This is a genomic window from Paenibacillus doosanensis (assembly GCF_025060755.1).
In the GTDB taxonomy this organism is placed as follows: Bacteria; Bacillota; Bacilli; order Paenibacillales; family NBRC-103111; genus Paenibacillus_S; species Paenibacillus_S doosanensis.
In genome coordinates, this window is record NZ_JANYUY010000015.1 from 57,672 (window position 1) to 114,071 (window position 56,400).

The 56,400-nt window shown below is 53.9% G+C and carries 61 protein-coding genes (2 of these 61 running past the window's edge); 10 read left to right on the forward strand and 51 right to left on the reverse strand.

What is annotated here, in order from left to right; translation table 11 throughout:
* Positions 1-1,100 carry the 5' portion of a nitric oxide reductase activation protein NorD gene (locus N0M98_RS13105; RefSeq protein WP_249863826.1) on the reverse strand. Its footprint begins 814 nt before the window's first position, so only the first 1,100 of its 1,914 coding nucleotides appear in the window; the start codon lies at positions 1,098-1,100; the stop codon falls past the left edge of the window.
* Between the two features lie 33 nt (positions 1,101-1,133).
* Positions 1,134-2,039 carry an ATP-binding protein gene (locus N0M98_RS13110; protein ID WP_259618138.1) on the reverse strand — a complete coding sequence of 302 codons (906 nt, stop codon included), beginning with the start codon at positions 2,037-2,039 and terminating at the stop codon, positions 1,134-1,136.
* Positions 2,040-2,388: 349 nt separating this feature from the next.
* On the opposite strand from N0M98_RS13110, the gene N0M98_RS13115 reads away from it, so the two are divergent.
* A complete protein-coding gene (locus N0M98_RS13115; RefSeq protein WP_249863828.1) occupies positions 2,389-2,706 on the forward strand; it encodes a winged helix-turn-helix transcriptional regulator in 318 nt (105 codons plus the stop codon).
* Between the two features lie 147 nt (positions 2,707-2,853).
* On the opposite strand, the gene N0M98_RS13120 is transcribed toward N0M98_RS13115, so the two are convergent.
* A complete protein-coding gene (locus N0M98_RS13120) occupies positions 2,854-3,051 on the reverse strand; it encodes an aspartyl-phosphate phosphatase Spo0E family protein (RefSeq protein WP_259618139.1) in 198 nt (65 codons plus the stop codon).
* 229 nt (positions 3,052-3,280) lie between these two features.
* On the opposite strand from N0M98_RS13120, the gene N0M98_RS13125 reads away from it, so the two are divergent.
* Positions 3,281-3,964: a response regulator transcription factor gene (locus N0M98_RS13125; RefSeq protein WP_249863830.1), complete on the forward strand. Its 684-nt coding sequence runs from the start codon at positions 3,281-3,283 to the stop codon at positions 3,962-3,964.
* Between the two features lie 237 nt (positions 3,965-4,201).
* Here the strand turns inward: N0M98_RS13125 and N0M98_RS13130 are convergent, their stop codons facing one another.
* From N0M98_RS13130 to N0M98_RS13165, 8 genes are all read right to left on the reverse strand, one after another.
* Positions 4,202-4,933 (reverse strand): YhcN/YlaJ family sporulation lipoprotein, encoded by a 732-nt coding sequence (locus tag N0M98_RS13130; protein ID WP_249863831.1) that lies wholly within the window; start codon positions 4,931-4,933, stop codon positions 4,202-4,204.
* A gap of 125 nt (positions 4,934-5,058) precedes the next feature.
* Positions 5,059-5,556 (reverse strand): hypothetical protein, encoded by a 498-nt coding sequence (locus N0M98_RS13135; protein ID WP_259618140.1) that lies wholly within the window; start codon positions 5,554-5,556, stop codon positions 5,059-5,061.
* 77 nt (positions 5,557-5,633) lie between these two features.
* The gene (locus tag N0M98_RS13140) at positions 5,634-6,710 is read right to left on the reverse strand and encodes a Gfo/Idh/MocA family protein (protein WP_249863833.1); all 1,077 of its coding nucleotides are present in this window, start codon (positions 6,708-6,710) and stop codon (positions 5,634-5,636) included.
* Positions 6,711-6,843: 133 nt separating this feature from the next.
* Positions 6,844-7,497 (reverse strand): response regulator transcription factor, encoded by a 654-nt coding sequence (locus tag N0M98_RS13145; protein WP_249863834.1) that lies wholly within the window; start codon positions 7,495-7,497, stop codon positions 6,844-6,846.
* Positions 7,494-8,870, reverse strand: a complete 1,377-nt coding sequence (locus N0M98_RS13150; RefSeq protein ID WP_259618141.1) for a sensor histidine kinase — start codon at positions 8,868-8,870, stop codon at positions 7,494-7,496. The genes N0M98_RS13145 and N0M98_RS13150 overlap by 4 nt, the downstream gene beginning before the upstream one ends.
* Positions 8,871-8,996: 126 nt before the next feature.
* Positions 8,997-9,380 carry a kinase-associated lipoprotein KapB gene (gene kapB, locus N0M98_RS13155; RefSeq protein ID WP_249863836.1) on the reverse strand — a complete coding sequence of 128 codons (384 nt, stop codon included), beginning with the start codon at positions 9,378-9,380 and terminating at the stop codon, positions 8,997-8,999.
* 12 nt (positions 9,381-9,392) lie between these two features.
* On the reverse strand, positions 9,393-9,713 hold the full coding sequence (locus N0M98_RS13160) for a thioredoxin family protein (protein WP_249863837.1): 321 nt from the start codon (positions 9,711-9,713) through the stop codon (positions 9,393-9,395).
* 81 nt (positions 9,714-9,794) lie between these two features.
* Positions 9,795-10,328: a hypothetical protein gene (locus N0M98_RS13165; RefSeq protein ID WP_249863838.1), complete on the reverse strand. Its 534-nt coding sequence runs from the start codon at positions 10,326-10,328 to the stop codon at positions 9,795-9,797.
* A gap of 101 nt (positions 10,329-10,429) precedes the next feature.
* On the opposite strand from N0M98_RS13165, the gene N0M98_RS13170 reads away from it, so the two are divergent.
* Complete coding sequence (locus N0M98_RS13170; protein ID WP_249863839.1) at positions 10,430-10,639, forward strand: hypothetical protein; 210 nt, start codon at positions 10,430-10,432, stop codon at positions 10,637-10,639.
* A 207-nt stretch (positions 10,640-10,846) separates the two neighbouring features.
* On the opposite strand, the gene abc-f is transcribed toward N0M98_RS13170, so the two are convergent.
* The 3 genes from abc-f to N0M98_RS13185 all read right to left on the reverse strand — a co-directional run bounded on the left by abc-f (position 10,847) and on the right by N0M98_RS13185 (position 15,632).
* Entirely contained in the window at positions 10,847-12,460 is a 1,614-nt protein-coding gene (gene abc-f / locus N0M98_RS13175) for a ribosomal protection-like ABC-F family protein (RefSeq protein ID WP_259618142.1), read from the reverse strand.
* A gap of 133 nt (positions 12,461-12,593) precedes the next feature.
* Positions 12,594-14,525, reverse strand: coding sequence for an ABC-F family ATP-binding cassette domain-containing protein (locus N0M98_RS13180; RefSeq protein ID WP_259618143.1), 1,932 nt, complete (start codon positions 14,523-14,525; stop codon positions 12,594-12,596).
* 66 nt (positions 14,526-14,591) lie between these two features.
* Entirely contained in the window at positions 14,592-15,632 is a 1,041-nt protein-coding gene (locus N0M98_RS13185) for a M42 family metallopeptidase (protein WP_249863842.1), read from the reverse strand.
* A 106-nt stretch (positions 15,633-15,738) separates the two neighbouring features.
* Between N0M98_RS13185 and N0M98_RS13190 the strand changes: the two genes are divergently transcribed.
* Together N0M98_RS13190 and N0M98_RS13195 are read left to right on the forward strand one after the other, a co-directional pair.
* Positions 15,739-16,071, forward strand: coding sequence for an ASCH domain-containing protein (locus N0M98_RS13190; protein WP_249863843.1), 333 nt, complete (start codon positions 15,739-15,741; stop codon positions 16,069-16,071).
* Positions 16,072-16,229: 158 nt separating this feature from the next.
* Positions 16,230-16,622 carry a hypothetical protein gene (locus N0M98_RS13195; protein WP_249866161.1) on the forward strand — a complete coding sequence of 131 codons (393 nt, stop codon included), beginning with the start codon at positions 16,230-16,232 and terminating at the stop codon, positions 16,620-16,622.
* Between the two features lie 38 nt (positions 16,623-16,660).
* Here the strand turns inward: N0M98_RS13195 and N0M98_RS13200 are convergent, their stop codons facing one another.
* The 12 genes from N0M98_RS13200 to N0M98_RS13255 form a co-directional block, all read right to left on the reverse strand.
* Complete coding sequence (locus N0M98_RS13200; RefSeq protein ID WP_249863844.1) at positions 16,661-16,951, reverse strand: Dabb family protein; 291 nt, start codon at positions 16,949-16,951, stop codon at positions 16,661-16,663.
* A gap of 48 nt (positions 16,952-16,999) precedes the next feature.
* A complete protein-coding gene (locus N0M98_RS13205) occupies positions 17,000-17,869 on the reverse strand; it encodes a PP2C family protein-serine/threonine phosphatase (RefSeq protein WP_249863845.1) in 870 nt (289 codons plus the stop codon).
* A gap of 3 nt (positions 17,870-17,872) precedes the next feature.
* The gene (locus tag N0M98_RS13210; RefSeq protein WP_249863846.1) at positions 17,873-19,603 is read right to left on the reverse strand and encodes a DUF6382 domain-containing protein; all 1,731 of its coding nucleotides are present in this window, start codon (positions 19,601-19,603) and stop codon (positions 17,873-17,875) included.
* A 42-nt stretch (positions 19,604-19,645) separates the two neighbouring features.
* A complete protein-coding gene (locus tag N0M98_RS13215; protein ID WP_259618145.1) occupies positions 19,646-20,158 on the reverse strand; it encodes an A24 family peptidase in 513 nt (170 codons plus the stop codon).
* Positions 20,155-20,964 (reverse strand): TadE/TadG family type IV pilus assembly protein, encoded by an 810-nt coding sequence (locus N0M98_RS13220; RefSeq protein WP_249863848.1) that lies wholly within the window; start codon positions 20,962-20,964, stop codon positions 20,155-20,157. Before N0M98_RS13220 ends, N0M98_RS13215 begins: the two co-directional genes overlap by 4 nt.
* A complete protein-coding gene (locus N0M98_RS13225) occupies positions 20,928-23,207 on the reverse strand; it encodes a hypothetical protein (protein WP_249863849.1) in 2,280 nt (759 codons plus the stop codon). Before N0M98_RS13225 ends, N0M98_RS13220 begins: the two co-directional genes overlap by 37 nt.
* A gap of 89 nt (positions 23,208-23,296) precedes the next feature.
* Positions 23,297-24,316 (reverse strand): TadE/TadG family type IV pilus assembly protein, encoded by a 1,020-nt coding sequence (locus tag N0M98_RS13230; protein ID WP_249863850.1) that lies wholly within the window; start codon positions 24,314-24,316, stop codon positions 23,297-23,299.
* A gap of 15 nt (positions 24,317-24,331) precedes the next feature.
* Positions 24,332-24,559 (reverse strand): Flp1 family type IVb pilin, encoded by a 228-nt coding sequence (locus tag N0M98_RS13235; protein ID WP_259618146.1) that lies wholly within the window; start codon positions 24,557-24,559, stop codon positions 24,332-24,334.
* A gap of 33 nt (positions 24,560-24,592) precedes the next feature.
* Positions 24,593-25,459 carry a type II secretion system F family protein gene (locus tag N0M98_RS13240; protein WP_259618147.1) on the reverse strand — a complete coding sequence of 289 codons (867 nt, stop codon included), beginning with the start codon at positions 25,457-25,459 and terminating at the stop codon, positions 24,593-24,595.
* Between the two features lie 6 nt (positions 25,460-25,465).
* Entirely contained in the window at positions 25,466-26,371 is a 906-nt protein-coding gene (locus N0M98_RS13245; protein WP_259618148.1) for a type II secretion system F family protein, read from the reverse strand.
* A gap of 33 nt (positions 26,372-26,404) precedes the next feature.
* The gene (locus N0M98_RS13250) at positions 26,405-27,631 is read right to left on the reverse strand and encodes a TadA family conjugal transfer-associated ATPase (RefSeq protein ID WP_259618149.1); all 1,227 of its coding nucleotides are present in this window, start codon (positions 27,629-27,631) and stop codon (positions 26,405-26,407) included.
* Positions 27,618-28,748: a P-loop NTPase family protein gene (locus N0M98_RS13255; RefSeq protein ID WP_259618150.1), complete on the reverse strand. Its 1,131-nt coding sequence runs from the start codon at positions 28,746-28,748 to the stop codon at positions 27,618-27,620. Before N0M98_RS13255 ends, N0M98_RS13250 begins: the two co-directional genes overlap by 14 nt.
* Before the next feature lie 381 nt (positions 28,749-29,129).
* Here N0M98_RS13255 and N0M98_RS13260 point away from each other — a divergent pair, with 381 nt between their 5' ends.
* Positions 29,130-29,558 (forward strand): hypothetical protein, encoded by a 429-nt coding sequence (locus tag N0M98_RS13260; RefSeq protein ID WP_259618151.1) that lies wholly within the window; start codon positions 29,130-29,132, stop codon positions 29,556-29,558.
* 439 nt (positions 29,559-29,997) lie between these two features.
* On the opposite strand, the gene N0M98_RS13265 is transcribed toward N0M98_RS13260, so the two are convergent.
* The 11 genes from N0M98_RS13265 to N0M98_RS13315 all read right to left on the reverse strand — a co-directional run bounded on the left by N0M98_RS13265 (position 29,998) and on the right by N0M98_RS13315 (position 39,910).
* Complete coding sequence (locus tag N0M98_RS13265; RefSeq protein ID WP_249863857.1) at positions 29,998-30,258, reverse strand: hypothetical protein; 261 nt, start codon at positions 30,256-30,258, stop codon at positions 29,998-30,000.
* An 18-nt stretch (positions 30,259-30,276) separates the two neighbouring features.
* Positions 30,277-31,017: an MBL fold metallo-hydrolase gene (locus tag N0M98_RS13270; protein WP_259618152.1), complete on the reverse strand. Its 741-nt coding sequence runs from the start codon at positions 31,015-31,017 to the stop codon at positions 30,277-30,279.
* Between the two features lie 58 nt (positions 31,018-31,075).
* Complete coding sequence (locus tag N0M98_RS13275) at positions 31,076-31,216, reverse strand: hypothetical protein (protein ID WP_259618153.1); 141 nt, start codon at positions 31,214-31,216, stop codon at positions 31,076-31,078.
* Complete coding sequence (locus tag N0M98_RS13280) at positions 31,213-31,881, reverse strand: class I SAM-dependent methyltransferase (RefSeq protein WP_249863860.1); 669 nt, start codon at positions 31,879-31,881, stop codon at positions 31,213-31,215. Before N0M98_RS13280 ends, N0M98_RS13275 begins: the two co-directional genes overlap by 4 nt.
* Before the next feature lie 52 nt (positions 31,882-31,933).
* On the reverse strand, positions 31,934-32,971 hold the full coding sequence (locus N0M98_RS13285) for a 23S rRNA (cytidine(2498)-2'-O)-methyltransferase RlmM (RefSeq protein ID WP_249863861.1): 1,038 nt from the start codon (positions 32,969-32,971) through the stop codon (positions 31,934-31,936).
* Entirely contained in the window at positions 32,971-33,741 is a 771-nt protein-coding gene (locus tag N0M98_RS13290; RefSeq protein WP_259618154.1) for an ABC transporter ATP-binding protein, read from the reverse strand. The genes N0M98_RS13285 and N0M98_RS13290 overlap by 1 nt, the downstream gene beginning before the upstream one ends.
* A gap of 90 nt (positions 33,742-33,831) precedes the next feature.
* Complete coding sequence (locus tag N0M98_RS13295; RefSeq protein ID WP_249866163.1) at positions 33,832-34,167, reverse strand: cyclic-phosphate processing receiver domain-containing protein; 336 nt, start codon at positions 34,165-34,167, stop codon at positions 33,832-33,834.
* Positions 34,168-34,340: 173 nt separating this feature from the next.
* Entirely contained in the window at positions 34,341-35,192 is an 852-nt protein-coding gene (locus tag N0M98_RS13300) for a deoxyribonuclease IV (protein WP_249863863.1), read from the reverse strand.
* A gap of 11 nt (positions 35,193-35,203) precedes the next feature.
* Entirely contained in the window at positions 35,204-36,013 is an 810-nt protein-coding gene (locus N0M98_RS13305) for an Fpg/Nei family DNA glycosylase (RefSeq protein ID WP_249863864.1), read from the reverse strand.
* 164 nt (positions 36,014-36,177) lie between these two features.
* A complete protein-coding gene (locus N0M98_RS13310) occupies positions 36,178-37,644 on the reverse strand; it encodes a ribonuclease H-like domain-containing protein (protein WP_259618155.1) in 1,467 nt (488 codons plus the stop codon).
* A gap of 19 nt (positions 37,645-37,663) precedes the next feature.
* On the reverse strand, positions 37,664-39,910 hold the full coding sequence (locus N0M98_RS13315; protein WP_259618180.1) for a DEAD/DEAH box helicase: 2,247 nt from the start codon (positions 39,908-39,910) through the stop codon (positions 37,664-37,666).
* A 419-nt stretch (positions 39,911-40,329) separates the two neighbouring features.
* Here N0M98_RS13315 and N0M98_RS13320 point away from each other — a divergent pair, with 419 nt between their 5' ends.
* Entirely contained in the window at positions 40,330-40,716 is a 387-nt protein-coding gene (locus N0M98_RS13320) for a NucA/NucB deoxyribonuclease domain-containing protein (protein ID WP_259618181.1), read from the forward strand.
* A 150-nt stretch (positions 40,717-40,866) separates the two neighbouring features.
* Here N0M98_RS13320 and N0M98_RS13325 read toward each other — a convergent pair whose 3' ends face one another.
* From N0M98_RS13325 to N0M98_RS13360, 8 genes are all read right to left on the reverse strand, one after another.
* On the reverse strand, positions 40,867-41,340 hold the full coding sequence (locus N0M98_RS13325; RefSeq protein WP_249863866.1) for a YhjD family protein: 474 nt from the start codon (positions 41,338-41,340) through the stop codon (positions 40,867-40,869).
* Positions 41,337-42,590 carry a DNA polymerase IV gene (locus tag N0M98_RS13330; protein WP_259618156.1) on the reverse strand — a complete coding sequence of 418 codons (1,254 nt, stop codon included), beginning with the start codon at positions 42,588-42,590 and terminating at the stop codon, positions 41,337-41,339. Before N0M98_RS13330 ends, N0M98_RS13325 begins: the two co-directional genes overlap by 4 nt.
* 281 nt (positions 42,591-42,871) lie before the next feature.
* Positions 42,872-43,084: a hypothetical protein gene (locus N0M98_RS13335; RefSeq protein ID WP_259618157.1), complete on the reverse strand. Its 213-nt coding sequence runs from the start codon at positions 43,082-43,084 to the stop codon at positions 42,872-42,874.
* Positions 43,085-43,307: 223 nt separating this feature from the next.
* Positions 43,308-44,276, reverse strand: a complete 969-nt coding sequence (locus tag N0M98_RS13340) for a metal-dependent hydrolase (protein ID WP_259618158.1) — start codon at positions 44,274-44,276, stop codon at positions 43,308-43,310.
* Positions 44,277-44,367: 91 nt separating this feature from the next.
* A complete protein-coding gene (locus N0M98_RS13345) occupies positions 44,368-45,294 on the reverse strand; it encodes a lysophospholipid acyltransferase family protein (RefSeq protein WP_259618159.1) in 927 nt (308 codons plus the stop codon).
* A gap of 60 nt (positions 45,295-45,354) precedes the next feature.
* The gene (locus tag N0M98_RS13350) at positions 45,355-46,131 is read right to left on the reverse strand and encodes a GNAT family N-acetyltransferase (protein ID WP_259618160.1); all 777 of its coding nucleotides are present in this window, start codon (positions 46,129-46,131) and stop codon (positions 45,355-45,357) included.
* A 163-nt stretch (positions 46,132-46,294) separates the two neighbouring features.
* Positions 46,295-46,987, reverse strand: a complete 693-nt coding sequence (locus N0M98_RS13355) for an LrgB family protein (protein ID WP_259618161.1) — start codon at positions 46,985-46,987, stop codon at positions 46,295-46,297.
* Positions 46,974-47,333 carry a CidA/LrgA family protein gene (locus tag N0M98_RS13360; protein ID WP_259618162.1) on the reverse strand — a complete coding sequence of 120 codons (360 nt, stop codon included), beginning with the start codon at positions 47,331-47,333 and terminating at the stop codon, positions 46,974-46,976. Before N0M98_RS13360 ends, N0M98_RS13355 begins: the two co-directional genes overlap by 14 nt.
* Positions 47,334-47,508: 175 nt before the next feature.
* On the opposite strand from N0M98_RS13360, the gene tlp reads away from it, so the two are divergent.
* Positions 47,509-47,727 (forward strand): small acid-soluble spore protein Tlp, encoded by a 219-nt coding sequence (gene tlp, locus N0M98_RS13365; protein ID WP_249863874.1) that lies wholly within the window; start codon positions 47,509-47,511, stop codon positions 47,725-47,727.
* A 113-nt stretch (positions 47,728-47,840) separates the two neighbouring features.
* Here the strand turns inward: tlp and rnz are convergent, their stop codons facing one another.
* Positions 47,841-48,785: a ribonuclease Z gene (gene rnz, locus N0M98_RS13370; protein WP_249863875.1), complete on the reverse strand. Its 945-nt coding sequence runs from the start codon at positions 48,783-48,785 to the stop codon at positions 47,841-47,843.
* Positions 48,786-48,865: 80 nt separating this feature from the next.
* Positions 48,866-52,309, reverse strand: a complete 3,444-nt coding sequence (metH, locus tag N0M98_RS13375) for a methionine synthase (protein ID WP_259618163.1) — start codon at positions 52,307-52,309, stop codon at positions 48,866-48,868.
* 262 nt (positions 52,310-52,571) lie between these two features.
* Between metH and mtnD the strand changes: the two genes are divergently transcribed.
* The gene (mtnD, locus tag N0M98_RS13380) at positions 52,572-53,114 is read left to right on the forward strand and encodes an acireductone dioxygenase (RefSeq protein WP_249863877.1); all 543 of its coding nucleotides are present in this window, start codon (positions 52,572-52,574) and stop codon (positions 53,112-53,114) included.
* Between the two features lie 83 nt (positions 53,115-53,197).
* Here mtnD and N0M98_RS13385 read toward each other — a convergent pair whose 3' ends face one another.
* The 4 genes from N0M98_RS13385 to N0M98_RS13400 all read right to left on the reverse strand — a co-directional run bounded on the left by N0M98_RS13385 (position 53,198) and on the right by N0M98_RS13400 (position 55,743).
* Positions 53,198-53,995, reverse strand: coding sequence for an HAD family hydrolase (locus N0M98_RS13385; RefSeq protein WP_259618164.1), 798 nt, complete (start codon positions 53,993-53,995; stop codon positions 53,198-53,200).
* A gap of 52 nt (positions 53,996-54,047) precedes the next feature.
* Complete coding sequence (locus N0M98_RS13390) at positions 54,048-54,566, reverse strand: hypothetical protein (protein WP_259618165.1); 519 nt, start codon at positions 54,564-54,566, stop codon at positions 54,048-54,050.
* Positions 54,567-54,805: 239 nt separating this feature from the next.
* The gene (locus N0M98_RS13395; protein ID WP_259618166.1) at positions 54,806-55,000 is read right to left on the reverse strand and encodes a DUF896 domain-containing protein; all 195 of its coding nucleotides are present in this window, start codon (positions 54,998-55,000) and stop codon (positions 54,806-54,808) included.
* Between the two features lie 377 nt (positions 55,001-55,377).
* Entirely contained in the window at positions 55,378-55,743 is a 366-nt protein-coding gene (locus N0M98_RS13400) for a LysM peptidoglycan-binding domain-containing protein (RefSeq protein WP_259618167.1), read from the reverse strand.
* Between the two features lie 146 nt (positions 55,744-55,889).
* Between N0M98_RS13400 and lexA the strand changes: the two genes are divergently transcribed.
* On the forward strand, positions 55,890-56,400 hold the 5' portion of the coding sequence (lexA, locus tag N0M98_RS13405; RefSeq protein WP_259618168.1) for a transcriptional repressor LexA. Its footprint extends 113 nt past the window's final position; the window shows 511 of its 624 coding nt (coding positions 1-511); the start codon lies at positions 55,890-55,892; the stop codon falls past the right edge of the window.

The following is a 56,400-nucleotide window of genomic DNA, read 5'->3' on the forward strand; positions in this document are numbered from 1 at the left end:
GCCTGCCTGTACACCGGCCTCGCCTTGCGGTTCAGCCGGCCGTACGGCTCAGCACCTCCGGCCGGACCGCCCTCAATGCGGTCCAGCGGCTCTAGCGACGGCAGCTCCGGCTCGTTCCGGTTCGCCGCCCGGGACGCTCCTTGCGCAATGCCGAGCGCCTGATCGTCGCTGTCCGCTTCGCGAACGTGGTCGCTTAACAGGTCGGTGCCGGAGCCCTGCTCGATATCGAAGCGGAGCAGCGTCTGCTCCTGCTTCTTCGTCTCGCGATGCCAGTTCGGCAGCTTCTCGCCCTTCTGCTGCGGCTCCTCCCGTTTCTCCAGCGGCAGCGTCTCGCCGCTCTTCAGCTTCTTCTTGCGCTTCAGCTCGCCGATATAGTCCCAGGACAGCGGCTGCACGGTCCCGTTATGGCGAAGCAGCGAGTAATAGCCGACCCGGCAATCGCTCTCCATGGAGCCAAGCTCCATCCACCGCTCCACGACGCTTTGGCACAGCTGCGCCGCCTCGACCGTGCTTCTTAGCGACGAGACGGCCCGCAGCCAGCGATTCAGCGGCTCCAGCAGCTGCGGGGAGCCTTGAGCCGTAAGCAGCAGCGATTCCGCCGCTTGTCCGTGCAGCAAGGCGGCTGCGGCGCACAGCAGAGCGTCGCTCAGCTCCTTGCGGCCGAAATGCCCGTCGCTCTTGGCCGCATAATGCTTGGCGAGAATCTGGCTGCGCAGCTTGAAACCGGAGGCGGTCCCCGGCCTGAGTCGGATGCAGATAGCCGTTAACCGGATTTCCTCGCACAAGGCCAGCAACTGCCGCGCCAGACGGGACAGCAGGTGGCCTTCGGACCAGTCCAGGTAGCCGGCCACGGCCCGCGAATCCGTAAACCACGCGCTGCCTGCGGCCCTTAAATACACATCCGTCTTCATTCCGGCCAGCTTCGTCTCCTCCGGATAATAGCTCCAAAACTGGCTGACCGCAATCATCTTTTCCCGATCGTCATAGAAGGAATGATAGGAAAACTCCAGCCGCAGCTCCTCCAGCCCGGACAGCGCCTTGGCCAAATCCAGCAGCTGCATGTGCAGAAACGCGTCTACCTCATTTTCAACAAAACGCATAAGCTCTCCTTATTACCCGCCGGTTATCGCATTTCATCCGAAATACGTTTCCGCGAGGTTGTTCACCAATGCCTGCTCCCGCTCGTCGTCCAGTTTATCGGCGATCGCTCTGCGGACGGCCCGCAGCGGCGCCATGTAGGCGGCCAAATCGCACGCATCCAGCAGCGCCCGTACGGATGCCGCTTCATCGGACAGCTGCCCGGAACGGATCTGCTCCTGCAGCTCCGCGGCCAGACGTACGAAGCGCCGCAGCTGAGCGTCCGCTGTCAAATGCGAACGTTCCTTCAGCAGCTGCAGCAGTTTGTCGCCCTGCAGATATGGGACGTCGACGACGACAAAGCGGTTTTTCAGCGCTTCATTCATCGGCACCGTTCCCACATATCCGATATTGACCGCGGCAATGACGCGAAATCCTTCCTTGGCGCGGATCACTTCGCCCGTGAACGGGTTGGTTATCGTTCTCCGATGATCGAGCACGCCGTTAATAAGCGGCAGCGTCTCCGGCTTGGCCATATTCACCTCGTCGATATACAGCCAATGCCCCCGGGTCATCGCCTTGACGATCGGCCCGTCCACAAACTTCACTTGAGACTGCCCCTGCAGAACCTCCAGCGTTTTGAAGCCGATCAATCCCTCCGCATCGAGATCGACCGAGCAGTTGACCGAATGCAGCGGATAGCCGAACAAGTAGGACAACGTTTCCGCCAGCCGCGTTTTCCCCGAGCCCGTCGGGCCTTTGAGCAGCACGTTTTTCCCGAGTGCCAGCGCTACGATCGCATCCTCCAGCACGTGGTCATCGGGCGATTGGTAGGCGTCCTCGCCGATTAAAGCGAGCGACTCCGCATCCAGCGAATGGCGGAGAAACTCCCTCTTCTCCAGTATTTGTTTCAGCAGAGGCGCGGGAAGCTTCGAATCCGACCATCGGTCTGTAACTATCATGTTATCTAATCCTCTCGTTTAAAGCGTCTTTTACCTATCGTTGTTATACTGCAACAACCGATATTTTTCAACCGTTTATGTCAAATTGAGCGGCAAAAAAGCTTGACTCGTCACTCCGCCGTCAGCTTCGCGGACAAACGTTCAATTTGTTAACGCTGTATTTTCCATTTTTTCAGCGCGGATACATGCCAAATCATTCGTTAAGCTGTATAATAACATCAATGAATCCATCCGCTAGCTCGGATCGGATAAATCCGAATGGGAAATGCTGATCTTAGGCTTTTCTTAAAAGGGCTTACTTTTATCAAGTAACTTATGTTAAACTATAATCATGAAGGAGATGATATCCATGGCCGATCACGATTATCAGCTTTGTCCCAAATTCGAAGCTGCATTCGAGCTGCTCGGGAAACGCTGGACAGGCTTGATTATCCAGTCGCTGCTGAGCGGTCCTCGACGCTTTAAAGATATTTCGGAAATGATTCCGGGAATGAGCGACAGAATGCTGGCCGAGCGATTCAAAGAGCTGGAAGCCTCCGGCATTATATACCGTCACGTCTACCCCGAAACTCCCGTACGGATCGAATACGAGCTGACGGATAAAGGGAAGGCCTTGCAGCCCGTCATGGCGGAAGTTCATTTATGGGGCGAACAGTGGTTGAAATAAGACGTACAAAAAGACGATCCGTCACCGGTCGCCTAGTTTCATTCCATTTCTCCGCCAAAGTCAGTCCGCTGCAAAAGCGTCTGCGCGGCGGTATATCATCGGCTGCTGATTCGGGCACTGTACTGCTCGCCTGTCGGCAGCTGATTTTTATGTGGTTTCGCGGTATTGTTTACTTTTCTTCTGCTCCACTTGTTTACGCATGATCATCACGATCAATTGATCTAATTCCTTGCTCTTCTCCACGACATCAGGACTTGTCAATTCATAGCCGTTCACAGAAATCAATTGTTCCAAAGCCCTATTGCACAAGCGGATTTTACGCTCTAATTGAGCCGAGACCAGCATGGAATCAACCTCCCTGTGTTCATCAATTTGACACGACTCTTCGACAAATACAAGCTTGTCCTTCATTGTTTTTTCAGTTACAGTAAATATACTGTATATACTGATTATCTATATTATGATGGAATAGTTTTAAAAAAGTTGCAGACTTTGGATGCTTTTTGGCTAAAATTCTTCATACTTTCCTAACAATGTCACCTTTGAAATAAATATTTTTTTGGAGGAGGAATTCATGTCAACCATTTTATTGATTGAAGACGATCAAAGCATTGCCGATATGATTTCCATCTACTTATCGGAAGAGAATTATAAAGTCCGCTTCGCTCCCGACGGCAAACAGGGCAAGCAGCTGTTCGAAACGGTTCATCCCGATGTGATTATCCTGGATGTCATGCTGCCCGATATGAACGGAATCGAGCTATGCCGCGAATTCCGGACGCTGTCCTCCGTTCCGATTATGATGATATCGGCCAAAAGCGAAGTGTCCGAGCGAGTCAAAGCGCTTGTCATCGGCGCCGACGATTATTTATGCAAGCCCTTCAGCATGAGAGAGCTGGCCGCGCGTACGGGAGCCCTTCTGCGCAGATCGACCATGAATAAAGCCTCCTCGGAACCGGTGCGCGCCGAAGCCCGAACCATACGGGTCGATACCGAGAAACGCTGCGTATACGGCCGTAACGGCATTGTGGAGACGACTTATTCGGAGTTCGAGATGATGAAGCATTTTTGGCTGCATCCGGGCAAAGTGTTTTCCAGGGAGGAGCTGCTCAATAAAATTCGCGGTATCGACTCATTCGTAACCGAGCGCTCGGTCGATGTACATATAACCAATTTGCGTAAAAAAATCGAGGAGGATCCGAAAGATCCCAAGCATATTAAGACGGTGTGGGGCGTAGGCTATAAATTCGAGCCCTAAAAGGGTGGCGAAAAAGTCCGCTGGGGCGTCCATTCGATCCTCCAATCGTTGTTGAAATCGGATTCTTTGGTCTCGGCAAAGAACAAATCCCCCAAAAGTGACGTGATGCTCTGAAGCTTATTCCGATTACTTTCGGGGGAGCCCCCGGATATCCACAGGAAATGGCTGCGCATCATTTCCTAAACAAAAATAAAACTCCTGACCGGCCAAGCGGCGCCGTCAGGAGTTTTTTTGCCGTTACCGGCGCGTATTCGTATCGCTTGGGAATACACGCTGGATCATCGTATTGAATTCGTTCATATAGACGGATGCATCGACGCCTTTACCGCTTTCCGCTTCGTAAAAACGAATACGCTGCACAAAATTCGGATTAGCCGAAGCATACACTCTCTGCACTGAAGGCTGCAATGCCATGATCTGCCCGGTTATCCGGCTGGCCGTCGAATGGCTGAGTCCGCCGGTCTCGGTCCAGTTAATCCGGTTCGCCCCCTTATCGGTTCCGAATAAACCCACTCCGCCTTTCGGGCTGAAGCTGTGTGCTTTCATGTCTTGATGCGCTTCTTTATCGACGTCATGGCCGTCCATCACCAAAGCGACGTAAGCGTTGTTCTCGGTAAACAGAACCGTAGCCTTATCGATGCCCGGCATTTGCTCCAGGCGGGACGAGATCTCCGGAGCGAAACGAAATGTTTTCGTTAGGTGAGGATTGGTCATATCCAGCTGCCTAAGAGCTCCCGGGTTGTCCGGCTGCGGACCGGAGTTCTGCTGCTTCTCCCACTTCGGTTTGACTCCCAGAGTCTCATTCTCGTTATTCAGGCTGCTCCGATCGTACAACGCATGATGATCCTTGGATTCCAAACCCCCGCCCAGCTGTTTGTTGCGGTTCTCGTTACAGCCTGCGACGGCAAACAACAGCCCTGCCGCCAGGCCGATCCGCCCTATCGTAATAAGCATATGTATCCTGCGCATGGTCACCCTCCTCTGTTACTCGTCGGTTACATGATTAGGATGAGTTATGCGCGGGAAAATATGCAGCAGTACGTTAAAGAACGAAAAAAGGAGCCGCTTATCGAATCATAAGCGCTCCCTTATCATTAACCGTTATCGTCCCGGCCAAGCGTCCGGTCGAGTTCCTCCAGCAGCTTGCGGACCGCTTCCTCCGAACGTTCCGGAGCTTGCTTGAACCGGAGAAGCTGCTCCTGAAGGCTGGCTCCGATTTCCTCGTTTTCGTTCTCCTGCTCCGTATAGGAAGGGTCGAACCATACGTAATCCCCGTCGGGACCGTTGCGCAAAAACGCCTTCTTCCAGTGCTCCGGATAATCGAAAGACTGCTCGCCGAAAACCAGTCCCAATACATCGTCGCTGTCGATCGGCATCAGATGGTGAAAGCTTTCTTCCCCGCTGCTTTCGGGCCCTATCGCCGCAATTTGTTTATGAATATAAGCATAGTGGAGATAATGCTCTCCCGTCAATTTATCCTTGGCGACTTCATACAGCTCGAGCGAATCCTCCTTAAGCTGCTTGATCGTCTCCAGACGCTCCTGAAGCCACTCGGATGGGACTCGTCTCATTTCAACGAATGACATAACCATAGTCTTCTCACTCCTATTGTCTGCCTAATGCTAATGCCTTCGTTATCGCTTGACGGCACCGGGCCAGCTTTAAAGACCTAGTTCCAATCCAACTTGACCACTTCTCCGCTTCGGGAGGATTCGTAGATCGCTTCGAGCACCATGCTGTTGGTTAATCCGGACAGACCGGACGTGAGCGGCTCTTTGCCGTCGCGAATGCATTCCAGGAAATGCCGGCTTAACCGGACGCGCGAGTTTTCGTCGCCTTCTTTTCCCGGTTGCAGCTCGACATCGGCCGTACGATCGAACAACTCCGTATGCAGCTTGCCTTTGCCGCCGCGCAGCGATGCTCCGCCTTCGGTCCCCATCACGTAGATGTACGGTTGGTTGTCCAGCATGTCGGTGTGGGCCGCCCAGCTCACATCCAGCGAAAGGGTGCTTCCGTTATCCATCTTGATCAGCGCCGTCGCCAAATCTTCGACGTCGTAGCTGCCGTTCCAATCCGGCGTTCCCCAGGTGCCGATGCCGCGGCGCTTCGGTCCGAACTCGGCGTAAGTCGTGCCGAATACCGATACCGGCTTCGGATTGCCCATAAAGTGCAGGGACAGATCCAGCATATGAACGCCGATATCGATCAGCGGGCCGCCGCCCGATTTGGACATTTGTGTAAACCACGTCCCCCAGCCCGGGATGCCTTTGCGGCGAAGCCAGCCTGTTTTCACATTATAAATATGACCCAACGCGCCCTTGTCAATTTGCTCTTTCAGCTGCATATGAATCGGTTCCCACCGCATTTGATGAGCCATCATCAATGTTTTGTTCGATTTCTTATGCGCTTGGACAATTTCTTTGGCCGAAGCGGCATTGATCGCCATCGGCTTCTCCAGAAGCACGTGCTTTCCGGCGTTAAGCGCCTGTATGGCAATGGCGGCATGCATCTCGTTAGGAACGGCGATAATTACCGCGTCTACATTCGCATCCTGAAGCAGCTGCTTATAGTTCGCATAAACATGGGGGATTCCATGCTCCTTCGCTCTCGACTCCGCCAGCGGCAGGAATGCGTCGGCAATGGCGATAACCGCCGCTTCCGGCAGCTTCTTCAGCTCGTTCAAGTGAACGTTCCCGATGTTGCCGGCCCCGATCAGGCCGATCTGTATTTTGTTATTGGCATCCATGGCCATTCCATCCTCCCATCAATAAAACGCTATTCGTAAACCGATCTTAAATATACCACATGGCCGTAATTTTTTGCTATGCCGAAAAAACGGCTTGAAGCGCAGAAAAGCGCATTCAACGCCGTTTTAGCATTCACAGAATCCCCATATCCTTCGCCTTCTGCGCGGCTTCCTTGCTGCTTTTGCCGCCCAGCTTGCGCAAAATATTGCCGACATGGACCTTAATCGTACGGATCGATACGACGAATTTATCGGCTATTTGCGTCTGGGTATGCCCCTTCTCTATCAAATCCAGCACCTGGATTTCCGTCGGCGTCAGCAAATTTTTCAGTTCTTTGACGCGGACTTCATGCTCCAGCCGCTTAAGCCGTTTGAACTCCTCGCGCATTTGCGCGGCTACGCTCGGATGAATCGAGCTCCGGTTCGCATAGGCGTTGCGGATCGCCTGAGGAATTTCGGTGAAATTGGACTTCACCATATAGTCGACCGCCCCGACCTTGAAAGCTTCGAAGATCAGCTCCTTCTCCTCCATCGACGTCAGCATGATCACTCGGGCTCCGGTGCATTGGACGATTTCGGCCGCTGCCCAAATCCCGTCCGGGCTATCCGACATCATAATGTCCATCAGCACGACGTCCGCCTCCACCTGCTCAAGCAGCTCTACGGCCTCCTGACCGGAAGAAGCGGTGCCGACGATGCCGATATCGCCTTCTTTGCTCAAGTAGCCGGTCAATCCGCGAAGCCAGTCCTGATCGTCCTCCACGATGACGACACGTATGACGCTCATCTTCCGCGGCCCCCCTTCTTTTTGGGAAAGTTAATGAATACCGATGTCCCTGCCCCCTGCTTGCTGTCTATCGTCATGCTTCCTTTGTGCTTTTGAACGACAGAATAACAGTACGACAAGCCGAGACCGAAATTAAGCTTTTTCCCCGATTTGGTCGTATAAAAAGGATCGAAAACTCGCTTCAGCTGTTTTTTGTCCATCCCTGCGCCCGTATCCTTGATTTCGACCGTGATGTCCCGTTTCGATTCCGTCAGCCTTACGGTAAGCCGACCGCCCTGCGGCATCGCCTCCACCGCATTGGTCATCACGTTAGTGAATACTTCCGATAGCTGGGCGCGGTCCCCGCGAATGCTGCCGGTATAGCGCAGCTCCCTGACGGCTTCGACGGAACCGGGCGAGGGCGCCATAATCGCTTCCATACTTTGCTCCAGCAGCCGGTCCAGCCGCAGCTCCTCTTCATGCAAAATAACATCCTGCGTCTGACCTTGAATCCGGTAAATCATATCATAAATATGCTGGGAAGCGTTCATAATGACCTCGATATCCTGCGTCAGCTGCTCCTCATCCGCTTGCCCGGCCTCCGACTTGATCTTTTCGCTGAACAGCCGGATTTTGCCTACGTCGTTTTTGATCGCATGATTGAGGATGGCCGTTCCGGACGTAATCGCCCGCAGCGTGTAATCGAGCTTCTGGTTTTGAATTGAAATTTGCAATCCCATAAAACCGTAGCGAAAGCTGGAGAACAAGATGACCGTTAGCGTAAACCCGATCACCCAGGCATTATACCGCCACCATTCGTACAATCCGAAATACGTAGGAAGAACATATAAGGTAAATAAGGCAAAAAACAGCGTAGGCGCCGCAGCCAGCGTCGTCAGCATCCGGTGCTTGCGCAGAAACGAATTTCTCTCTTTCACCGTTGCGTGAATCAAAATAGCAATCCCTGCTAAAATATACGGCGTCGTCCACAGCGTAACGAACCGATATGGAATCGGATCATCGGCCGACGGCTCGAAGGCGAACGAAACCAGCACAGGGATGAGCAGCGCCCAAGGCACCCATCTTTTCCGCAGCGACCATGAGGAATAATGGGGATGATACACTACGGTGAACATAAGAAACGTATAGGGCAAGCCGTAATAGCAGACGAGCGAGCAGATTGTTTCCGCCTGCGTCATCATCCCGGCAACGGGCTCGGTCAGCCAGCCTTGATCATAGAAGAACGGCATGACGTCATCATGTATAACCGCCGAAAGCCCCCCCGACCCTCCAGTGAAAGCGATGCTGGCAATCCAGCGCGTCGTCTGCCGCTTCGGGTCCGTCACGATCAGCAGGAGACCGATGGTCCACAAACCGATAAGCACAAACAACATCGAAACCGACACTCCAGTCAACCTATATGCGAATCCCGCTTGCGGTCCGCATCTCCCGAAAACCGGGGGTTATTTTTTAGCACATCAGGTCGAACCTCTTTGAAGGGACGTCGATAAACGTTTTTCTCATACGGAATATTCGCTTTTCAACTGCTCCAGCTCCTGGATGCTGCGCTCCGCCCATTTTACCGTTTGCCGAAGCATATGCAGCTCAAGGTCCAGCGACTTCTTCAGCGAACCGGCGTAATCCGGAACCTCGCCCCGGTACGGCTTGATCGTGTACAAAGGCATAAGGGCAATCTCCCCAAAAGCTAACGCGCGGCGCTGATGAAAAAAAGCAACGTCCGGGTTCATGGGATTGTGCAAATCGCCTTGAGTCGGATGCTTCAAGACCGCCAATATTTTCACCGCAGCCTTGGATGCCGAAGACATCTCTACGATTTCACCGATATATTCTCCTGTTTTATATTCCGCCGTGACCAAACTTCCGATAGCAAGTGAATCGTTCATGGGCTGCCCCTCCTAATCTTGTAATGAAGCTTCAAACCAGACCAGCAGTTCTCCTACGTCCTGCATCCGGTATTTCTTCTGCATCCGTTGACCGCCGCCGGACACATTGACGATACAAGGGACGCTCTCGATTTGCCAGCTTTGCGCCAGCTCCGGGCAAAAGTTGGCGTTGCATTTCACGATGGGCAAGTTTCCCCGGATCGCCGTAATGACTTGAAGCATCTTCTCCGTAACCTTGCAAGTACCGCACAGCGGCGTAAAAAAATAAACGAACAGGCGCCCTTCCTCCCGTTCCAGCCACTGTCTCACCTGCACTTCCGTCCACTCTTCCACGCCGTCTTAACTTCCTTTCCTTCCGAGAAGCCGAGCGCTTGGCATGTATGGATGCAGCCCTCTCCTCAGTCATCATACGTTTCAACGGGAAGCCGCGTTCCCTTGGCGCTCCAATCGTTCCATGCTCAGCGCCAAATGCTCCAGCAGGCTGGGGATATCGTCAATCTGACGTTCGTCCAGCTTTCGGGAAAATTGGACCGTCACATGGTTGGTGCGGACGGACGGCTCCTGTCCGTATACGGTTTGCACGACTTGAAGGATCGACGGAGCTTCCCCCCAAATCGAACGGAGGATCGCCTCCGCCTCTTCGCAATCGCGGGCCGGTTCCTGGATCGGGTATACAAATTCCAGCTCCAGACTGCAGCCGGGCTGCTTGCCCTGCTCCGCGAGCAGCTCCGCCGACAAATCGGCTAGCGATGCCTTCAAGAAGAAGCTTCCCTTCACCGCTCCGTCAGGCTTCCTCACCGCCTCCATACCAAAGCTGCGCGACATGGCGGACAGCTCGACGCGGTCGGTCCGATTCACGATTTGCAGCTCCCCGCTCAAATCCATATCGTACATCGCGCCTTCAAACACGACCTTCAAATTGTCAAAAATCGTAGGGTCGAACATCATGCACCTTCATTCCGTTAACTTGAGTATATAATATTTTTCGCTTGCTTCCTATGGGACAAATCAGTACAATGATATCATCCAATTCAAGGAAGGTGTACAGCATGTCGGATGTAAATCAATCGAACGAATCCGGTGAAGAACCGAAAAAGATCAGCCTCGCCGACGCGATCAAAAACAAGCTTGCCCAGAAAAAACAAGCTCAGCACGATGCAAAATCGAATCCTCAGCAGCGGGCCGGCAACAGCGCTGTCATGCGAAGCCAAAACAACAAAAAACCGAACAACCAGCGCCGCCGCACCGGCGGGAGCTAAGCGACATACCGCACGGATGGCAGCAGGAAGGCTTGCACATTAGCAATGAACTCAAGGGCGAGAGCAAACTGAAGTTTTCCTATGCGGTAAAAAGAAGGATGAGCAGATATTCCGGCTCATCCTTTTTTCGTTGAATTGCTTTCGTTCTACGCTGCAAACCGCCGGGCGGGACGCAAGCAGCCTGCGCTCCTCCCGTCCCCCGGGAAGTTACGCGTACAGCTGCTCGCGCTGCTTCTTGATTTCGTCGCTTTCGAGATATTCGTCGTAAGTCATCATCTTATCGATGATGCCGTTCGGCGTAATTTCGATGATCCGGTTAGCCACCGTTTGAATGAACTGATGGTCATGGGAGACGAACAGCATGGAGCCGTCGAAATCGACCATTCCATTATTCAATGCCGTAATGGATTCGAGATCCAAGTGGTTCGTAGGTTCATCCAAAATAAGCACGTTAGCGCCGCTCATCATCATTTTGGACAGCATGCAGCGCACCTTCTCGCCTCCGGACAATACGCTCGCTTTCTTCAGCGCTTCTTCGCCGGAGAACAGCATGCGTCCGAGGAAACCGCGAAGATACGATTCGTCTTGATCCTTGGAATATTGGCGCAGCCAATCGACCAGGTTCATATCGGAATTAAAGTATGCCGAGTTGTCTTTAGGGAAATAGGCTTGCGTCGTTGTAACTCCCCATGCGTACTCGCCCGAGTCCGCCTCAAGCTCGCCCATCAAAACTTGGAACAGCGTCGTTTTGGCATGGCCGTTCGGCCCGACCAGCGCGATTTTGTCGCCTTTATTCAAGGTGAAGCTGATATTGTTCAGCACAAGCTCGCCGTCGATCGTCTTGGTCAGCTTGTCGACCGTCAAAATTTGCTTGCCCGCTTCGCGCTCCGGCTGGAATTTGATAAACGGATATTTCCGTGTGGAAGGCTTAATATCCTCCAGCGTCAACTTCTCCAGCTGCTTCTTACGGGAAGTAGCCTGCTTCGACTTGGAAGCGTTGGCGCTAAAGCGCTGAATGAACGCCTCCAGCTCTTTGCGCTTCTCTTCTACCTTTTTATTGGATTCGCGCGTCAGCTTCAAAGCCAGCTGGCTCGACTCGTACCAGAAGTCGTAGTTGCCCACGTACAGCTGAAGTTTGCCGAAATCGATATCCGCAATATGCGTACATACCTGGTTCAGGAAGTGACGGTCATGGGATACGACGATAACGGTGCCTTCGAACCTCGCGAGGAAGTTTTCCAGCCAGTTAATCGATTCGATGTCCAAGTGGTTGGTAGGCTCGTCGAGCAGCAAAATGTTCGGGTTCCCGAACAGCGCTTGCGCCAGGAGGACGCGGACTTTCTCGTTGCCGCCCAAATCTTTCATTTTTTGCTCGTGCAAATCTCTGGAAATGCCCAGACCGATCAACAGCTCGGCCGCGTCGGATTCCGCCTGCCAGCCGTCCAGCTCCTGGAATTCTCCCTCTAATTCGGCGGCGCGCATGCCGTCTTCTTCGGAGAAATCCGGCTTGGCGTACAAAGCGTTCTTCTCTTCCATAATTTCAAACAAACGGGCATGGCCCATCATAACCGTTTTTAAAACTTCCATTTCGTCATATTCGAAATGGTTCTGCTTCAAGACCGCCATCCGCTCGCCGGGGGTAATGCTGACTTCCCCTTTGTTCGGCTCCATCTCGCCGGATAATATTTTCAAAAAGGTAGATTTACCGGCTCCGTTGGCGCCGATTAAACCGTAGCAGTTGCCCGGCGTAAACTTGATGTTGACGTCCTCGAACAGCGCCCGCTTGCCGTATCGTAAAGTGACGTTGGATACTGTAATCATTCTATGACCTACTCTCTTCATTTAGTGCGTTAACGCCCTCAAAAGCTTCCAATCACAAATTATATCATAAAAAGGCCGATTTTTCCCAATCTATACGATAAAAAAATGTTCTGCCGCTTGCTGCTTCGCTCTTTTACTTATTTCCGGCGATTTGCTCCACAAGCTCGGACAGTTCGGCCCACCGATCCATCGCCTGTTCCAATTGGGTGCTGACCTGCTGCTCTTCGGCATACAGCTCCTGTACTTTGCCGTAGTCGCTGCCGGCGCGTTCAATCTCCGTCTTGATGACGGTGAGCCTTTCTTCTAACCCGGCGATCTTTCCTTCGATCTCGTCCCATTCCTTCTGTTCCTTAAAAGACAGCTTGCGGGGGCGCTGCGCCTCCCGCTTGCCGGACGCTTCGTCCTGCTGCAGCCCTTGAGCCCCGGAAGACGGCTGCTGCTTGCGGACTTCGCTCTCCGCCTGTTCCTCTCTGCGGACGGCTTCCATATACTCCGTATAGTTGCCGTAAAAGTGGCGAATCTGCTCCCCGCCTTCGAACGCGAATAAATGATCCGCAGTGCGATCCAGGAAATAGCGGTCATGCGATACGGTAATGACGGCGCCGGGGAAGTCTTCCAAGTACTCTTCCAGAATCGTCAGCGTCTGGATGTCCAAATCGTTGGTCGGTTCGTCCAGCAGCAGTACGTTCGGCTCGCCCATCAAGGTGCGGAGCAAATACAAGCGGCGGCGCTCTCCGCCCGACAGCTTGCCGATCGGCGTCCACTGCAGCGACGGGGAAAACAGGAAGCGCTCCAGCATTTGCGCGGCTGTGATGCTCTCGCCGTTAGCCAGGCGGATCACCTCCGCCGCTTCCTTGACGTATTCGATGACGCGCTGCTTAGGGTCCATCTCCACAGTTTCCTGCGTATAGTAGGCGAGCTTCACGGTCGATCCGATCTCGATCGCCCCTTCATCCGGCTGCAAGCGGCCCGCGATCAGATTAAGCAGCGTCGATTTGCCGCTGCCGTTCGGGCCGATAATCCCGATCCGGTCATCCGGCAGAACAATGTAGCTGAACTGGCCGAACATCCGGCGGCCTTCGAACGATTTGCCGACGTCCTCCAGCTCGATGACCTTTTTGCCGAGACGGCTTGCGCCGAGCGCCATTTCCAGCTTATCGGCCGGCCCGTCGACCTTCCGGTCGCGCAGCTCAATCACCCGTTCGACCCGCGCCTTCTGCTTGGTCGTACGGGCTTTGGCGCCGCGCCGCAGCCATGCAAGCTCGCGCCGGAGCATATTTTGCCGTTTGTCCTCCTCGGCGGCCTCCCGTTCGAGACGCTCCGCCTTCTTCTCTAGAAACGCCGCATAATTGCCGTCATAGCTGTACAGCTTGCCGCGGTCGAGCTCAAAGATGCGGTCCGCGACGCGGTCAAGAAAATAACGGTCATGCGTCACGAGCAGAAGCGCGCCCTTCCATTTGCTCAAAAACTCCTCCAGCCATTCCACCGTCGCATGATCGATATGGTTCGTCGGTTCGTCCAGAATGAGCAGATCGGCCGGCTGGATCAGCACCCGCGCCATCGCGACCCGTTTGCGCTGGCCTCCCGACAGGACGCCGACTTTCTGGGAGAAATCGTGAATGCCAAGCTTGGTCAGCACGGTTTTGGCGGTCGTATTCGCCTCCCATGCGTTCAATATATCCATGCGCTGCTGCACGGCAAACAGCCGGGACTGCCGCTTCTCGTCCTCGGGGGCTTGCTGCAGCGACAATAAAGCTTCTTCATAATCGCGCAGCGTCTGCATGAGCGGCGTATCGCCGTAAAACACCTGCTCAAGCACCGTACAATCGGCATCGAATTCGGGATTTTGCGGCAAATATTCGACGCGGAAATGATTCGAGTGGATCAGCTTGCCGGAATCTACCGATTCGAGTCCGGCCATCGCTTTAAGCAGAGAAGACTTGCCCGTCCCGTTAACGCCGACCAGTCCGATCCGCTGCTTTTCATTGATTTGAAATGAAATATCGTCAAATAACACTTTTTCCCCGTAGCTTTTGTTGAGATGCTCCACGGTCAAAATATTCACTGCACTACAGTCCTTTCTTTACCGTACGTTGTCCGGTCCATTATCTTGCTTCGGCTTCGCCGGATTTCACGTTTCCGTCACATAAGCGGTTAACAGCGCGATCGTATTCCATAACGCATCGCCGTGCGTCCGTTCCATGCCGTGCGAGGCATGTACGCCGGGGCCGATCAGCGCGGCCCGGATATTGCTGCCTCCGCGCAGCGCGGCCGAGGCGTCGGAGCCGTACTGCGGATAAATATCGACGGCGTAGCCCAGTCCGTCGCGCTTGGCAAGCTCGATCAGCTTGGTTGTCATATGATAATCGTAAGGGCCCGAGGAATCTTTGGCGCAGATCGAAACGTCATGCTCCGCGCAGGACAAGTCCTCCCCCATCGCCCCCATATCGACGGCAAGCAATTCGTCGATCTCCGGCGGCAGGTAAGCGGCACCATGGCCGACTTCCTCATAGGTGCTGATAAACAGCTTTAATGAATAGGCAGGGGCGATGTTTTCGCGGCGCAGCAGCTCCAGCATCCCGAACAGCGCGGCGACCCCTGCTTTATCGTCCAAGTGGCGCGACTTGATATAACCGCTGCTCAGGAAGCGGGTACGCGGATCGAACGAGATGAAGTCGCCGACGCCGATGCCGAGCTGCTTGACTTCCTCCTCGGAAGAAACCCGTTCATCCAGCCGAATCTCCATCACCGCTTCCTCCCGCTTCAGCTCTCTCGCGTCCGGATATACGTGAACGGAAGGCTTCGTCGTCAGGATCGTTCCTTCGTAAACGCGCCCGTCCCGCGTATGAACGAGGCAGTACTCATTCTCGACGGCGCCCATCATAAACCCGCCTACCGAAGTAAAGCGCAGCGCTCCATCTTTTTTAATGGAACGAACCATCGCTCCCAGCGTATCGACATGACCCGATAACCCGACGACGCGTCCTTCCTGCCGCCCGGGCACGGTGATAACGCCGCCGCCCTTATTCGTATAGGAGACGGACAGCCCCAGCCTGCCCGCCTCCTCGGCGACCACCTTCATAATCGGGTGGCAGTAGCCGCTCGGGCTTGGCGTAAGCAGCAGCCGCTCCAGCAATCGAAGCACATATTCGCGGTTGATCTTGGATTTCATCTTTATCGGCTCCTTCGGATCGTTGTATCGGATCTATCTCCATTTGCTATCGGTAATTTTTTCATGTAAGCTAACAAATGAATAATTTCAGGGAGGAATACACTATATGCCAGAAACATTGCCGCCAAAAACCTGTTCTATCGAACGTCTTGTAACCGTTGCGGAAGACGTGGAAAAAGTCATTCGCGGGGAAAAGACCGCGACCCGCCGCAACGGCCGCTACGCCGATCCCGGTGAAATCATGGAGCTTCAAGGCCAACAATTCGAGGTTCACAAAGTTTATCAGCAATCGCTCGGCGAATTAACGGACGCAGACGTTCAAGCCGAAGGCTACGCCGATGTGGAGAGCTACAAAAACTATATTCTGTCCATGCATGCAGGCATGCCATGGCTTCCTCACATGAAAGTGTGGGTTCACGAATTCCGCCGGGTTCAATAACGAACTTAAGGCAAGTCTTGGGAATTCGCATCCTTTTTAAGCAAGCGCAAACAGTGTAGTCTTCATTAAATGAATGCTACACTGTTTTATTCACCATTTCAAGTTTGGAGGCTTATCTTTTGTATTCGTGGCTCGTTTTCATTCATGCGGTAAGCGCGATGGTTTCCATCGGACCTTTTTTCGTCCTTATTCCTATGCTTGGCAAGCTTCGTACTGCCGAAGACGCCGTATTGTCCTCTTATCTCGATTCATTTCATTTTGTCGTCCGTTTGTCCAAGCATTCCGGGCATGTCCTCGTTTTCTCCGGACTGCTGCTCCTTTGGCTCGGCGGTTGGCCGTGGAATACCCCCTGGATTGCGGGTACGTTCGTCGTGCTGTTCGCCTCGTTGTTTTTTATGGCTCGCGCCTTTTCGCCGACGATACGCAAACTGCGCCAGCCTGACCACGACCGGAATAAGCTGGTGCGCAAGCTGACGCGTTCATTGTACATCTATATGTTTGTGCTGTTCGTTATGCTCTGGCTGATGATGATGAAGCCGGCCCTTTGGTGAACGCCTCGCGGGTACCGGCTTTTCGTTTGCTTCTCAAGTTAGGATTCGAAATCGACGCAAATGCTCGTGCCGTCCAGCACCCGCTTCATATGGGCCTTTACTTCCTCGTGAACCGGATGAGTATCGTATACGGCGAGATCTTCCACCGAATCGAATTTCGTAATCAGGGCGATATCGTACGATCTCTCCAAATGCAGCACATCGGTCCCTACTTCAATATGCCTTAGGACTTCAATTTTTCCTTCCATATTCTCCAGTACGCGGACGGTCGCTTGAACCGATTCCGGGCTGCGGTCTTTCAATTTGAACAGAACAATATGTGTTAGCATGACGGCTCTCCTTCATTCAATCTCCTGTTTTTCAGCCTGTTTATTATATCACTTTCTCCATTCGACGGGGAATAGCATACGAATGTTTTTCATTCGATGACAAGCTCTTCTCCATCCGGTAAACGAAGGATTTAACGGCTTCAAGAGCAGCACGCTGATATTGTCGTTGGAACGGTTGTCCAATGCCCGGTCGACCAGAACGTCGCTTAGCTGCTGAACATCGGTATTCGCTTTGTCGTGTTCAATAAGCAGCCGCTCCATCACGCTGTCGGTTATACGATTATAGAAGCCGTCGCTGCATAGCACGAACAAACTGCCGGGAGTATAAAAGCCGGTACGCCGAATCAGCTGAAGCTCTTTATGGGCTCCCAGACATTGAAGCAGCATGTTCCGCCGGGGATGTCTGCGCGCCTGCTGCTTGGACAGCCTCCCTCTGCGAACCTGCTCCGAAATCCAAGACTGGTCTTTGGTCATTTGCCGTAAATGGCCGCGGTTAAAGTGGTACACTCTGCAATCACCGATGTGGAATATAAAGAACGTTTCATTCAGCAGAAAAAGCAGGGTCAGAGTGGTGCTTATCTGACATCCTGCATCATTGCCAAGCCTAATCAGTTCTTCGTTGATCGCGCGAAACAGCCGGCTGACCTCAGGGTTCAGCCGCAGCCAGAAATCGGCTTCGCGAAACAACGGGTGCAGCTGCCCGTCAAGCCAATGTCTGACTTGGTTCAGCGCAGTTTCACTTGCTTTGCTTCCGTCTCCGCTTCCTCCTACTCCGTCTGCAATGGCAGCAACCGCATACGGTTCGCCCCGGCTCGTCGTTCCGATTCTTAACAGCGACCGGTCTTCATTGATCATACGAAACCAACCCGGATGAGTGGCTGCCCCATAGTGCCAGTTTACGGCAAATGTTGTTTTCAAGCGCTACAACCCCATTTTAAAAATAAATTCAGTATTCACGATTTTCACGACGTCGCCTTCCTGCAGCTCATAAATCCGGTACGGCGCCAGCAAATCGCCGTTTACATACGTGCCGTTGCGGGAGCCCAGGTCTTTGACCCCGTAGCTGTCTCTGTCTCGGACAATTTCCGCGTGAAGCCGGGACACTCCCAGTTCCTTATGCTCGTAATCGACCTCTTGCCCGGCGCGGCCGATGACAAAGCACGGCTTGTCAAGTCTGATTTTGGCAGCCCGTTCGCCATGCCCGGTCTCCAAATACGGAACATGCGGATGCGGAGCTCCCTCCATGCCCGGTTTAAGCAAAACCGTTGCATCCGGAGGACCCAGCAGCGTAGTCCGCTGCTCCAGCGACTCGTAGTAGCTTCGGTTTACGCCGCCCGAATCCGGCTCTTCGCGATCCGTCTGCCGGACGGGTTCAGGCATCCGCTCGATAATCCCGGCGAAACGCGAAGGCTGGGCGGGCGGCTGCTTCTCGGAAGCCGCATTCGACATCAGGAAGGAGGATAACGAGGATGACGGTTCGGCGGACGCCGGTTTGTTCAGGCGCGCCAGAATCGCTTCCGGAGAAACGGCTTCCCGCGCTCCCCCGTCTTCCTCTATCACTTCGGAAGAGAGCTCGGCCGCCTCTCTGGACGGCAGCCATATGGCCAGCCCGACGAACGCCAGGTCGCCGATCAGCAGAGACAACCCGCCGCAAATGTATAACCAAGCCTCGCCCGGATGCTCAAGATACTGTTTCCACACGAGACAAAGACCGAGGATGCTTATCAGAATGATGGGCAGCCTGAATTTCTGCGCTGCCTTCCGACCCTCCGCGCCCTCACCGCGTTGGCCCTTGACGCCCTCAAGCGGCGGTGTATCCGGGGCGGAAGCTGTCCGCGAGTCTTCCTGGACGGGAATGCCGATTTCACCGTATGCTTCCGCCAGAAACGGTATAGCCCCGGCTGACGGCGGCTGAGCCTGCGGCGATTCCGCCGCTGCCCTCTCTGTCCGTTGGAAAGCCGCCGCCCCTCCTTCTCCCGCCTTGGATGCCGGTATCGGAGCCGGGGAAACCCTCGGCACATCCGCTCCGTCAAGAGGAGTAAGCATCGGCGCCTGCGCATTCTCTTGCCCTCCCGTATGCATATGCTTCAGCAGCAAAGCCTTGAGGCCCGGCAGGTTGAACGCAGCGTCGCCAAGGTAACTCATCAGTTCCTGGTATCCGCTGCCGGCAAGCTCCGACACTTTGTGCACCAGCCTTGAAGCCAACTGCTGCAGCTCTGCGGCGACCGGCTGCTTATCCGGCAATTCCTTCACCGGAACGTATGTAATATATATATCGGTCACGTGAGCCCCACAATAAATATAATCTTCCTGAATCATGTATTTTCCTTCTTGCAGCATGTTGACGCCGCTTTCCGCCACCGTATCCGCGATCAAATAAAGCAGCGTAAAAAACTGCTTCATGGACAAGCTCTCCAGCCGGAGGCGATGCGACAGCATCCGTTTATCCGTAATGTTGTAACATAAGCGGATATTTCCGTCCAGTTCCTCCGCCTGCATGTCTAACAAACGGGGAATACGGTTCGCCAGCAGCATATTAAGCTGAAACGCCGACAGCTCGTCCCTGCGCAGCCCGTTTTCCTTAAACAGCACCATGTAATGGCCGTTCAGATTGCTGTAATCGACTTGTAATCCGTATATAACCTGTTGCAAGCGAGAACGCCCTCCTTTCTCTTTTTTTCATACGGTAAACATTTAAATGAACTGGATATAGGCCGTGACCGCCGCCGGAAGCACCGCCCACATAAATGGAAAACGCAGATGATGCGACGAGCGGACGTACGGTTTCCACTGCTTCCTGTCTTTCCAGAGAAACGTGCCGAACAGCAGCATGAAGATTCTGCTCCAGGTGTTCTTCCACTGCCGGCGCCACAATAAAATGACGCAGCCGACCAATGCGGCATAAAGCAGCGAGTACATCATACTTTGCAAAACGAGCTCGCCGCCCGTCAATGCTCCGATAGCGCCGAACAATTTGACGTCCCCGGCGCCGACGGCACGGATTAAATACAAGACCAGCATGGGCGCGAAGCCGACCGCCGTACCGATCAGCGCATAACGGACGCCGGCCGTTCCGGACATAGCCGCATGGATAGCCATCCCCGCGAGCCAGCCTGAAGCCGTCAGCGCGTTCGGGATTTTATGCTTCCGCACATCCGTTATAAAAGCGGCTATAAGCAGACAACCTGCCGCTATTGTCGTTATCATCCTGCACCTCCCACCCAGGCTCGTTCATAAGCTTTCTTGCGAATCACGACCGTTTTTTTGAAAAACGGCACGGATAGCGGCAGCTCGTACTGCGCTTCAATTCCGATAAAGGCGTTCTCTTTATGCTCGAAATCCGGCAAAGTGACGTTCGTTACTTTAAGTCTTTCTTCCTTTAACCGGGCGGTATTGGCGTAATGGTAAACAATCGGGGTAAACGCGGCGTTGACCAGCGGTTTATATGCTTCCTCCAGCTTTTGCTTCGCCTCCTCGGTCTTCGCATTCCCGAGTTCCTCAAGATGCTCTCTGTACGTTTTCTCCCAGCCCACCAGCTTAATCACCGGGTCCGGAATCCAGCGCTCGTAGTCTTCAACGAATTGCTCTGTATCGACCGCTTTTTGTTTGGCGGAGTCGATCGAATCGAGCACCCGGTCGACCCAGCCGCTGGCCGAGCTGTCATTCCATTTATTTCTCGCTTCCTGATACAATAAATCGACCGGATACATGTTCACGGCCATGATCTTCGTCGTCTCGGAGACCGCAGATTGCAGCGCCATTTCCGCCAAAGATATTTGCAGGAAAGCGATCAGCATCAGGATAAAGGACAGGAACAACGGCAATACCAGCGACGCCTCCAGGACGATCCCTCCCTCGTCTTTCCGAAGCAGCTCCGGCCTGCTCCATCGCTTCCATCGTTCCCATTGTTTCCATTGTTTCCGTTGTTTCCGTTGCTTCCATCGTTTCAGCGAACCGTCGCTTTGAGCGGACTGCATCAGTATGCCATCACCCCTGTCTTCGTGATCAGACATCTGCCCTGCTCCACCTGACATGAACTGAGCCCGGTCTTTCCAAGCTGTTTCATGAGTCCGGGAAGAAACCACAGCTTGATCGAGGTCGTCGCGGTTCCGGAGATGTAGGTTGAGGTTTGCAGCAAATCTTGGCCGGTGTTGAGCTGGATCAACGCTTGCATCCGTGCCAGCATCACCTCGTCGCGGCTGTGCAGCAGAAAGAACAGACGCAAGTAATCCTTGTAGCTCATCTCGAAAAAGCTGCCAAGCTTCTTGGATAAGGGCACCATCCCGCCTTGAACGAGCTTAGTCATATCCTGCTGAGCTTGCATCGCTCCTTCGGCGACGGCCGCCAGGAAGACGAGCAGCGGCGACCCGACGTTCAACATCTCATTTTTCGGCTCCAGCAACGCTTCTGCCGTTCCGATGGCAAGCCGGAATGCGAACATCTCCGCATAAGCTAATGAATAATTGCCTGAGCATGATCCTGCTCCGTAGAGCAAATATTCCAGCTCTTGATTAACGAGGGCGTGCTTGGCAGGCTGGGACAGCTCTTGCGAAGCTTTGGGCTGACCGTTCTTGTCTTTCTCCAAACCAAGCGTTCTGTAGCTGAACTTGCTGACGGCGAATTCATCGACGTAAAACTCGTCCCGCACATCGACAAGCAAATCCGTGAGCCCGCCGATCAGCTTCATTGCGCTGGCTCCGGCTTTATCCGCGTTGTCTAGCTCTATAACGGGAACCGGCTGGGTCGGGCTGCCCGCTTGATTAGCCTCCAAATAAGCTTGATAATAGCCTTTGCTTCCTTTGGACGGGTTTCCTTGCAGCGTAATGTACTTCTCTTTCATAGCGTCCGCGCCCGAGACGCTGCAAATCCCGAGCACCTGGGTAGCTTGATCCAGATAAGCCTGGGCTTTGTTTCTTTGCTCCTTCTTCGAAGTCGCGACAGCCGACCTGTACCGATTCCGCTCCGTTTCCTTGGCGCCTTGCGACGCTTGCAAATCCTGCGCTTGCTTCCAGAATGACTGCAGCGTCGTTTTAGCATTTTTGTAATTGCCCTGATCGAACAGCACGACCGCGGCAAGCTGGGACTTCAGACCCGAGAAGGTCGCGACGACCGCCGAGGCCTTGCTTCCGTAATCGTCAAGCTCGGCTCTGGAAATAAGGTGAATCGATTGAAACGATTGATTGGCGTCCATCGCCGCCGAAGACGCGTTCTGAGTCTGCACGGCGCGCAGCTCGTCATTGAGCTGATCGTTGGCAGTCTTGGCTTGATTCAGCGCCTCTTCGAACGCCTTGATCAGCTCCTGCAGCTGATCCGCGTCATCGCTGGATTTCAGCTTCAGCGCCGCAAGCAGCTTGGCATATTCCAGCAAATCGTCAAGCAGCTTCTCCCAATCCTTAATTTTGGCGTACAACTGTTGAATCTTCTCTATGATGTCTTTCCGCTTGTCCCTAAGGGAGCTGATTGCGCCGGCAGCGCCCGCCCCCGCTTGCCGCCAGGAATCGATCCTGCTGTCGATCCGGTCCAGATCGTCATCCAAATCGTCGATCTCCTTCTTGGCATCCTGAATCGACCGCTTGACCCCTTCTACGGTATGAATGCCCACCTTATCGCTCAGTGCGTTCAAGTCCGCCAAATGCGTTTCGTAAAAGGGCTGTATCGTCGCCGCCTTTTGATAAATAGCGCTCCACTTGCTCCAGGCTTTGTCCAGCTGCGCGTCCCTTTCCTCCAGCAGCTTCTCGATCTTGGCGGCATTTTGTCCGAACTGTGAGGCTTGACCCATCACGTTCGCCAGATTCGTTTTTTTGAACTTGTCGGCGATTTCCAGAGAATAGATGATCGGAGCGCGGTATTTCATCTCCTCCAAAATCTGCTGCTTCAAGATCGAATGACTGCCCAAGGAATAATCGGAAGTCAGCGTCGAATTATCCTTCTCCAGCTTCTGATCGATAAACTGAAAGGATGAAGGTCCGAGAGAGCCGGACAGATTGCCTTCGACGGCGCGGAAAAACAAAGCCTTCTCCTGCTCCTCCGGCTGAGCCAGCGCGTAAAGACCGTATGCGTGCAGAGCGGGAGAAAAGGAGGACAACGTCGAACGCACTCCCGTCTTTACCGCATTTTCCGCTTCCTTCTCCGATACTTGAATGCGCGCGAAATCGATCAGCAGAGCGCAAAATAAAAATATCGGCACGAGCACAAGCAATAAATAGATTGAAACGGCGCCATGCTGCTCCGCGATCAACCGCCGCAGCCTTCTCACGTAAATCCCCCTTTCTATATGTCAATAAGCTCCTTAGCCGGTGATTCCAACATGACGCAGGGGCATAATGCCGGATGCAATGCACAGTTTTATTCATGAATTACAATAACGATCCCCTGACGCTCCAGTTCCCGCTTAAACGATTCGGATAGCTTGACTTTGTCCTGATTGCGCAGCTTGAAGAAATGCCATACGACCCCTTTAACTTCCGTACCGTTCCTCAGCAGCGCAACATCTTTAGGCAGCTGTTCTTCCAGCAATTGTTTTTCCTTAAAATTAAAATACGCTTGGTGCGCCACCTGATTGGCGTCCATCGCATCGACTACCCGCGTAGTAGAAGCATTTACCTGAAAGGTCTTTCCCGTTCCGTTCACCAGCGCGCGCAAGTAAGCAGCAGCCTCTTTATGGCCTATAATTTGGGCCGGCGATTCCGGGACCGCGTTCGGCTCCTTCATCGCTTTCAGCGCGGCGGCCGGTTTGATTCGCCCCTGGACCTCTTTAATGAAGGTTCTCGTCAAATCGACCAACCGGATCGATTCCATCGGATCGACAATCTGCGCTTCCGCTTCCGAAGCGACCTGCTGATTCAGCCAGCCGGCGGCAAAGAGCGGCGAGCGGAACGGCTTGTCCAATTGAACGGTTACTTCCCGGGACAGACCGTTATTTACGTACTCCATCTTACCGTTCCAATCTTTGGAGATCAGAGCGCCCGCCTTGGACAGCTTCAGCTCGGGACCATCCTCGTAACCGGAAGAAGCAGGAAGCGCAACTTGCGCGCCGGCATTCGGAATCAGAAACCGGAACAAGTCCGACATGCTGTCGTTCGTCAATCGCCAATACAAGCCGTCGCTGCGCTCATTCGGATCAGCGTCTCCCGTCACCGGATCTCTGGCCGTATCATCCCACGTAAACGCGGCTCTATCGGCGGCCAGCCCGGCGCGCTGAAATGCGGATGACGTCTGAAACACATACAGCCCCAGAAACAGCAGAGCAATCGTGCTGATCAAAATAACCGGCAGCACGAAGCTCGCCTCGATGGTAAAGCTGCCCGAGCCGTCGCGGAAAAATCGAAGGCCCGGCTTGGACGATCGTTTCCATAACCGCTTCATGTCTATGTACCTCTTCTACGGTGTCAAGTTTTCCAACTTACCAATATCTGAACCGATATCACCGGTTTGCTTACTGACTTCTGTATTGACATTGGAAAACAGCCCCTTCACCCATTCCATAATCCATTTTCGGAACGCAATCGCGATAATAACGAGCACAGCCAATATAAGTAAAATCTCCAACGTCCCCAAGCCGTCCTCTTCCTGCCAAAACCTGCGAAAACCATTTTTCATCATATCCATATTCAAATTCTCCTCTTCTGTATCTATACTGGTTCAACCCATCGTTAAAATGGCCGGAGCCGCAACGATGATCATAACAACCATAAAAATAAGCACCATCGGAAACACCATCTTGGACGACGCCTCCTCGCCGAGCGTTTTGGCCAGCGATTTCCGCTTATCCCATAAAGTAACGGACAGCTCCTTAAGCGACATCACCAGCTCGTCCCCGCCGCGCTTGTAATTTAACAGCAGCGTCGTCGTAAATAAGGAAACCTCCTGCACACCGCATCGTTTGTTGAAATCCTCCATCGCCTTGGCAAACGATCCGTTCATGCGGATTTCGTGCGCCGCGACAGCCAGCTCAGTTAGCAGAGGGCTCTGGCTTACATCCGCCTTCTGGTCGACGCAGCGGAGCAGCGCCTTCTGTACCGTCTCCCCGGCATTGACCAGCAGCACGATCTGATTGAGCATTTCGGGGAGCTCCAGCAGCATCTGCCGCTTCTTCTTGAGCAATTTCCCGGCCTGCTCCTTATACAAGACGAACGGGAGAAAAGCGGTCAGACAAAGACCGTATCCAAGCAGCTCCGCATTCCCGTCGGCCAGCCATCCGACAAGCGTGCAGCCCGTCATGACGGCCACACTGAGCGAAATCATCCTAATCAGGAAGCATCGGGTTCGAACAAGGGCCGTCTTGCTCCCGTACAATCCGACCATCACCTGATGCACCCTGGAAACCGCCTCAGGAAATCGGTCCGCCAGACTCATGCGATCCATCAGCCACAGCGATAGCGGCGCAAGAAACGGAAGATCGAGCTTGTCCCGATGCTCTTGAATAAAATCGGCATATGCGGAACGCGCTCTCCAGGTAAGAAAAGCTGCGGTTACAACCTCCAGCGCAAATAAAATAAGCAGCAGCAATCTTCATCACACCTTAACATTCATAATCCAGCGGGTTATCGCGAAGCAGCCGATGAGAATCAAGAGCGCCACCGTCATAATCAAATATCCCGCTCCCTGGTACAAAGGCTCCATATAATCGGGCGAACTGAAATTTAAGACAGCGACGACAATGAGCGGCGCGAAGGATAACACCTTGGACTCGAATCTTTTCTGAGCCATCATTACTTGAATATCCTGCTCGATATCCAGCTTCTCCTGAATAATTGAAGCCGTCCGCCGGATAACATGAACCAGATTTCCCCCGGACCTTTTGCAAGTAATAAATACGTCCGTGAATTGTTGTATGTCCTCCACCTGCGCCCGAACGCTCCAATCCTTAAGTGCGGCTTCGATCGTTTCGCCGTTTTCAATCCGCCGGTTTACCGTCTCCAGCTCCTTGATAATGAACGCCTGAGCATCGGGATATAAAAGACGCAGATCCGATAAAGCCTCCTGAAACGCCGATTCCACGGATTTGCCCGCCCCCAGGGCGGATGACAACGAAGATAAAGCCTGCTTGAACTGCAGCTGAAGCTGGAGCTTCCGCCTGCGGATCATTTCTTTGCGCCACAATACGGGACAATACAGGCCCGCGCAGGCCAATATTGCAGTCGCGGCTGCGCTTTTGTAAAAAATAAATCCGACCAGCCCCGCTCCCGCCATGCCAATGACGACGGAGAGCACCCGTTCGTTGACGCTTAAGCGGTACTCGCTATAGTTCGTCAACCCGGTTACCTGCGGCACCGTCGCCTCGGGTTCCTGCGAAAGCTGCAGCGGCAAGCGAAACCGCTTCAGCCGCCCGGCCGCCCCCGGACCAGAACGAGAACGCAGCAGCGGCAGCATGAGCCAGCCTCCTCCGGCAACCGCTATGACGGCAATAATATAGATCATTCAACGGCCTCCTTTCACGGTAATCTTTGCCCGCTAAAGCGCAATTCCGGCCATCGCCAGCTTTTCCGTATGAATCAGCGTATTCCCGGTCGGACGCAGCTCGCCGACAACCCGGCCGCCCGCATCTTCCCCGGTTTCCACAAATTCGTACAGCCTGTTCAGCTTCACCTCTCCGTCTTCGATGCCCGCCACCTCGCTAATCTCGGTAACCCGGCGCGATCGGTCCCTCAGCCTCTGCAGATGAATCATCACATCGATAGCGGAGCAAATTTGCTTGCGGACGACATCGACGGGAAGAGAGGCGCCGCTTAGCACCATCGTCTCCAGCCGGCTCAGCATGTCGGTCGTCGAGTTGGCGTGCCCGGTGGACAAACTGCCGTCATGCCCGGTGTTCAAAGCTTGCAGCATATCCAAAGCTTCAGCTCCCCGCACTTCCCCCACGATGATCCGGTTCGGCCGCATTCGCAAGGAAGAGCGTATGAGATCGCGAATCGATATTTCTCCTTTGCCTTCCGTGTTGGCATTGCGCGTTTCGAGCCGAACCAGATTAGGCACCGTGCGAATCTGCAGCTCCGCCGAATCCTCGATCGTGATGATCCGCTCATCGTCGGGGATGTACTGGGATAAGGCGTTGAGAAACGTCGTTTTGCCCGATCCCGTGCCGCCGCCGATGAATACGTTGTATTTCGCCTGAACCAGCTTGATCAGAAAGGAAGCGGCCTCCTCCGTCAGCGCTCCTTTCCCCATCAAATCGCGCAGCGTCAGCGGCGACTCGGGGAATTTCCTGATCGTCATGACCGCGCCGTCCAGCGCGACCGGCGGCAGCACGACATTCACGCGGGAACCGTCAAGCAGACGGGCGTCTACTATCGGATTCGCTTCATTTACAGCCCGGTTCACCTTGGCAACGATCGCCTGGATAACATCCTCAAGCTTTTCTTTGCTTTCGAACTTGACGTCGGCCAGACTGACCCGACCTTCCCGCTCGATGAAAATCTGATCGTATCGGTTGATCATAATTTCCGTTACGGCCGGATTATCGACCAGAGGCTGTAAAATATCCAACCCTCTGAACGAATGAAACAGCCGCATAATGAGTTGATGCTTTTGACCCGCTGTCGAATAGGTTTCGAACGGATAGGCGAACACTTCCTGCTCGATCAGCTCCAGCAATTGTTGATCGGTCACCGATACGGACAAATCCAGCTTTTCCTTGACGACCTGCTTTAGAATGGCTACCGTTTCCTCAGACCACAGCATGCCCCGTCTCCTCCGATACCATAGAGCGGAACATAGGAAGGGCTGCCAGACTCTCGCTAAAAGCGCCTCGCACCAATATAGCGTCCGCTCGGCCGTAAGACTTCCACTCCGGTATATAAGGCAAATAACCGCTAACGGCCACCGGCAGCCCCGAGCTTTCGTTGCTTAGCGTCCCGCTGAACTTGTTGACGACCAAGCTTACCTTATGCATCCAGTCCGGCCCCCACGGCATACTGTACAGCTGCTGCAGACGCCCTTTCATTTTGTTCCAATGAACGTATTCATCCAACGTCAGCCACAGTACCTGATGACTTAACTGAAGCGAAGCTACAACTCGGGGATGAAGCGATGTATCCAAGTCGAGCAATACGAAATCATAGGCGCCCGAGGCCAGAACGGATTGGACAAGCGCCTCGATATCCTTGCTGGACATTTCCGCAAGCTCAAGCGGTTCATGATTCCCCGGAAAGTAATCGAATCCCATCGTCCCATGCTTTCGTTTATACTGGTCTACCTTGGCGGCCTGCAGCTTCGGATCGTTTTTTCCGTAATACAGCATCCGGGAAAAGCCGCTTTTATCGGGCTCTTCCTCCCGCTCTATCCAAGCTGCCGTCGGCAGCTCCTCCATATTCAGGTAAAATACTTTCCGTCCGGTTAACGAAAGCTCCCTGGCAAGATGCATCGCCGTCATCGTCTTGCCGCTGCCGCCTGCCGCGGAATAGACCGAAATGACTTGCGCGGAACGATTGCCTTTCAGCAGCCGCGACGCCGTAAATTCGTTATAGTGCGAAACGACATGGGACAGAAGCCGATTCAGCGGCTGATACTTGCATAGAACCGGATATTCGACAATATCGGCGGCAGCGGGCAAATCGGTCACGATCATCAAGCAGCCGTGCCTTTTTTCGAATACCCTCTCCGGCAGCGGCATGAAGCGTTCATGCGCCAGCAAAATAAACGCCTCAGAAGCCTGCTCGATATAAGCGAAGCCATGCTCTCTCGTCGTAAACGCCGAAACCGTAAATGCGGCGGAATACTCGGAGGTTCTGACGTAAGCCGTCACCATCTCAATGAAATATGCGTCGTCATCCAGCAGTACCAATTTCATTTTGCTCATAGGTTTACAGCCCCTCCTCCTTTAAATTTCATCTTCTCTCTTGCCAGCGGATTTCCGTTACATGACACCCTTTAACTGTAAAACTCCGCTTGTAATCAGCACGGTTGAAATGACCGCGAGTACAACGGCAATCTTCACCCGATTCGTAATCTTCTATCCCCTCCTGCATTCGTACACGCAAAAAAAGCACCGACTGAACAAGAACGAATTCTTGATCAGCGGTGCTTCCGCTTACGAATCACATATTTGAGAAGATTATACCACATTCCTGGGATTTTTCAACTATAATATCAATTCCTGTCGATATATGGTCTTATCTGGTTATTTATTTTACGCATGGACATACTATCCTCATATACATGATATGAAGGAGCAAAGCACATGATCAGCAATCGCGAGTTAAAGGGGCAAATCGAGCAAATTACAGAGCAGCAGCAATCGTTGACGGATGAGCTGCAGCATATAAAAAGCTTGCTTCAAAATCAATCCGACGACCAAGGCGGGCAGCAATCCGGCGGCGAAGATTCATCCCAGCAGCAACAGCAGCAAGGAGGGTCCAATTCGATTGCGGGCATTGCCAAAGATTTCTCCAAGCTCAAGGATTTAACGAGCCAATTGGAAACCAAGATGCAGGATTATATTTCGAACAATTCCAAAAACCAGCCTTTAATCGATGAAGATGCCATCAATCTTGTATTAAACATTATGAATGGAATGATCGATTGGTCCATGGATCTCGTGTCCAGGCAGCAGCAATCAGGCTCTTCCGATCAGTCCGGCCAGTCTGGCCAGTCTAACCAACTCCAATAACGAGCTTTCCATAAGACATCTATTTGCTTGCAAAAAGCAAAATCCAATGCTTCTAAAACAGTCATAATAAGCAACCTTCGCGGTTGCGCTTTTTTATTTGTCCTGTTCGCAAGGGCTTTCCGGTCCGGTTAACTGCTTGCCGTCAATCAAATCGGCATTAAATCCTGCCTCTCCGCTTTCGGCTTGCATTCCCGACACACTCCGACGACCGATCCGTGCACGCCCGCGTAGAATGTGATCCGATCCGTTTTCTTTTTACAATACGAGCATTTTTGCTTCGCTTCATTCCGCTTCTTGAACTGAGCCATACGCACAATATTACGATTCCGCGTGCGGCGCCTTTTTAGCACCGCGAAACATCCCGCGACAGCGAGAATGATAACGATAACGGCCACGCTAAGTATTGTCCCATTGACGACCATCCCATCGCCCCCTTCGACTACTCCCGTAAAGCGTCTCTCAGCCTGCTGGACATACTGCTTTCTTTATTCGTCGCGGCTCCGCGAAGCTTCCTGACTTGCTCCTTCAAACGGCTGTTTTCCGACCTCAGCGTCTCTATTTGCGCCAACAATGCCGTCTCCCTCTCGTAGGCTTCAATGCATTGCATCAATAGCCGTTCGGTCGGTCCTTCTGCATCGGCCGACAGCCGTTTAAGCGCTTCGCGAAGATGATCGGCCTGGGCCCGGTACACTGCGTCCATAAGCCGGCCTCCTTTCCGTTATAGCGGCAGCTTCAAGCCTTTGGCGGCGAGAATGACTTCTCCGCCGTAATGCCGCTTCACTTCTTTTATAAGCTCCGTCCGATCTCCAAAATGCGGCAGATGAGTTAAAACTACGGTCTCTGCCTTCGCCTGACTGGCCAAGTATCCGACCTCGGCGGAATTCATATGGCCATAGTTGCGGGCGTTTTGAAAATCCACATAAAACGAGGTTTCCGCTACAAGCACATTGGCCCCTTCGCAAAATCCGATCAGGGATTCGTCATAATAGGTATCGGCCGTATAGACCAACGCAGCTTGGCCGTCCGTTATTTTACATCCTAAACAATAAACCTCATGAAACGTCCGGAAAAACTCGAATTTTAGCCCGTATAGCTCTAAACTATCGCCAGCGCCGACAGGCAAAATTACAGACCCTTTCATGGTCCGGCAGGCGGGCGTTCCCGCCCCTTCGGAAGGCTCGGCGACATAGATCGGCAGCGGTTCCGTCCGTTTTCCAAGATCGGTATCGATCAAGCAAGCGTACTGCAAACATCCCAAATCGGCAATATGATCATAATGCTGATGGCTGATGAAGACAGCGTCAAGCTCGTGTAACGCCAGCTCGTTCTGAAGTACGGAGAGCACCCCGCTGCCGCAGTCAAGCAAAATCCGCCGGCCTCTATGCTCCAGCAAATAACCCGATGTAGCCTCCCCGGCCTCCGGGTAAGCTCCCCAATGTCCAAGCACGGTCAATTGCATCGCTTATCCCTCCCGTTTCATTATCGGCCACGCCTGTTTTCTACAGCAAAGCATCCGTTCACGGCTTGTCCTCCTTAAGAAAGGGGATGGAGCCCGGGGGGATGGAACGCGCCCGTTCCAAGCGATCCTGCTGCAAAAACATCATCCCCATCACCGCAATGACAAGGAACAGGCATAGCGGGACAATCACCCTTCTCACCTGGCAGCCTCCTCCCGGTTCGGCTCTCGCTCTTCGGTTACATACACGGATGCTGCGATTTCCCATAATTTTTTCGGTTTATGATACCGATGCATGACGTCTTCCCGCATATATTCAAGCTGCCAGCCATGAAATAAACGCTCCAGTTGCTCGGCGTCGAAAAACCGCTTGCGCAGGCCGTCCCGTTCAAAATAATTCGGTTCGATCTCTTCTCCCTGCCCCGCCCCAAATTCGGTATCCTTCACCGAATTGACTCTGCACAGCAGCGCCCCGCGAGGCATAAGAATCCGCTTCAGCTGACTGACAATTTCCGTTGTCTTTGACCATGAAAAGTAATGCAGGCTTAAATCCGCCACAATCACTCTCGCGCTTCCCGGCTGGAACGGCAGCCGCTCCGCCAGGTTGACCCGTCTCGTCTCCGCAAGCGGCACATGCCGCCGCAGCTTCAGAAGAGCCTCCTCCGACCAGTCGCAAGCGATCACCCGGTAGCCGCGCTCCGTCAAATACAAGCTGTCTCCGCCGGCCCCGCAGCCGAGGTCGATGATCGGCGCATCCTGCGATTGCCGCAGCAGTTCTTCGTGTTTAACCAGCCAATCGTCATACTGCGGCTTGCCGTTATCCGGCTCCGCAAACATTCCGTTCCAGTATTGCCGCTCTTCCTGCATACGCATCCTCCCCGTCCGCCCTATCCCGGGAATACAAAGCTTCTTTAAGCACTTAGGACTTAATAAAAAATAAAGTAAGCTCCTCCCGGTTATGAAACAGCTGCTTCGCCTTCTGCAAGGCCAGCTCCGGCGCCAAGTCTCCCGTAAGCTCCCGCACCGTTTGAAAAGGCTTCTTATGCATCAGCTTAAGCGTGATAATGGCGGTACCGCCGCTTTGAAGCGAATAGAGCAGGCCTTTGATCAATTTGCCCATCTGCCGCGGGCTCCAGCTCATATCGCATACGAGCAGATCGAACGATTGCTCCTTGAACCGGACTTCTGCGGCGTTTTTTTGCAAAAAGGTCAGCTGCGGATGCCGCAGCAGCGAAGCGTCCAGCTTGGCCGGATCGACCGCCGTCACCTTCACCCCGCGCTCCAGCAAAAGCGAGGTCCAGCCGCCCGGGGCGGCGCCGATATCGAGTGCGGACCGGTACTGGGAATAATCCAGCCCGAAAGTCCGCTCCGCCTCCAGCAGCTTGAACTTGGCCCGGGACACTTGTCCTTCTTCCTTGCGGAAGCGGATGGCCCCGCCGGACCAGTCGCTTAAGTTCTGTTCCGGCTTCGAGACTCCGACATAGGCGGTATCCTCAGTAAGAAATACGGATAGGATGACATCGGCATCCTTCACAACCGGAATAGCCTCGTATCGTCCGGCAAGCGCTTCGTCGATCGCCTGCTTGCAAGCCCCGGCCGCGATGCCGGAGCCGACCTGCTCCGTCTTGCGGACTTGAACGGCAAATTTCGTTCCGGCCTGCAGCTCAAGCTCCCGCTTCTGCGCGGCGAAGCCGCCGAGAGCCTCCACCGTGCCGTCCCATTCCAGCTCCGCATCCACCGGCTGCATATGGCGCAGAAACATCGGCTCCCGGTCAAGAAGTCGCTGCGTCGCCTCCTGCCTGCCCGCCGGAACCATAAACAGAAATATTTCGGAAGGAACCAGGTGGCTGAACCGGGTTCCGGCTTCGAATAAACGGCGGATTTCCTCCTGCGCATGCTGCCCGAAGCCGTGATTCGCCGTTCCTATGAAGGTGCTGTAAACCGTCTCTTCCGTCATTACAGCACCTTAATCCAAGGACGTCCCTGGAACCATTCCAGGCTGAAGGGCACTTGAAACGCCTTGAGCAAATTCTCTTCGTTCAGCACATCTTCCTTCTTGCCCGAGGCTATGATCCGGCCTTGATCGATCAGAGCCACATGCGAGAACATCGGCATAATTTCTTCAATATGGTGCGTCACATACACGACCGTAATATTTTGCTTGCCCAGATCGTTGATGTTTTCCAGCAGCCTCTCCCGCTCGAACAGGTCGAGTCCGGAGCAAGGCTCGTCCATAATCAGAATGCGCGGACTTGTCATTAACGCCCTCGCCAGCATGACCTTCTTGCGCTCTCCTTGAGAGAGCGTGCCGAGCGGCTGGTTAGCCAGATGCGCGAGCTTAACGACCCCCAGCATTTCCAGCGCCTTCTGCCGCACCTCCGCCGGAATTTCTTGATAAAACCGCAAAAATCCGTATTCCCCGGTAGCGATAACCTCCCACACCGGATCGCCCGGGTTCAGCTTTTCGTACAGCGACTGGCTAATATAGCCGATTTGCTTGCGCACTTCCCGGACATCGCATTCTCCGTACGTATGGCCCAGCACCTGAACTTTGCCGCGGCTCGGAAACTGGTAGCCGTTAATAAATTCCAATATCGTCGTTTTCCCGGAGCCGTTTTTTCCGAGAATGACCCAATGCTCGCCGTCGTTCACCCGAAGCTCAACATCCGATAATATAGACCGCTCCTCGCGGATAAAATGAATATTTTCCAAAGATAAGACCTGCATGAAACCATCACAACCTATTCTAATTTAATTAATGGGGCTAACCATCGGTTACTGCCGTTCCCCTTGCGGGCCGACGGCGCCTGCCGCGCTTCAGGAACGGTCGGCTATGTAATGCAGCCTCTCGTAAGGCACGGGGCCGCGGGAGAGCTTAACCCCTTCCGGGACGCTTTGGTATAACAGTTCGTACATCGATCTTCGCCCGCTAATACTGGAGCTGTGCAGATAGATTTCCCGCGGGTAGCACTGCTTGGCGATCATGAACAGAACGACGTCCATTCCCGTCGGCTGATCCCACCCCAGGTCAAAATCGAGAGACAGCACGTCGACCTCGCCGTCTTCCAGCAGCAGCTTGCATTCTTCCGCGGTGCGAGCCGAAACGAAGCCCTTGGGACATGCCCTCATATCGTCCAAAAAAACATGAATGATGGTAACCACGCTCCTGCCATGAAAAAATAGGTTGATTCTGGAGGAACGCAATAAGTCAGAAGCGCCCCCGGCGCAGCTTTCCGGCAATGATCCCTGCCTCCTGCGGCTCCGCCGTCTGCCGAAACGGCCAATATGCTCTCGAAGGAGCGAATGCCGGCCGTTAAGCGGCGGCGTCAAGGCTTGGCGTCTATTTCCGCCAACGCGCGCACATACTCGATTTCGGGAGCGTGGCTGCCCCCGTACGGCACCGGCGTTTCGAGAATAACGGGCACCTTCAGGCCGCGGAGAAAACGCAAGCTTTCACGGAAGCGCTTCTCGCCTATTTCCCCTTTGCCGATCATCGCATGGCGATCCTTCAGCAGCCCTCCTGCATACCTGGAGTCGTTCAGATGAACGGCCGTCAAATGGTCGAAGTAGCCCAGCCGTTCGGCTGCGGCCTGCAGCTTCTCCCACCCTCCCGGCTCCGCCGGCCACAAGCCGCTGGCGTAGGCATGGCATGTATCAAAGCAAAAACCGATATGCTCCCGGCGGTCGGACAGCGTGCGAATCTGCACAAGCTCTTCTATCGTCGTTCCCATCAAAGAGCCTTCTCCCGCCTGATTCTCTATGAGCAGCTTGGCCGCCCCCTGCCAGTCCGCAAGAACCTCATGAAGACATTGTATAATATTTTTGTACCCTTGTAACGGGTCCGTCCCCTTATATTTGCCGAAATGGACGACGACGCCCAGCGAACCGCATGCTTCGGCAATCTCCAGATCGTTGCGCAGCGACAGTACGCAAGCTCTGCGCAGCCCTTCGTCCTCCGACGCCAAATTAGTCAAATAAGGCGAATGAGCGATCGAAACGATGCCGTGCTCCCGGCAAAACGCGGCGCAAGCTGCGGCATCCTTGCCGCTCCACTGCTTGATAGTCAGGCTGCGCGGATTTTTGGGAAAATACTGATAAGCGGAGGCTCGCATCTTATATGCCGTTCTGGCCGCTTCCAGATAACCGCGGCGTATGCTGAGATGGCACCCGATATACATGCTCATCCCTCCTAGCGTTGACAGTTCAAGCAGCAAAACGATTTTTTGGAAGACACGTCGCTGCGCTCCAGCAAACGGCCGCACCGTACGCAAGGCTCTCCCTCGCGGTCGTACACCTTGCACCTGCTGTCATAGCCGCCCGTCAGCCGGTCGCCCGGAAACAGCGGCATATCCATGTATCCTCCATAACGCGTCGCTTCCGATAAGACATGGCGCATCGCGTGGAACAGCCGCTCCAATTCTTCCTCCGACAGCTGCTGGCACCGCCTGGACGGCAGCAGTCCCGCTTCAAAGCAAATTTCATCGGAATAGCAATTGCCGATGCCGGACATGACGCTCTGATCCACCAGAACAGATTTGAGCGCCCCCTTATGCTGCCGCAGCAGCCCGGCGAAGCGTCCGGCCGTAAACTCCGGCTCCATCGGCTCGGGGCCCAGCTTGCTCAGGAACGCTTCCGCCTCTCGCTCGCCGTACAAATGCAAATAGCCTAAGCGCAGGCCGATAAAATAAAGGCGGAGCGCTTCGAAGCTCAGCGTCACTTGAACCGTCCGCTCCGGCTTCTCCTCCGCCGTACCGAGGAACAAAATGCCCCCGAGCATTAAATGCAGCACAAGCACCTGCGAGCTGCTCAAATGAAACAATAGATGCTTCGCTCTCCGCTCCATCCTTTGGACGGACGTGCCGATCAGACTGCGCTCGAACAGAGCCGGCGGCACGTTGATCGACTTCTCCCGCTCCACTTGGACGCCCGTAATGACGCGGCCTGCCAGTCTTTCCTGCAGCAGCCTCTTGTAATTCTCCATTTCCGGAAGTTCCGGCATACCATGCACTCCTTCTATAAAGCGTGGCGATATGAGGTGCGGCCTGCGGCCTCTTTTTTACCACTCTTCTATAAGTGAAATTATTGCAGCGAAAACCGTCATCCTCCGCCGCCTTTATCTCCTTATATTTCCATATCGGAGCGAATTTATGCCTTTCCTTGCCGCTAGATCAGGCTGTCCATCCAATAGCCGGACTCCTCGCGCGCGGCGCGCTTCCGGCCTGCAGAAGCTCCCGGCACGCTGCGCTTGCTGCGCCCCGCCTGCTCTTCCCGCTCCAGCTTCCGCCTGAGCCGTTCGATCCGCTTCTCCATACCGGCGAGGACCGCCTGCTGCTTGCGCTGCTCGTCCGTCAGCGCCTTCTTGCCCCTGAGGGCGGCCGCCTCCTGCCCGCGGGGCCGCAGGAGCGATTGGCGCAGCCGCGTTTTGCCGAGCGCCTGCTCGGCGAACTCCAGAGCGAGCGCAAGCCGCTTCTCGCGATGCTCATAGTGCATCGACAGCTCGATATACGGCTCCGTCGAAGCCGTGCCGCGCTGCCCCTTGCGCTCGACATAAGCGGACCACAGCCGCGCGGCCTCCTCATACCGATGCCGCTGTTTGTACACTTGCGCCAGCGGCAGCAAATACTCCGCGGCCTCTTCTCCCTGCTCGGGCTGCAGCAGGAACGTCCGCAGACGTTCGAAGATCGGCTCGGCGTCCGTTTCAAGGCCCAGCTTGTCAAACCATAATCCGAGTCTGTACTGTTCCTCCAGCTCCATCTCCGCCAGATCGTATTTGCCCTGCAGCACGCGGGAGAAATGGATCGACAGCCCCGCCAGCGACAGCAGATCGAGCTCGTTATGTACGAATATTCCTTTGACGACGGACACGTCCTTCTCCGCCAAATATTGAAAATATAACGTAGGGGCGAGCGAACCCGGAACGTCCTCTTCCCTCGTTACATGCAGCCGTTCCTCCTCGACCTTGCCGAGCCGGCAGGAAGGCAGCGTATGCCTCCACAGGCTCCGGGACGGATACAGGAAGTCGAGATGGCCGGCGATATCCGGCTCCGCAGGCATCCGGTTCAGAATGTAGCGGTTTTTGATCAGCGGCCAATCGAACGTTTTGCCGTTATAGGAAACGAGGTACGGATGCCGCTTCAGCCGTCCTTCCAGGTGGTGCAGCATCGCCAGTTCCTCGCCGGGATTGCGAATGAACATTTGCTCTACGACAAGCCGCTGCCCTTCGTAGAACCCGATCCCGATCATGAACGGCACGTTGCCCGCGCCGATGCCGAGCCCCGTCGTTTCCGTATCGAGGTACAGCAGCTGTTCATAGGAAAGCCCGCTTAGAACCGCCTCGACATCCCCCGGCAGCAAAATGGACATCAGATAGTCCGACTGCCCTTGCAGCTCATCGAGCCGGTAGCGGCCGTGGGAATAAGAACCTTCGTACGCGACGCGCCTGAGCACGAAAGATCCCCGTTCGTTATGCTCCAGATGCGCTCCTATCGCCGCCCATTCGCTTCCGTCAGCCGCGGGCTTCGCCTCCGATACGACGGCGTCCGCTGCGGCGGCGCCTTCCGGCTCGGCCGAGGCTGCGCCTGTGCCGCCCGGCTTCTTATGACGCAGCAGCTTCTCGCGCAAACTGCTCAATCGGATCGCCTCCCTTCGTTTATAGGAATCCTAACAACTCCACGCTTTGCCGCTTCGCGTTCATCCCTTCGATTTCCGTGCCGATACAGGAAGGGCAGCCGTCTTCGCAAGGGCATTTGCGAATCAGGCTTCTCGCCGCCGCCTTGATTTCGTCAAAACGCTTGTAGACATCTTCGGCAAGCCCGATTCCGCCCGGATAATGATCGTAGATGAAGATCGTAGGAAGCTGCGTATGCTCGGCGCGGATTTGCGACACGACGTGAATATCGCTCCGGTCGCACATCACATGTATAGGAACGATGTGTCTGAGCACATTGGATATGCCGAGCAGAAGCTGTTCCAGCGTTTTCGTTCCGAGCGACGGGTCAACCTCCTTCAGCTCGATCCAAGTCGCGCTAGTATGCAGTTCTTCTTCGGGAAGATGGATGGGGCCATACCCAATATTTTCCATTGTCGTCAAACGGATTTTTTTGAAAATGGTCGGCATCGCATTCACTACGACGTCGCCGTAATGGATCGCGGTCGTCCGCCTGCTCTCCGTCCGGTCCGTCTCCAGCACTTTGAGCTTTACGGCCAAATTCGCATCGGTGTAATACTCCACGTCGACTTCCCGCACATAGGCCTTCTTATGCTCCCAGTCCAGCTTTTCCACTTGATACTGCGTGCCCTCATGCAAATAAATCGCCTCGTCGTGCAGCAGCGTCATCGCGCTGAACCGGTCCATTTCCCCGATAATCTTGACGTTCGCGACATCCGACTGATCGATGATGACGACATTCTCCTGTGCCGCCGAACGCAGGCTGACTTCGCTGGCCGGAAACGACTGGTTCGCCCAATAAAACGTATCGCCCGCATGATGCAGCACCCGTTCTTCCACTAGAAACTCCAAAATATCCTCAATCTCCAGCGGGCCGAACTCTTCCCCTCGCTTGAAGGGAAGCTCGTACGCCGCACAGCGCAGGTGATCGACCAAAATAATCAGATTTTCCGGGTTGATTCTGGCCGATTCCGGGGAACGGTCAAAAAAGTATTCCGGATTTTGCACGATATACTGATCGATCGGCGTATTGCCGGCGACCATCAGAACGAGGGCTTCCCCGTGCCGCCTCCCGGCCCGGCCCGCTTGCTGCCATGTGCTTGCGACGCTTCCGGGGTAGCCCGTCATAATGCACACCTGCAGCTGCCCTATGTCTACGCCCAGCTCCAGAGCATTCGTGCTGACGACGCCCATAATCTCCCCGTTTCTTAATCCTCTTTCAATTTCTCGCCGCTGCTTGGGCAAATAGCCGCCCCGGTAGCCCCTTACGGACTTGGCTCCAAGCTCGTTTTTGACCAGCTCCTGCAGGTGGCTCAAAATAATCTCCACCCGTACCCGGCTTCGGGCGAACACGATCGTCTGCACTTTATTGGCCAAAAATTGCCGGGCCAGGCGGTTGACCTCAACCGTCGAGCTCTTCCGGATATTCAACGGCTTATTGACGACCGGCGGATTATAAAAGACAAAATGCTTCCGCCCCCGGGGAGCCCCGTTATCGTCGATGAGCCGCATCGGGCTGCCGGTCAGCTGCTCCGCCAGCTCCTTCGGGTTCGCTATCGTAGCGGAAGTGCATATAAACCGCGGACTGCTCCCGTAAAACCGGCAAATCCGCCGCAGCCTGCGCACGACGTTCGCCACGTGGCTGCCGAATACCCCTCTATATGTATGCAATTCGTCAATGACAATATATTTAAGATTGCTAAATAAACTGACCCACTTCGTATGATGAGGAAGAATCGCCGAATGCAGCATATCCGGGTTCGTAATGACGATATGCCCGACGCTGCGCACAAGCTGGCGGATCGCCGGGGACGTGTCGCCGTCGTAAGTAAAGCTCTTGATATCAATCCCCATTTCGGCGATGATCTCGCTTAGTTCGCTCTTCTGGTCCTGCGCCAGCGCCTTCGTCGGAAACAAGTACAGCGCGCGGCTCCCGTCGTCCTCGGCGATCGCCTGCAGGACGGGAAGGTTGTAGCATAACGTTTTTCCCGAAGCGGTCGGGGTGACGGCTACGATATTCTCGCCCCGGCGCACGGTTTCGTACGCGGTATGCTGATGCGTGTACAACCGCTCTATTCCTCTTTTGGCCAAAGCGGCTTGGATTCTACAATCCACGCTTTCCGGCAATGGCCTTGTTCTCGCTTCTTGCGGTTCGACTTCATGCCAATTCACTATATTTTCATCGCCCTTTAATTCCCGGATCAAATCGGAAAGCGATTGTTTTCGAATCATTTGTTTATCCCCCACCCGCAGAACGATCGTTCCCCCAATATACATTCATTATATCGAATACATGTTCGCTCTTCAATGGTTTTGCCGGATTCGGCCCCGCAAGAGCAGTGTTTACGGGAAATCCCCTTCCCGTCCCCGCTCGACAGCATCTGGGTTTCACCCTATTTTTTTGTCGCACCTCACCTAAAATGACCAAACGCCGTCGAATGATCGTACGGCGCGAGCGGTTTGATATTTGAATTTTCAGAAAATTTTGTCGGTTCCTGCGCTTTCCCGGGAAAAGTTCATTCCCCGCATGGCTCCGCCTTTACACTCATCGCCTTTTGCCTTTATGATAGAACTAATTTTTTTGGAAGGAGAAACAGCTTGTGCGCAATCGAAAGGCATTATTTTCGCTTATTATCACGATCTTCCTCATGGCCGGTTCGGCGCTTTACGAGAAACTGGGACTGCCCGTCAGCGAGCTCCCGGACCGCTCGGCCGTAGTTCAGCTCATGTTCCCGGCGGACCGCTATCCCGAGACGGCGGCCCACATCAAGGAAGCGATCCGGGCCGGACAATCCCGCATTTGCACGATCAACCGCGGGGGAGCCGAGGAGAACCGGAAGCATTCGCTTCACGACGTTCCCACCAAGAAAGGCTACGACCGCGACGAGTGGCCGATGGCCATGTGCCGGGAAGGCGGCCAGGGCGCCGATATCAAGTACATAACCCCCGCAGACAACCGCGGAGCGGGCAGTTGGGTGCAAAATCAGCTTGACAAGTACCCCGACGGCACCGAAGTTGAATTTATTGTAAAATAACACATATAATCCCTTTTTTTCTGATTCACTTTTCTCCACTACAGCAGAAGAAATGAGCCGACGCGTGAATATGCTTTATTACGCGCAGCATGAAAACATCGTCTGAAGGAGCCGGCGATGTTTTTATTTTCTCTACGTTTTCTGCTTGGCTCACTTTATGCTCTGTCTCAACAAGTTCGCCATATCATCTAAATATTTCGTTAATCGGATGCTTATTTCTGAACGGACCACGTCTCGGACGATGCCGAATCGTTCTTCGTAGCCGCGGCAAATGATTTTGTAATAAATCACCAAATCAACCTGTTCATCCTTGATTACTTTTATATTCCGCTTGCTTAATTCTTTTCGAAGAGCGTACATGTCCTTAGTGATTCTATCCATAAGCACCTGTGCAGATACTAAAAAATGCCGGCGCAAGATGCCGGTGGAATTCTTTATGTCGTCCGCAGCCCTTTGGACCATCGTAAGCAAAAGAGGCAGAAGAACATAATCTCTGACCATTGTGAGCTCATCGCCGGTGGGCCGTCCCTGATTCTTGGGTTCATTACGCTTCTCGTATTGCTCCACGTGTTCCGTGAGTGCCATTTTCGACTTCCATCTTTCATTGCCATCCAATTTGCTCATGCCCAATGCCCCCCAATCTGTGCCGCTCTTTCGAATGCTTGCGCTGTTTTTTGCAGGGATGACGCTCGAATAATCGCAGTGAGGCCGAAGCGCTCTTTAATTGCATCGATGGTTTTGGCGCACCTAATGAGCTTTTCCCGGTCCTCGAACAAGTCCAGCTGGTAAGTTTCATCGCCGGACAAGCCAGTAAGGGTGATGTGCAGCTGAGTGAGCGGCATACCTTGCCAATGCTCTAAAAACAGCTTCTTAACGGCGGAGCCTACCTCATGCTCTAAATAAGTGGGCCGCATCAAGCTCATTTGCCGACCAAAATCAAAGGATCGGCTGCCATCCGTTTCAGCGGCTCCAACTCCGATGACGCGCCCCATATAACCGTATTTTCGCGCACGGCGGCATACTTCGATCACTAGCTCAATCATGAGGGGCTCAATATCTTCGATCGTCTTGTATAGGTTCCATTTAAGAGCTCTTCCGTTATTGATCACCTTGATTTGACTTCTCATGCCTGCGACAACAGGACTCGGGTCGATACCTCTCGCTGTTTGCCAGTAATATTCCGCTTGTATATCGCTTTGCCGTCCCATCCGATAACGCAATCGCTGCTTGAATTCACCTAAATCGAGCCGGGCAATATCGCCAATCGTTCGAATGCCCATGCGCATGAAGTGACCCGACATACGGCTGGCAACCATAAACATCCGGTAAACCGGCAAAGGCCACAAATCGGATTCGATATTATCGTTAGAGAGGGTGTATATCCCCTCTAGTCTCTTTTTCGCGAAATTATCCGTGGCCATTTTTGCTAATATTTTCGTTGGCCCGATGCCGACACGTGACCAAACACCGGTGGAAAGATGCACTCGCGTCTGAATTTGGCGAGCTATTTCTTCTGCGGTTCCAAACAAAGCAATCGATCCTGTCACGTCCAGGAATTGTTCGTCTATGGAATACGGCTCCACTTGATCGGTAAATGATTCGTAAATCTCTGTAATTAGCAGCGATACGGCAATGTAGGTTGCCATCCTCGGCCGAATGACAACCAGATCCGGACATTTGGCTTGAGCCTCGCCGACCCGTTCGGCTGTCGTAACGCCTCGTGCTTTGGCAATCGGGCATGCGGCTAGAATGATACCCGACTTTCTGGAGGGATCTCCTACGGCAACGGGTTTATCGCGGCATTCCGGGTGCGCAGCTTTCTCGACCGAAGCATAAAACGATTGGCCGTCCGCCAGCATAATAACGCGTCTCATCTTACCCACTTCCCTTTAACCTGATGACTTCAATCTGTGCGCAAATACGGAACATATGTTCTGTATTATCTTATTCAGGATAGCGAACGAATATTCCGATTGCAAGAGGTATTTTTTCACAGTTGCTTTTTAAACGCAAAAAAATTCCCTGACATCTTGAAGGACGTCAAGGAACCTTGGACTTGGAACTCCTATGCATGTATACCCACCCTAGCCGCCGTCCCAAAACCGCGGACAACGGAGAGCTTTCTGTTCGTAATCTGCGCTTTCCCGGGAAAAGCTTAGAGCAAATCCGAGGAATCGTCGTAGTCGAAGCGGATTCCATCCTGAGCGGCCGTCAGCTTGGGAGACCCGTTCATCGCCGCCTGCGCATTCGTCTGCAGCTTGCCCAGCACCTCGCGGTACTGTTTGACTTTCGATTCTTTCGACTCTGCGTTGATGGCCAACTGCAAAGCTTGTTCGATTACGGCAATATCATGACTGGTAAAATCCATGCCGCACTCCCCCTTGAGAATCAATTTTCACTTATTTAGTGTATCCCAAAATGAGGATAATCATTCCTGCTGCGCCATCAAATTGCACACGATGCGTTAGGAGTCTGTCCGACGGAGTTACGTTTGTGCACAGCGAATGAATAATGACTGCCTATTTTGCCGCTAACGCTGCATAATGACTGTCATTTTACATGTAACGTGGTTCATCGGACAGACTATACGCTTAGACAAAAGGCGGGTCCCACATTTTTTTGCGCCAGCCGAGCGTATGCTCGCGTACGTTCAAATTGCGGTCCAATCGGACATCGACCCCGAAGGGCAGCCGATGATTGTACCAAAAGCGAACGTCGCGCCACTGGACCACATAACCGTCCGGCTGCTCCGTGCAGCTGACATGCACCCGCTCGGCGAAATAGAGAAACGCCCGGACTCCGCCCGCCGCCATGGTCGCTTGAACGACCGCATTGGAGGAGCCTTTGGCATATTCATCCTTGAGACAGACATCGCCGTACAGCAGCGTTCCCGTATAAAAATGCGAATCCGTCTCCATCACGAACTGCCACCGGAACCAGTGCATTCCCGGCATAACTTGGCAGATCCCTTCCTTCCCGAGAACGGCGCGCACCCGCTTGACAACCCAGTCATGATGCGCTGCGCGGGCGGCAATATAGACCGCCGTAGCCGCGTAAATCCATGCAAACATAACGCCCGGCCGAAATCCATCCTCCGCCAGCCACCAAACGAGCAGCCCCGTGCCGTGCAGCAGAAACAGCGCCGGATCGAATACGGGCAAAATGTCCAGGTGATGCCATCTTTTCGACAACGGACGAAAGCACTGTACGCCGTATACGTTAAGCCAGTCGAGAAGCACGTGAAACGCCACGGCGATAAAAGACCAGGCCAGCACATACAGCGCCTGATCCCATATATGAAACAAAGAAGCGATCGGCACCGTCAAGATCAGCGGCCAAACGAGCAGCGCAGGCAAGGAGTGCGTCACGCCGCGATGAAACCGGATGTACGCGGGGTAGCCCTTGAGTCTTGCGATCGAATCGATGTCAGGCGCATGCGACCCGATCAAAGTTGCCGTTAGAATCGCCTGCGTCAGCTCAGGCTGCTGCGCCGCGGCAGGCTCCAGCATGGCAAGGCCCGCCAGCGTCGCGCCGAAAAGCAAATGGCTGCCCGTATCCATGATTTCCCTCCTCACAGGATAATTGCGCAAGGGGCCGCCCAAGGCGTTCTCGGCCCCGCAGCCTCTGCCGCGAAGAAGGCCGCACCCTCAACTAAGCGGTATGGGAGCGCTTCGCTTTCATCTCGTCTTCCTCCCAGCGCTCCTCTGCGTTAAACCAGTAAAACCATTGCTCCGGGTGCCGCCGGATCACTTCTTCCATATGCCCGTTCAATAGTTGAGCGGCCTCGCTTCTTCCGGAACGGGAGTACGCCGCATACAAATGCAGAGGCTGCCCGAAAACGAGCCGATGGACGAAACCGCGCTCCCTTATGCCGTAGAACGGGATTACGGGCGTCCGGCTATCGATGCCCAGCATAGCCGCTCCTTCCGGCGTCCGGGTCGTTCTCCCGAACAACCGGGACTTGGGAAACGAAGGCCGGTAAAAATCCCCGAGAATAAACACAACGCCGTTAGAAGCCAGATGGGCGCGCAGCTTCTTCATCATCGCAAGCGGCGGAGTCCGGTCGTAGTCGAACCCCGGGCAGCCCAATCGGGCAAAATGCTCGTAGAGCGGCAGCAGCTCGGCGCTTCCTGCGGTCGCTATCGTCAAACAAGAGTACCTTTGGCACAAATACCAATAATAGTAAAAAAAATTGCCGCAATGCGGCGTATATACGATAGCGCCTCGTCCCAAGAGCAGCGCTTCCTCCAGCCGTTCCTCCCCTTCCGCGCGGAAACGCCACCGCTCGCTTCCGGGAAGACGCTCCGATTCCAGCATGATTTCATACAGCGTGATGACCAGATTTTGAAAAAAACGCCTGCGCAGCATCTTGATCTCGCTTCCCGGCAGCCGCTCCAGTAAATCCTCCATGTTGAGCCGCACCTTCGCTGCCACCCCGTTTGCCGAAGCGGCGCATAACGCCGTGCCGAGCCAGCGGCAAATCCAAAGCATCAAGCGCCGCGGCATCCAGCCGCAGCAGCGCGAACACGCCTTAATCAGGCCTTGCCTGCGGGTTATCGATTCGATCCATTCATACACAAGCAATCCCTCCCCCAAACGCTTCATTGCCGCAAAGATAAACGGCCGCAAGCCGCCGGATTACTGCCGTTCCTTGAGAAAATGCTTCTTATACCTTCGCGTCACGCGTTCCTTCTCCAGCACGATGAAAAAATCGACCGTATCGAACAGCGCGTCGTAAGCGGGATCGCCGGCGATCTCCGCTCCCAGCCATTGATAGCCTTTCATCAGCGGCGGAAGCTTGCGGAACCATTCCTTCTCGGGGAGCTCGCATGGGATATGCCGGAGACCGGCAATGGCATGGGTCTCCAGCGGCCGGATGCCGAACCGCTCCGTAATCACACGCTTGGTTTTCAGCATGCTGAACATAGCGTTCAAGTTGTCGAGAGAAGGTATGCGCATACTTGCGCAGCCGATTAAATACCGGAATTCCCGCTCCGCCATGTAACCGGCTATTCCTTCCCACAACAGCTGAATCGCTCTTCCTCCCCGATAGGCGGGATCGACGCAGCTACGTCCGAGTTCCAGCGACTGCCGTTTGTGCTCCCCAAATGCGGACAGATCGAATTCGGTTTCCGAGTAAAACCCGATTCCGGCTCCGGCTCTTTCGCCCGGAAGCAGACGGTACGTTCCGACAACGCAGCCGCTGTCCATATCCTTAACAATCAAATGATCGCAGTATCCGTCGTATTCATCCCGCTCCAAACCGGTGTCGTTCAGCATTCGCATATTTTTTTCCTCTTCGACAAACACCCGGTACCTCAGCCGCATGGCCTGCTCGATTTCCTCGGTTGTGGAAGCCAGCATGACGGACAGATTGGACTGCTGAGGACTTGCTTGCGTGGCAGTTGGAATCATCGTCAACACGCCTTTCTCAGGAAAGTGGAGGTTCACTACACGTTTAGCGTATCAGACGATTATTAAGCTCACGTTTGCGCGTTGTTAATATTTTGTAATGATTCCGACTTCTGCCCAAAAAAAGACAGCGCGCTCCAACTGCAAGGCGCACTGTCTCGATTTTTTAGCGGAACAAGCCGTATAAAGGGATGAATAAGATCGATGTTATAATAGCCGCGGCTCCCATAGCAAAACCGCTCACGCTTCCCTGAAGCTCCGAATCGCGGATAATCCGCGCCGTTCCGATGCCGTGGGCAGCCGTTCCGATCGCCGTGCCCAGCGCGATATCGTCGTGTACTCCGCACAGACGCAGCAGTCCGGGGCCGAACATGCTCCCGATCAGCCCGGTAAGCACCGTCAGCACTGCGGTGAGCTCCGGAATTCCTCCGGCTTGCCGCGATATTTCGAGAGCGATGGGCGAAGTCACCGACTTGGGCATCATCGTCACCATCAGCTCCTGCGATCCGCCGAGACTCCATACGAAAGCCGCGGACAAGATGAGCGCGCTTACCGATCCCGCGGTGATGCCGCCAAGAATGGACGGCAGGCTGGAGCGTATGCGCCGCGCGTTTTTGTACAGCGGTATGCCGAGAGCTACCGTGGCCGGTCCGAGAAAGAAGACGAGCATATCGCCCCCTTTCCGGTAAGCTTCATAAGGAATGTTAGCGCTTAATAAAAATACGATAATAAGACCGGAGGTTATAAATAACGGATGAAGCCATGACCATTTGCGGTATAAAGCCAAAGCCAGCGAATAACAAACGACGGACAACGCGATGCCGAATAAAGGCTGCTGCAGTAAACTATCGGGACTCATGGCGCTCCCCCTTTTTGCTGCCGCCGGTCAGCTTGACGATCCAGCCTGTAACCAGCAGAACGCCCGCCGTACTGGCGAATAAACTCACCAACAGCTGCACCGCGTGAAGGCCGATATACTGAAAAAATACCATCATCCCTACGACAAACGGAGTGAAAAAGAGCAGCATATGCTTGATCATAAATTCCCCCGCCTCTTCTACCCATTCCAGCTTCACCAGCTTGAGGAATAAGCTCGCCGTAAATAAAATAAGTCCGATGACATTGGCCGGAAGCGGTATATGGCCCGTCGTATGCAGCACATAACCGGCCAAATAAAATCCCGTTAAAATCGAAAACCCGAGCACGGCTCCCCCTCCTTCTCGTTTTTGTTTGATCCTTGCCGTCGCCGCCTTCTTCTTATTCCTACGAAAGGAACCGCCCCGGCATGTATATTTCCCCGTTTCATGTGGGAACGTAACTCTTGGTGCTTAAACCGCATCACCGCACAATTAATGTAGCATAAAGGAGCTGGATTCGATCATGGCTAAACCGGATAACCGCGAGGACAATGCCGCTCATTTGCAGCAGCACATCCAAAACACAAAAGAAAATTTGCAGGAAAGCGAGCAATATTTGGCCGAGCATGCCGAGGAGATCAGCCCTCAGGAGAAACAAACCTTGCAAGCCAAGAACGCCCGCCGCGAGAAAAGCATTGACGGTTTTCACAGCGAGCTTCAAGACGAATCGGGCCAGCAATAACCGCCCGGTCTTTATGAAGGAATGTCCCGCTTAGGCAGTGCAAACACCCCCTCTTTAAATCGGAAGAGAGGGTGTTTGTTTTTCTCCAAATTGGGCGGGGCTTTCTCTGCTCCTCACTCGTCGCGTTTTTTTCGCGGCACCTCATAAGACCAGAAATCGCGCGCCAAATAGGTAGTCTCATGCAGTTGCTTGGCTTCATGCACGAGCAGCTCCGCCTCTTCCTTCTGGTAGCGCGAGCTGATGTGAGTCAGTATAAGCGCTCCCACGCCGCCCGCTTGGGCCGTCCTCGCCGCATCCATCGCGGTGGAATGGTCATATTCCTTGGCCAGCTGCTTCTTCGCCTCGGCAAACGTCGCTTCATGCACGAGCACGTCCGCATCCTTCGCCAGCTCCAGGGAATAGTCGCAAGGCTGCGTATCTCCAAGCACCGTCACAATACGCCCCGGATAAGACGGGCCTATGAAATCCGACGCCTTAAGCACCGTGCCGTCCTCCAGCGTTACATCCTTGCCCTGCTTGATCCGGCCGAATAAAGGGCCCGAGGCGAGACCCAGCTCCTTCAGCTTCTCGACCTGCAATCGGCCCTGCAGCGATTTCTCCTCGATCCGAAAGCCGAAGCTGTCCACCCGATGCACGAGCGGCGCCGCGCTCACCTTGAACTGATCGTCCTCGAACAGCGTCATCGGCTCGGCCGCGGCAAATTCACGAATCGTCAGCTCATAAGTCAAATGAGCCTCGCTCACCTGAAGCGAAGTGCGAACGAACGCCTCCGTCCCCTTCGGGCCGTAGATGGTGAAGGGAGCGTCTCCCCCTTGATACGAACGGCTCGTCAACAATCCGGGAAGACCGTACAGGTGATCACCGTGCAAATGCGTAATGAACAGCTTCTCCAGCTTGCCGATTCGGATAGGCGATCGCAGCACCTGATGCTGGGTTCCTTCGCCGCAATCGAACATCCAATATACGTTCCGTTCGGCGAGCAGGTTCAAAACGATGGAAGTCACATTGCGTTCTTTGGAGGGCATTCCCGCCCCCGTGCCGAGAAAATAAAGTTCCACTGCCGTTTCTCCGTTCCGTTTAGGTTAAATGATAGGGAAAGAGCGGAGTCCGCAACCGAACTCCACTCTACTTAACATGCCTAACTTTTATCCACATTAAAATAGCGCGCTTGAGGATGGGCGAAAACGATCGCCGACACCGACGCTTCCGGCTCCATCATGCTGCCTTCCGTCAGATGGACTCCAATATCTTCCGGATGCATCAGAGCGAACAGCTGCTGCTGATCGTCCAGATTCGGACACGCCGGATAACCGAAGGAGAAGCGCTGGCCGCGGTACTTCGCTCCGAACCGCTCCTGCATCGTCATCTCCGCAGAGTCCGGGAAGCCCCATGTATCGCGCATCATTTGATGGACGCGTTCGGCCAAAGCTTCCGCAATTTCAAGCGCCGTCGACTGCAATGCGTGCGAGCGCAAGTAATCGCCCTTCTCGCGCCATTCGGCGGCTTTCTCGTTAATGCCGTGTCCGGCCGTAACGACGAGGAAACCGATGTAATCCATTTCCCCGCTGTCAACGGGCTTCAAGTAATCCGCCAGGCATAAATACGGCTCCGTCCCCTGCCGCGGGAACTCGAACGTCTGAAGCACCTTCGTGAAATCGTTCGGATCATACACGAGAACCTGTTCTCCGGACGACTGCGCGGGGAAGAAACGATACATGCCGTGCGCGCGTATAATGCCTTCCTGCTGGGCTTCGGTAAGGATCTGATCGACCGTTTCCTTCAGCTGCACCGCCTTCGGGTCCCTTTCCGCAAGCAGCTTATCAACCTTGCCCTTCAAGCCGAGATGATGACCGAGCAGCATCTGCATATTAATGTACGGCATAATATGACTGATCGGATAATCGCGGATGACGCGGCGCTCCAAATCCGGCGGCACCTGAACTGGCACGGTGCGGTCCACGGTCGATGTGCGAACCCGCGTCAGCTCCGGCATCACTTCTTGCTTTTTGCCGGATTCCAGCGCATCGGACTCCATGCTTTCGCGCAGCTCCTTGACGAGCTGCTCCTTCTGCTTCGGATCGCTGAGCTTGTTGGCGATATCGAGTCCGTCCATCGCATCCTTGGCATACAGCACCAAGCCTTCGTATTCCGGCGCGATGCGGGTTTTGGTGAACTTCCGCGTAAGCGCGGCCCCGCCTACCAGAATCGGCACGTCGATACCGGCGTTTTTCAAGTCTTGGGCGGTTACGACCATCTGCTGAGCCGATTTGACCAGTAGACCGGATAAGCCGATAGCATCGGCTTTTTCCTTGCGGTAAGCCTCGATCAACTGCTCCGGCGGCACCTTGATGCCCAGGTTAATAATTTTATAGCCGTTGTTGGATAAAATGATCTCCACGAGATTTTTTCCGATGTCATGGACATCGCCCTTCACGGTCGCGAGGATGATCTTGCCCTTCACCGCGCTCTCCGCCTTTTCCATAAACGGCTCGAGATGGGCGACCGACGCTTTCATGACTTCGGCGCTCTGCAGTACTTCGGCGACGATCAGCTCGTTATTGTTAAACAGCCGTCCGACTTCTTCCATCCCCTTCATCAGCGGCCCGTTAATAATTTCAAGCGGGGCGTACTTGCTCATCGCCTCGTTCAGGTCGGGAATCAGCCCTTCCTTCGTTCCTTCAACGACATACGAAGCAAGCCGCTCCTCCAGCGTCAGGTTGGAGATTTTCTCCTTCTTCTCCACCTTCTTCTCGCGGAAATGCTCCACAAACTCGGCCAGCGTCTGGTCGTTCGTATGGAAGATCAGCTTTTCCGCAAGCTCCCGTTCATGCTCCGGAATCGAAGCGTAGCGCTCCAGGTTTTGCGTATTGACAATCGCATAATCCAGGCCCACCTTCGTACAGTGATACAAGTATACGGAGTTCAGCACTTCGCGGCCGGCCGGCGGCAATCCGAACGAGATATTGCTTAAGCCCAGAATCGTCTTACATTCCGGGTACTTTTCCTTGATCATCCGAATGCCTTCGATCGTTTCGACGGCGGAACCGATATACTGCGGATCGCCCGAACCGACAGGGAACATATTCGGATCGAAAATAATATCCGACGGATTTAAGCCGTATTTTTTGGTCAGCAGCTCGTAGGCGCGATCGGCGACTTCCATCTTCGCTTGCCGCGATACCGCCTGCCCGCGCTCGTCGATCAAAATCATAACTACAGCGGCTCCGTACCTATGGATCAGGGGGACGATACTCTGAAATTTCGTTTCCCCGTCCTCCAGGTTAATGGAGTTAATAATCGCTTTCCCTTGCGAATATTTCAAGCCCAGCTCAATGATATGATCATACGTCGAGTCGATCATGAGCGGAACCTTGACTTTTTTTACGACTTCCTTCAAAAAGTTTTCCATCGCATAGGCTTCGTCGATATCCGTATCCTGAACGTTAATGTCGATAACATATGCCCCGTTCTTCACCTGCGCGCGGGCGATTTCCGCCCCTTCCTCAAACTTGCCTTCCTTCATCAGCCGCTTAAACATCCGCGAACCCGAGATGTTCGTCCGTTCGCCGACCATGTAAGGGCGATTGGCATCTTCAAGATATACGGTCTCAATGCCGGATACGGCAGGCAAGTGCCCCGCGGAGCTTTCCCGCGGTTTGTAAGCGGACAGCGTCTCGGCCATCGCGCGGATATGATCCGGCGTCGTTCCGCAGCAGCCGCCGGCGATATTAAGCCAGCCTTGTTCCGCAAAGCCGGCCAGCTTCATGGCGAGCGATTCCGGCGATTCGTGATACTTCCCGTTCTCATCCGGCAAGCCCGCGTTCGGATAACAGCTGACGGCCGTCGTAGCCAGCTCGGATAACGTGCGAATATGATCGCGCATAAATTCCGGACCGGTCGCACAGTTCAGCCCGATCGAGATCGGCTTCAAGTGCTCCAGCGAAATATAGAACGATTCGATATTTTGCCCGGCGAGCGTCGTTCCCATCGGTTCAATCGTACCGGAAATCATAATCGGAAGCGTGATGCCTGTCGCTTCCATAGCTTTGCGTATGCCGATGCTGCCCGCTTTGACATTTAACGTGTCTTGGGACGTTTCCAGCAGCATGGCGTCGACTCCGGACTCGATCAGCGCCACCGCTTGCTCATAGTAGCTGTCCACCAATTCGTCGAATGTGACGCCGCCGGTAACGGACAATGTTTTCGTCGTCGGTCCCAACGCTCCCGCTACATAACGCGGCCACTCCGGAGTGCTGAATTTTTGGGCCGCCTCTACCGCAAGCTTGGCAGCCAATAGATTGATCTCCCTCGACCGGTCCTGCAAATCATATTCGGCCAGGACGACGCTGGTTGCGCCGAACGTGTTCGTCTCGATAATATCGGCTCCGGCAGCCAAGTAGGCCTCATGAATTTTGGATATGACATCCGGCCGGGTAACGACCAAATACTCGTTACATCCGTCCAGCTCTTCCCCGCCAAAATCTTCAGCCGTCAAATCTTCCTGCTGAATCATCGTTCCCATGGCGCCGTCCAAAATCATGATCTTTTTCTTTAACTGTTCCTGTAAAGCGGGTTTGCTCATAACAATCTTCCTTTCACCGACGTCCTTCCAACCGTTGCTTGGATGTATGACCCCTTATTCCGTGCGGAATATTTATAATCAGTCGAATAATGTAGATTTAAGTGTACCAGAAAGCCACACTAATGAAAAGGCAATTCCAGCCCGCTTTCACTAATGACGATAATTCCTATAGGTTTTATATACGATCAGTCATCGACAGATTGCCAACTTTAAACTATAATACGTATAAGAACCTATTTAAGAATTCGAAAGAGGGATGAGCATGGCAGAAATTCGTATTCGCAACACCGATGAGCGTATCTCCGGAGAAGACAATGTAAAAGCGTTTTTGGATAAACAAGAAGTATTGTACGAGCATTGGGATGCCGGCAAGCTTCCTGCAGCGCTGCAAAATAAATTCATTTTATCCGACGAAGAGAAAGCGCAAATCTTGGCTACCTTCGAAGACGAAATTAAAGATTTGGCGAATCGCCGCGGCTATCTCACTTGGGATATCATTGCTTTGTCCGACGCTACGCCTAACCTGGACGAATTACTGAAAAAATTCGAACAGGTTCATACTCACACCGAAGACGAAGTTCGTGCCATTACAGCCGGTAAAGGCATCTTCATCATTAAAGGAACCGACGATGTCGGCTATTTCGACGTCGAGCTGGAAGCCGGAGACGTGATCTCCGTTCCTGAGAATAAACCGCACTTCTTCACTCTTATGGATAACCGTCAAATCGTTGCCGTTCGGCTGTTTATCGAAACCGAAGGCTGGATCGCTCATCCGTTCGCGGATCCTACTTTCCAAAAAGCATAAATCCCGAGCCGACCGCCGTCCGGGCGCACCTGCGAAGAAGACCCTGCCGCTTGTCCCCAAGCAGCGGGGTCTTCTTGTGCTACTTACTTAATGGAATCGATAATGCCTTGGATTTGACGAAGATTCGTAATTTCGTATGCAGGGATAATTTCATCCGTTCTTGTCAGCTCATGACGGTTGATCCACATATTGCGCATACCTGCGCGGCCGGAGCCCAAAATATCCGTTGTCAGCTTGTCCCCGATCATAACACCTTGTTCGGCCGTAATTCCGAGAAGCTCCATCGCATGATGGAATATCGACACAGCCGGTTTGCCTTCGCCGAAGCTGCCGGAAATGACGATATGATCAAAATACGGCGCAAGCTCGGGAACGCCGGCCAGCTTCTCCTTCTGCAGATCGGGCGATCCGTTCGTTAATAAGAGCAGCTTATAGTTTTGTTTCAATTGCTCCAATACCTCGAACGTCTCCTCATAAACGATCGGACGGCTTCTGCGTTCGGCCGGGAACAGTTCGCCCAACTGGTATCCGAGCTCCGCGTCGTCGATGCCGACCGCCTTCAAGCCGCGTGTCCACGACTCCGTGCGATAAGCGGGAGCCAGCTTCTCCAGCTTGCGGAAATTTTCATTCTCGCCTTCGGTAAAACGAGCCCACAAGCCTTCGAACGGGTTAATTCCGATCATTTTGGTGAAAGGAAACGTCTCATACGATTCGTACAAAGCGCGAGCTTCCGCGCGTACGGCCTCTTCGAGCGCCGCCGGGTCGATGGACGGATAATGCTTGGCCGCCTCCTCGCAGGTTGCCTTGAACGCTTCTTTGACGCTGCGGTCATCCCATAACAACGTATCGTCCAAATCAAATAATACCGCTTGAATAGTCATGCCGATTCCTGCCTTTTCCCCATGTGATTGATTGCACGTTGTGACTGCAGCCTCAGGCTGCCTGTTCATTTCGCAAAGCGACCCCGTTGCGCTCGGCAAACTCCTTGAGCGTCTCCGACAAGCTGCCGATATCGAAACGGTGGTACAGTTTCGTAAATACCCATTTTGTCTTGGAGGTCGTCAAGGAAATGACAACCGCATCCTTCTGCAGCAAAATCTCTTTGATTTGCGCAGCCTCCACCCTCTTATCGCCGCCGAACCGGCGGGAAACCAGCTCCTTGCCGCCGATTTTGAGGAAAGGCCGCCGCAGCCAAAAAATAAACAAGCCGAGAGCGATATAACTGCCGCCGGTTACCCAGTACAGATTGTCGTTCTGATACACGTCGTAAAACGCTATAAAGCAGAAAATCCCGACGCAGATCAACAGGAGCGGCATCAGCCAGCTGCGCCCGCGAACGGTTACCGAACCGTCGGATGCCGCCTCGCTGAGCGTCGGCTTGCCCTGCTTGACTCTGGCTTTGTTCGTTAATTTGGTGTTTTTCTGAACCATACGTTCCCACTTGCGAGACATTATTCAAGCTCCTTAGAAAGGCCGTGAAACCCGCTCCTGCTCCGGATGCCTGCCCGGCGATCCCCGATTCGGCAAGCCGTAGATGAACCGCTGCCGGTACAGTTACAAAGAGCGCCGGCGCGCCCGGCATAGCGGTTGCAGCCGCAGCGGCTTAACGCCTTCATGAATTGATATGCCAAAAAGCTGGAACAACCGGCGCCCCTAGATTACCGGAGATAGCCAGACACCCCAACTTAGCATTATTGTTTGTCATCTTCGTCCACAAACCGGATATTCTCCAGCTGATTGCGCAAATTGCTCTTGAACGCCTGGATATACCGCTTCCTTAATTCGTTGCGCTCTTCCAGCTCATCGTCCGTCAGACCTACCGACTTGGCCTTGCGGGCCAGTTCATTAATTCGCTTGATGTACTGATCGTGTTCCTTCTCGTTCATGCCAATCCTCCCGATTATGTCATGCTTGATCCTTCCGCCGGAAACCGGTTCAAGCATAAAGCAAAAAATGCATCAAACTATACTTTGACATTAGAGGATTCGATTGTCAAGAGCCAAGAAATCCGAGTCAGCATCCGGCGGCTAAGACAGCCGCTTCCCGCGTCGCGCCGTTCGTACGCCTTCCCAATGTTCAACAGCGCGGCGGTTCATACCGGCCAGCGCTCGATAAAGGTTTCTGTTCGCTTGCTGCAGCCCGATGCGCTGCTTCTGGATCTCCCGCAGCGGAAACCATCCGCCTGCAAAGGCGAACACTATCGCTTCTATAGACGATTCCGCTTGAGACGATTCCCGGCGATGGATTCTTCTTCAACATGCCTTTAAGGCAGCTGCAGCACTTGGCCCTCGTGCAGCACACTCGAATCCAAGCGGTTCAGCTTCTTCAATTCATCCATATATTCACGAACATTGCGGCCTTTGCGGACATGCGCGTTGGCTATCCCCCACAATGTGTCGCCCTTTACAATTTCAACAGTACGCTTTGCCGGGGCGCCGCCGTTCGATGCAGCGAGCACATCCTGATCTCCACCTAATAAGGAAGCGCACAAGCTGAAAACAAGAATAATCAACACGGCCGCCAGCAAGCCCGCCGTTCGCATCAGCTTTCTGCGGCGCACGTGGCGTCGAGACGGCGCGTCAGGCTCGGAAATCACCGGATTACGAAATAATTGCTCGTTCATATACATCGAATACGACCCCCAAACATTTGTTCTGTTCTCAAAATAACACGAACATTTGTTTGTGTCAATCCGTTTTTTCGAACTTATGTTTGTGCGAACTCCGGTTCTGTGTTATACTTTGGATAATTATTACCAATACTGGAGTGATTCTGATGACCAAACTATCCAATCGGCAGATGGCGATTCTGGAATTTATCAAGAATGAAGTAAAAGATAAAGGCTATCCTCCCTCCGTGCGCGAAATCGGAGAAGCTGTCGGTTTGGCTTCCAGCTCCACCGTACACGGGCATTTGGAGAGGCTGGAGAAGAAAGGTCTTATTCGCCGCGATCCTACCAAGCCGCGGGCGATCGAGATTACGGACGGCACCTCGGAGGAAGGCGGCCAGTTCGCGCTTACTGTCACCCGGGTACCTTTGATCGGACGAGTCACTGCCGGTGTGCCTATTACAGCAACGGAGAACATCGAGGATTATTTCCCTCTTCCGACCCACTACGTCGGAGATCATAACGTATTCATGCTGAGCGTTATCGGAGACAGTATGATCGATGCGGGAATTCACAACGGAGACTATGTTATCGTGCGCCAGCAGCAGACGGCGAACAACGGGGAGATCGTAGTCGCCATGACCGAAGACGACGAAGCGACGGTCAAGCGCTTTTTCA

Coding starts and splice junctions, on each gene's coding strand:
- N0M98_RS13110 (WP_259618138.1), bottom strand. CDS start 2,039: ATGATAGTTACAGACCGATGGTCGGATTCGAAGCTTCCCGCGCCTCTG.
- N0M98_RS13115 (WP_249863828.1), top strand. CDS start 2,389: ATGGCCGATCACGATTATCAGCTTTGTCCCAAATTCGAAGCTGCATTC.
- N0M98_RS13120 (WP_259618139.1), bottom strand. CDS start 3,051: ATGCTGGTCTCGGCTCAATTAGAGCGTAAAATCCGCTTGTGCAATAGG.
- N0M98_RS13125 (WP_249863830.1), top strand. CDS start 3,281: ATGTCAACCATTTTATTGATTGAAGACGATCAAAGCATTGCCGATATG.
- N0M98_RS13130 (WP_249863831.1), bottom strand. CDS start 4,933: ATGCGCAGGATACATATGCTTATTACGATAGGGCGGATCGGCCTGGCG.
- N0M98_RS13135 (WP_259618140.1), bottom strand. CDS start 5,556: ATGGTTATGTCATTCGTTGAAATGAGACGAGTCCCATCCGAGTGGCTT.
- N0M98_RS13140 (WP_249863833.1), bottom strand. CDS start 6,710: ATGGATGCCAATAACAAAATACAGATCGGCCTGATCGGGGCCGGCAAC.
- N0M98_RS13145 (WP_249863834.1), bottom strand. CDS start 7,497: ATGAGCGTCATACGTGTCGTCATCGTGGAGGACGATCAGGACTGGCTT.
- N0M98_RS13150 (WP_259618141.1), bottom strand. CDS start 8,870: ATGTTGTTTGTGCTTATCGGTTTGTGGACCATCGGTCTCCTGCTGATC.
- kapB (WP_249863836.1), bottom strand. CDS start 9,380: ATGAACGATTCACTTGCTATCGGAAGTTTGGTCACGGCGGAATATAAA.
- N0M98_RS13165 (WP_249863838.1), bottom strand. CDS start 10,328: ATGATGTTCGACCCTACGATTTTTGACAATTTGAAGGTCGTGTTTGAA.
- N0M98_RS13170 (WP_249863839.1), top strand. CDS start 10,430: ATGTCGGATGTAAATCAATCGAACGAATCCGGTGAAGAACCGAAAAAG.
- abc-f (WP_259618142.1), bottom strand. CDS start 12,460: ATGATTACAGTATCCAACGTCACTTTACGATACGGCAAGCGGGCGCTG.
- N0M98_RS13185 (WP_249863842.1), bottom strand. CDS start 15,632: ATGAAATCCAAGATCAACCGCGAATATGTGCTTCGATTGCTGGAGCGG.
- N0M98_RS13190 (WP_249863843.1), top strand. CDS start 15,739: ATGCCAGAAACATTGCCGCCAAAAACCTGTTCTATCGAACGTCTTGTA.
- N0M98_RS13195 (WP_249866161.1), top strand. CDS start 16,230: ATGGTTTCCATCGGACCTTTTTTCGTCCTTATTCCTATGCTTGGCAAG.
- N0M98_RS13200 (WP_249863844.1), bottom strand. CDS start 16,951: ATGCTAACACATATTGTTCTGTTCAAATTGAAAGACCGCAGCCCGGAA.
- N0M98_RS13215 (WP_259618145.1), bottom strand. CDS start 20,158: ATGATAACGACAATAGCGGCAGGTTGTCTGCTTATAGCCGCTTTTATA.
- N0M98_RS13220 (WP_249863848.1), bottom strand. CDS start 20,964: ATGTCTGATCACGAAGACAGGGGTGATGGCATACTGATGCAGTCCGCT.
- N0M98_RS13230 (WP_249863850.1), bottom strand. CDS start 24,316: ATGAAGCGGTTATGGAAACGATCGTCCAAGCCGGGCCTTCGATTTTTC.
- N0M98_RS13235 (WP_259618146.1), bottom strand. CDS start 24,559: ATGGATATGATGAAAAATGGTTTTCGCAGGTTTTGGCAGGAAGAGGAC.
- N0M98_RS13245 (WP_259618148.1), bottom strand. CDS start 26,371: ATGATCTATATTATTGCCGTCATAGCGGTTGCCGGAGGAGGCTGGCTC.
- N0M98_RS13250 (WP_259618149.1), bottom strand. CDS start 27,631: ATGCTGTGGTCTGAGGAAACGGTAGCCATTCTAAAGCAGGTCGTCAAG.
- N0M98_RS13255 (WP_259618150.1), bottom strand. CDS start 28,748: ATGAGCAAAATGAAATTGGTACTGCTGGATGACGACGCATATTTCATT.
- N0M98_RS13260 (WP_259618151.1), top strand. CDS start 29,130: ATGATCAGCAATCGCGAGTTAAAGGGGCAAATCGAGCAAATTACAGAG.
- N0M98_RS13265 (WP_249863857.1), bottom strand. CDS start 30,258: ATGGACGCAGTGTACCGGGCCCAGGCCGATCATCTTCGCGAAGCGCTT.
- N0M98_RS13270 (WP_259618152.1), bottom strand. CDS start 31,017: ATGCAATTGACCGTGCTTGGACATTGGGGAGCTTACCCGGAGGCCGGG.
- N0M98_RS13280 (WP_249863860.1), bottom strand. CDS start 31,881: ATGCAGGAAGAGCGGCAATACTGGAACGGAATGTTTGCGGAGCCGGAT.
- N0M98_RS13285 (WP_249863861.1), bottom strand. CDS start 32,971: ATGACGGAAGAGACGGTTTACAGCACCTTCATAGGAACGGCGAATCAC.
- N0M98_RS13290 (WP_259618154.1), bottom strand. CDS start 33,741: ATGCAGGTCTTATCTTTGGAAAATATTCATTTTATCCGCGAGGAGCGG.
- N0M98_RS13300 (WP_249863863.1), bottom strand. CDS start 35,192: ATGTATATCGGGTGCCATCTCAGCATACGCCGCGGTTATCTGGAAGCG.
- N0M98_RS13305 (WP_249863864.1), bottom strand. CDS start 36,013: ATGCCGGAACTTCCGGAAATGGAGAATTACAAGAGGCTGCTGCAGGAA.
- N0M98_RS13320 (WP_259618181.1), top strand. CDS start 40,330: ATGGCCGGTTCGGCGCTTTACGAGAAACTGGGACTGCCCGTCAGCGAG.
- N0M98_RS13325 (WP_249863866.1), bottom strand. CDS start 41,340: ATGAGCAAATTGGATGGCAATGAAAGATGGAAGTCGAAAATGGCACTC.
- N0M98_RS13330 (WP_259618156.1), bottom strand. CDS start 42,590: ATGAGACGCGTTATTATGCTGGCGGACGGCCAATCGTTTTATGCTTCG.
- N0M98_RS13335 (WP_259618157.1), bottom strand. CDS start 43,084: ATGGATTTTACCAGTCATGATATTGCCGTAATCGAACAAGCTTTGCAG.
- N0M98_RS13340 (WP_259618158.1), bottom strand. CDS start 44,276: ATGGATACGGGCAGCCATTTGCTTTTCGGCGCGACGCTGGCGGGCCTT.
- N0M98_RS13350 (WP_259618160.1), bottom strand. CDS start 46,131: ATGATTCCAACTGCCACGCAAGCAAGTCCTCAGCAGTCCAATCTGTCC.
- N0M98_RS13355 (WP_259618161.1), bottom strand. CDS start 46,987: ATGAGTCCCGATAGTTTACTGCAGCAGCCTTTATTCGGCATCGCGTTG.
- tlp (WP_249863874.1), top strand. CDS start 47,509: ATGGCTAAACCGGATAACCGCGAGGACAATGCCGCTCATTTGCAGCAG.
- metH (WP_259618163.1), bottom strand. CDS start 52,309: ATGAGCAAACCCGCTTTACAGGAACAGTTAAAGAAAAAGATCATGATT.
- mtnD (WP_249863877.1), top strand. CDS start 52,572: ATGGCAGAAATTCGTATTCGCAACACCGATGAGCGTATCTCCGGAGAA.
- N0M98_RS13385 (WP_259618164.1), bottom strand. CDS start 53,995: ATGACTATTCAAGCGGTATTATTTGATTTGGACGATACGTTGTTATGG.
- N0M98_RS13390 (WP_259618165.1), bottom strand. CDS start 54,566: ATGTCTCGCAAGTGGGAACGTATGGTTCAGAAAAACACCAAATTAACG.
- N0M98_RS13395 (WP_259618166.1), bottom strand. CDS start 55,000: ATGAACGAGAAGGAACACGATCAGTACATCAAGCGAATTAATGAACTG.
- N0M98_RS13400 (WP_259618167.1), bottom strand. CDS start 55,743: ATGTATATGAACGAGCAATTATTTCGTAATCCGGTGATTTCCGAGCCT.